Here is a 57,671-nt window from a genome sequence, read left to right on the forward strand (position 1 = left end):
AAAAGCTATATTATTTATCTTCCAATTCTCTTTCTATCTGCTGCATTTTACCCATCACAACCTCTTCCGGGATATAAACAAGCTTGCACACCGGGCATGTTGGAAATTGATGCGTCATCCTGTGACCAAGGTATTCAAGATTGATACTTGTCAGCTCCAGTTCCCTATTGCACTTCGTGCAAATGAGTTTGTCCGGCTCCATCACCACATCACTCTCCTTCTATGGTCAGCCTGTGGCAATACGCGTTAATAATTCTATAGGCCCCTTCCTCAACTTGATAAATCACCCAGTATGTCATAACACCCTGCCTTTGATGACCGATATAATAGCCCTTTGCAGGATTAAAAATTTTGTTGCCTGAAGACTCGCAGTATTCTATTGTTTCACGTATATCGTCTTCAACGATCAGTTGTTTATTTAACTTCTCCATAAGTTCCGGTGAAATCAATATGGCTGGCTTTTGCCTTTCTTCATAGCTCTCCTCTTGCCAGATATTTTTCAAAAGAGAGGCTTTTAAAGCCACCCGGTTGTTCCTGCGGTCCGTGAGAGAAGGCGGTTTGCGCAACTCGCCATTGATGTCAAAAAGAACATCCAGCACATGGCGGCAAGGCTTGCCCATATCAGCAAAAATATCCCTGCAATTTGTACAATAGGTGATATATGGATTTTGGCCAAGCTCAATTCTTTTCCTGGCGATATCCTTTGCCAAAGCAGGATTGGCGGTATAAATATGTCCGCCATAACCGCAGCACTGAGCCGTTTTCTCCCTGTAGGGCAACTCATCGATCGCAAAACCGGCCTTTAAGACAAGTTCGCGCACGCTTTTTTGCATGGATTCATCGTAACGGCTGGAACAGGGATCAAATATGGAAACGGCGGCATTACTTACGATATGGTTTAAAGGCAGTCCATGCTCTTTGATAAAGTCATATAAAGAAATCTTCTTGATCTGGGGCAGGTATTTGGTAAACATCTTTTCACAAGTTGGACAGGCCAATATGGCGACAGGCTTTCCCATATCCTCCCATTGCTTTCGTATCCCAGCGGTTATTTCTTTCGTTAAGGGCTCATCCCCTGCCCATTCGGCGGGTGCGCCGCAACAGCTCAAAATTATGCCGGACTGAGGAAACTTTTTTAATAAATAGGCATACGGCCTTTCTACATATGCCGGCTCCGAAGCTCCCAGTTGACAACCCGGGAAAAATATGTATTCACTTTTTTGATATCCGGGCGCATTTTTAGCCACATAGGCTTTTTCACTTGCCGCGAATTTCATATCCCGGATCCAAAAATCATGAAAGGCGGGCGGCAAGGACCCTTCCCGGTGCATAATGCGGCGCGCTTCCAGCAAAAAATCGCCCATATCGATGTTTTCAGGACAGACGGTTCCGCATAAACCACAATTATTACAAGAACTAAGCATCCTTGTTGCCACTCTCGGCTGCAGGCTTTCCACCGGATTTAAAGTCATCCGCACGTCGCCGGCGATGCGTTTGGGCATTTTATTATACCGCTTTATCATATCGCAAGCGTTTATGCAGTCCCTGCAATCGCATTTCAAACACCGTTTCGCTTCGTAAACGGCTTCTTCCTTAGAATAACGCTCGGCTTTTACCCCTTTGGATGGCTCTATTTTACCGATATCCATTCTAAGGCGTGAGGTTTTGTCGAGATCTATGCCCAGCATCACATGCATACGATTCGTTTGTAAATAAGATTCTATGGATTGAGCGGCACGTATGCCCTGTTCGATGGACTGCATGGGAGTGGTTCCAAGCAAGAAACCAGCCAAAAAAATCCCCTTTATCGCGCTCCCCAGCGAATCCCTGTTCAATCCCTCCAGCAGGCCAAAGGATGCCCCGTCTTTCCCGGTAGCAATCAGTACCGCATCAAAATGATTTTGAAGTTCACCTATATTTTCAATTTCCGTATCCAACTTAAGGGTATATTCAAAAAACTGCATCTGGTTTTCGATTTCCGGAATAAATATGTCAGGGGAAAGCAAATCCCACAATCTTCCGCCGATCTTATCTTTCTTCTCAAATATGGTCACATCATATCCATGCGAAGCGAGCTTTACGGTACAGCTTAAGCCGCAAAGGCCCGCTCCCAGGATTGCTACTTTCTTATTTTTTTTAAGCACCCTATATTTAACCGGTGCGGTGGACCGGGTATAATCTACTATTGCTTTTTCCAATTTTAACATGTCAATAGCATCATCTATGTCTTTTCTCACACATACATTTAGACAGGGCTGATCACAAATTTTAGAAACAATGCCCGGAAAGAGGACCTTGTCCCTGTACATGGTGTATGCGCTATTAAAATTTCCCTTTTGCAATTTAGTGTTCAACATAACGACATCCAGGTCCAGCGGACAGACACACCGGCAGGGAGGTTTTTCCCCGTTGCAACAATCCTTTACATATTTGTCCATGTCTTTGGACAATATCCTGCCGCTGGCCGGCGCATTGAGTAAGCCTTCCAGTAATTTCGCATCGCTATTACCCATAATAGATAATTCTCCTTTTACCGGGGGCGTAATAAAGCAAAGGCATCAGTGTTCACCGCAGCAGTTTTTTGTTTCATCGGTATCCGACTCACTGGGGCAGCCTGTGCCGCCGATGCAATCGGTTATTAAATCCAGCATACTCTCACAGTTTAGCGCATCTGTAACGGAGAGCCCACTTCCAAGTGATCGGGTCACATGATTGTCCGCCAATATCTCAAAGGGTATTTTCTCAATTTCACCACAAATCACCAACTCGCAATCCCTGTCTACAATTTTTTCTGCCAGTTCTGTGTTTTCCACGTCACCCTCACTTTTTTCAATCGCCTCAACAATGCATTGCTTATCCATGTCCACAATTAATAGCCACCGGGCATCAGCAAATTTCTCTGAGACCTTGCTATTGCCACCACAGCCATCCGACATTACTGCGATTTTCACTTTTCACTCCTCCTGTTTGCCATTTATTGGTAGTGCTGCAGCCATATGGCTGCAGCACTACCGCCGGCAATTACTATTATCATTTGTTTAAATGGAATTCAGGCTCACATCGCGCCCTAAAGAGCCATGTCGGGACCTGTAGATTCAACCGGATTTTCCGCGATATCATCAAGCGCTTCAAAGAGGTCGGAGCCGAGGAAGTATTTTTCAGGTTTAAGCTCTTTTCCTTGCGCCTTTGCTTCCATGGCTGCTTTCACTTTATCCGGAGTGGCGGGGAGATCGTAAATTCTTACGCCGGCGGCATTATTGATAGCGTTAATTACTGCCACATGGCCTGCAGACTGGAATCCTTCGCAACAACCGACCGAGCCAAAGGGAGCGGTTTTTCTGGGGGAAGGGACGCTTTCCAGATATATATCATCAGGAATATCGTCCGCATACAGGAAGCCGCACCGCACAAGGCTGCTGTATTTATTATTGTCAATGTACTTTTCCGAAAGCGCAAAACCGATGGAGTGGGTCAGGGCGCCGTATGCCTGCCCTTCAACCGCTTGGATACTGCCTATAGCGCCGATGTCATAGATCATTTTCATGGCCACGACTTTTGTTTTACCTGTGGCGACTTCCACTTCAACTTCCGCAAGGAAAACGGCGTAATTGTAAACAGGAGTGGGATCGCCGACGCCTGTGTTCGGATCAAGGTCGACAGTGATATCAGTGGTATCAAATACTCCAAGATATTTAGTCGGGATTCCTTCGGCAACCATTTCCGCATGGGTGCGGTAAGTGCCATCATCTTTACGCATCGCGTTAAGCAGTTTCTTCGCTGCATTAATGGTAGCATTGCCTGCCATATAATGTGAACGGTTGGCTCCGGCAGGACCTGTTTGCGGACACTGTGCCGTATCGTTTTGCACCAGTTTGATTTGCCTGTAGTCGAGATTCAATTCTCTCAAGCTTTCATGGGTAAGGACCAGTGTACCCACATCGCCGCCCTGACCCTGGTCTTCCCAGGTATTGTAATGGGTGATCGTACCGTCTTCATTCAGCTCAAGAGCAACTTCCGCATGGTCCGCCGGCCCCCCGGTAACATTGTAACCGCCGAAAGCAAGACCTACGCCACGTTTCTTTTCAGGCGTGCTCTGGGCTTCCGCCCTGGCCTTAGCCTCTTCGTATAGGGGACGGAGCCTGTCCATAAGTGTGGTAAAGGGATATTCTTTAAATGGATAACTGTTGATGTTGGTATCCCCCGGCCTTGCCAGGTTTATATACCTGAATTCAAAAGGATCGATACCGGCTTTTTCCGCCAGCATATCAACTATTGCTTCAGACATGGTGTAAGCCTGTGAATTGCCATAGGAACGATAAGCGGTACCAAAAGTCTGGTTAGAGAAACCTACTCTGGCCAAAGCTCTTACATTGGGGATGTTATAACTAAAGCCTGCAAAACGAATGGCTTTTGATGCAAGAATGGCAGCCATTTCAGTATAAGCGCCATGGTCATAGGCAAAATCAAATTCAAAACCGGTAATTTTTCCGTTTTTGTCACAACCCATTCTGGCGTTGGAGTAATGGGCGGCGCGTTTGCCAGAAAAGGCATTGTGTTCCGCATAGCTCATGGTCAGGGTGACCGGGGCTCCATCAAGGGCCAGGGTGCAGGCCGCCGCTAGAGCGGAGCTGGCTGGAGATATACTAGAACCAAAGCTGGCGCCCGTCGGATTTTCGATAACCCTGATCTTACCATCAGGCAGTCCCAGGCCTGGTGCAAGTGTGATGAGCGGGAAGAGGAGAGCAAGTGTTTTGTTATGAATACATACGTTACCGTCTTCATCGATATAAGCCTGGGTAACATCCGGCTCCATGATGAGGTGAGGCTGGCTGGTACTATAGAAACTGCCTTCAACAACATAATCGGATTCAGCCAGAACATCACGGGTATCTTCACCTTTGAAAAGAGGCATTCTCAGATACTCATTGGGTATACCTTCATGAATTTCTGTTGCCCCAGGGGCAACGGCATCCAGATAGCTCATGTAGGCCGGCAATTCCTCCAAATCAAGTTTAACCTTTTTCGCTGCGGCACGGGCGCGTTCTTCCGTTTCCGCCGCTACAACGGCGACTACATCGCCATATCTGAATACTTTCGTATCCGCGATAATAGGACGCTCAAAGCCATCGGCTTTAGAGCGGGGATGGGCTACCGGCAGCATAATCCTGTTGGTCCCTTTGATATCTTTGGAGGTGATCACTTTTACCACGCCGGGCATTTTTTCCGCTTCAGAACAATCAATACCTTTAATAACGGCATGGTTCAAGCCAGGCTGTACAATGGCCAGGTGCAAGGTGCCGGGCGGCATTTTCAGCTTGATATCGTCGCCGTAATCGCACAAACCGGTAACTTTGGCAAGCGCGGCCGGGCGCGGGACGTTCGTGCCGTAAATACGTCCATCCGGGGGAGCCTTGAAGGTAATGTCTTCCATAGTGGCTTCGCCACGCATGACTTTGGCCGCTTCCATAACCGCGTCAACAAGCGGTTTCCACCCCGTGCAGCGGCAGGCATTGCGGTGCACCGTGAACCAATGGCGCACCTCTTCTCTTGTGGGATTCGGATTTTGATCTAGAAGCCCCTTTGCAGATACGATAAACCCGGGGGAACAAAAGCCGCATTGCACACCACCGTAAGTAATCCAGGCCTGTTGCAGCGGATGCAAATTGGTTGGAGTGCCAATTCCTTCAATGGTTACTATTTTACTAAAATCAGGAACGTCTTTAATTTTCTTGATACACGAGCGTACAACTTCACCTTCCAATATAACACTGCAAACACCGCATTGTCCAGTTTTGCAACCTAACTTCACCCCCGTCAGGCCAACTCTTCTGAGCACATCCGCCAGAGTGTCTTTCTCAGGATCACAAACCATCATTCTGTCTGCTCCGTTTAAGTTCAACCAAATTTTCCTTAAAGCCATAAATTCTCCCCCTTTCATTTTTTGCACTTTGCAGTTGGTGTACTTACGACTTTAATTAAGAATAACTTGAACATTCATAAAATAATTGGATATTTCGGCGAAACCAACTTATGGCTACCACCCATAGAAAGGGGTTTGATATCTGTCAGATTTAAAAATAAAGAAACCGTCCCTAACCTGTTGCCGGTTAATGGGCGGTTTATAAATATCACGCATGAAAAAGCATAACAAAACCTGTCTTTTTTGCCGGCAATTTTACAGTGCTGCTTGTGAATAATCTTCGGCGCCAGTATTACAAACATTAATCGCAGTTTTATTTGTTCTATTTTTATACAATAAATTCATATATATATTTCTAAACCTGGAAGGTGAAGTCATGGAAAAACCTTTGAATTCGTTGATAAAGTGAGATTGATCAAAGTAGCCTAACTCATTTACTATATCAGGAACACCCTGCCAGTCCTCCTGCATAACCATTCTTAGCGCGTTTTGGAAGCGAACAATACGGCTATAGTGTTTAATGGACACACCATAAGTCCTTTTAAAATTTTGCCTGCAATATCTTTCAGAATAACCGGTCTCTCTTTCAATATCTTCAAGTTTAATATTTCCGCGCGATAAGCAGATAAGGATAGCGCAGTATTCTGTGAAATCGGGGAAATATGTCTCATCTATCAAGTTAGACATGGCATAGTTCTGGAAAAGCTTTATCCGCTCATTCATGCTATCTTTCATAGCAATTTTTTCAATAATGGATGAATTAACAAAAACATCTTCCAGTTTTAATACGTTGTTTTTTAGATCACCCAAGCGGGCCTTGATATTTTTTATGCCTACCACAGAATAGGGCTTAAAACCAAAATAAGTCGTATTTGGCTCAAGCATGATTTTCGCCCATCCTTCATGTATGCCCCATATCAATGCAGCTGGATTGTTGGGGTTGCACTTAAAGATTATATTCACACAAGCATCCGGTACGATACCGATAAAATCATCCTGTGTATCCCTCGTAGTAAACTGATAGTATACGGCATTATTTTTTATGCAGATAGGATTCCAATTTACTAATTTTTCCCGGTAATTATACATAGCGGAACTAAGCCAAGGCTGGTGGGGCGGCGGTATCGCGCGTAATTGGGCGTTAATATTTTTATACTCCATAGAATCAACAACCCTCCTGTCCATCAATTACCCCTGGCAAGGGCTTTCTTTGGTGTTTCCTGTCCATCAGCCAACTGCCTGCATCTTAGTTTTTGTTGCGGTTGTCCCGGATAATTCGCTTTGCCGGTTTCCAGAGTTCCGGTGATGTATCTATTTGAACTGGCGCCAAGATTAAATTTCCCTTCTTGATGTTTCTGGAAAGCACAGGAACAGAAAATAGCGCTTTTTCAACCAATCCCGGTATTTCTTCAGCAGCCCAGGCGGCTGCCAGTACTCTGACAGCCAATCTGTCCCTGCCGTTTTCCGGCAGTAAAGATGCCTCAAAGTCCACAACACCGTTTACTGCAAAAAGGACCTCGTCCAGTATGGACAAACTAAGCAGCTCGCCCCCCGTTAAGGTGATTCTGCCCTGAACCCGGTCCCGCACGCAAGACATACGCTTCAGCACCGTACCGCAGGGGCAGGGTTCGGGCATAAACCGGGCAATATCTCCGGTACGGTAACGGATCAGGGGCATACCCCGGCGGGTTAGCGTTGTGAAAACCACTTCCCCTTCTTCCCCTTCCGGTAAAACTTCGCCGGTCAAGGGATTGATTATTTCAAAAAGCAAATCCGCCTCCCGCAGGTGATAGCCTGCCCGCGCTTCACACTCGACGCCGCCCCCCAGGCCCATTTCAGTCATGCCATAATGGTTGAAAACACGGCAGCCCCATGTTTCCTCCAAAAACCTTACAATCGCGCCGGGAACGTGGTCCGTACTCAGCAGCAGGCTTTTCAACCTGATCTGGTGTTTTCTTTTGTCAGACTGCCGGCAGCGGGCGAGTGCCAATACTTGAGTCGGAATCCCGACTAGGGAGTCAACCTGTTCCACGGCCATAATCTCCAAGACAGCCTCCGGGTCCCGGACCACCCCGTAGGGAACGGGTTTCACCTGCATGCGGCGCAAACCATCAGCCAGCAGGTCACCCACACTGCCGGGCGAGTATCCGGGCAGCAGGATTAACACCTTGTCGCCCGGCTGAACCAGGGTGGACATACCATGCTGAAAAAAGTCCCTGGTCAGTTCCTGATCCGCGGCTGTAAAATATATTCTCTTGGGCAGGCCGGTGGTGCCGGAAGTGTCCAGGGTTACCACCCGGTTAATCTGATCCTGTGAAACACAAAGCAGTTGCAGCGGGTTTTGTCTGATATCCGCAGGAGTAGTAAAAGGTAATCCGCCAAGATCCTTTAAGGACTGGAATTTATCTATGCCGCACCGCGCCAAACGGCGCCGGTAAAAGGGGCTCTTGTCGCGAGCGAGGGTCAGAGTCTCCCTTAGTTGCTGAATTTGATAAGTCTCTATGATGGAGCGGGTTAACTTGCCCAAACTGCCATTGTGCCCTTCTATCTTCGCGAGTATCCAGCTTTCCAGAGGTGTTTTTTTGTACAATTTGCCGACCGCCTCTACAAGGTCATATTGTGATGCATGCCATGGCATCTTTTTTATAGACGTCCAGTTCAAAGGACATCTATAATAAAAATGCAGTTACCCCTGTAGGAAACTGCATTACTAAAAAGGATATATCTATATTATTATATAGAATATATACTTATAAGTATTTCCTTTCCAACAGGAGGCGCAAATGTTTCCAGCTACACCCTAACGGTTAACAACCATGGCAATCGCTGTAGGTTGGTTAACTCGGAAATAAATATTCATTATTTAAATAAATGAAAAATCCTTTTGCTATTTATATTTTACACACTAGCAAAGTATATGCCAATAAACGGACTCACTCCCACAATCCCAAAACATATCTACTTTTTGATGAATTTTTATAGACCCGTCCCTGACTGGTTAACAGTACAGGATATTTTTTGTGTCTAATTTTTGTACATATTTTTGAGGTTTTTAATTATTGAACAGCAACACAATAAATCCCAATTTTTTTAAAGCAGTTCAAAGCAATACTTCTTCAATCAACAAAAATGCATTTTTTATCTGGAATCGGCAGCATCAATCAAATGTATGAAAAGGGCTTACTTCCCTCATCCGGGAGGTAAGCCCTTCTCGTGGCAATCTAGCCAATTTTATGTTTACTAAAAAGCATTTTCAGTTTCTTACTACTATTAATTTTATTATATAATGTTGTCCTGCTAATTCCTAAACGCTCAGCAGTCTTACTTAGATTGCCGTTTTCCTCACTTAATAGCAGCTCAATAACTATTTCCTCACTCATTTTCATTAAATTATTGGATCCATTTTTTGTGTTTTCGATTACCCTTATTTTATTCTTCAGAGTCTTGTAATTATAGGCTTTAACTATTTTCTCAGGAAGATCACAGAGAGATATTTTTGTCCTGCCACTTAATAAAACTATAGCTCTTTCAATTACATTCCTTAATTCCCGTATATTGCCACGCCAGGAATAGCAGGTAAGCGCCTCAAAAAACTCGTTATCAATTTCTTTCACATGCAAATTGTATTCTTTACTAAATATATCAATGAAATGTTTTGCCAATATGGGGATGTCGTCATCTCTTTCGCGCAAAGACGGTAATTTTAGTGTAATTATGCCGATTCGGTAATACAAATCCTCTCGAAAATTACCCTCATCAGCTTCCTGCAACAAATCTTTTTTTGTTCCCGAGATAAGCCTAATATCTATAGGTATCTCTTTAATCCCACCAATTCTACATATTTTATTAGTGGAAAGAACACGCAATAATTTAATCTGAATATTTAGAGGCATACTTTCAATTTCATCAAGAAACAGGGTTCCGCCGCAGGCTACCTCCAACTTGCCTGGCTTGCCATTTTTAGAAGCTCCGGTAAAAGCGCCGGACTCATAACCAAATAATTCACTTTCCACCAAATCATGCGGTAAAGCGCCACAATTAATTGCAACAAAAGGGTTAATTTTTCTTGGACTCTCATTATGAATAGCCTGAGCAAACAACTCTTTGCCAGTACCACTTTCCCCAAATATTAAAACTGGTGAAGAAGATTTTGCAACTATTTTAGCCTGGTTTTTTACATCTATTAGATTATGACTTTTTCCAATGATGTCATTAAATGTATAATCAGCCTCATTTCCCTGCAGGGTATTATTAGCATTTTTCGCATTTTCTATAAAAATTATTTTCTCTTCGTTACTGGTATGGTTAAGTATTTTCTTTGTTGATACGAAAAAACGTTTTTTTCGACCATTGACATCTAAATATATTTCTTTTTTATGTCCGGAATCATTTACGATATTGTTTTGTAAAGTAGAAATATATTTTGCAAGATCAGCTTTAATGTTTGACTTGTCAAGCCCCAACATCTCTACTATCTTATCATTATAATGTTCGATTTCGTTATCATTATTAACATAAACCATACCATGAGGCAAATAATCAATGGTGCTATTCATGGCAAGACTAATTGTATCCAGTTTCCCCATGGTATCCATAATAAAATTTATACTGTCAAAGGTTTTAGCTAACAATGTCACCAACATCAAGGTATCTATAGTATGCCTATGGCTATAACTTGAAATATTTATTGCCCCAATTACCTCGCCCTTAGAGTTATGAATAGGTGCGGCAGAACAATAAAAGTTATGGAAATAAAAGTTAAAATGCTCAGGTCCCAATACTTGTACTGATTTATTCTCCCGTAATGCAAGGCAAGCCGCATTAGTTCCCACCTCATTTTCCGCTAAACCAGCTGGGATCGGACTTCTAACACCCAATTCCCGGTGTAAAAAATTAGTATGGGCAATTAATTGAAGACCCTTTGCCTCGCTATCAAATATTTGCACAGATAAACCCTTTTCTCTGGCCAAACTTTGCACTTCTATAATAATATCGCCAAATTTTTTGATAAAGTCATGATTATCTAAGATTTGCTTCTTAATTTCCTCTTTAGACAGAAATCTTCTGTTTTTTGAATATGGATCAACTCCATATTCCATACTTCTTTGCCATGACTCATATATTGTTCGCGGCACTATATTCTGATTTACCGGTTTACCTGTAACTAAGTTATTCCATTCTTCCTCAATTTTATCCAGCCTTGCAGGAGCCTTTTCGCTAATTGCCCTTCCTGTTTTTAGTATTTGAGCAAGATGCTGTTGTAACAACAAGGAGCCATTAACATTCATTTTCTCTGCCACCTTTCCCCCTGGATAATATAATTATGTCCATCAAACTGAAAAGGTAATGAGTGTCAGCGCATCCTATAACAACCAGACCGCGAAATTATAAACCGCTATCCGACTATATGATACCACAACTTGTCCAACAATTCTAACATTAATTAATTTTGCTGCCATATGTTTTAAGTTGCCTATTGCCTGTTATTATTTGGTGATGTATCCCAATTAAATTGAGTATTTATAGCTTTATGTGACAATATAAGTATTTATGTTATGCTTTATTGAACACAGTCCATATGTTGACTTACCAGGGGGGAAAAGCCACCCGGAGCAATCCAGATGGCTGAATGTTTACCAACTAACATTTATCGCGGGATATAGATGGATACCTGAACCAGAAGAATATCGGAGGGGCGCTTCCTGTGACATTTGTTTAAGCTGCTGCCGCAAACAAAACAAGCCCCACTTCGCCGTCGCAAGACCGTCCCTCCAACATCTTGACACACTTTAACCGCCACCCATGAGACGGTATATTTCTATTAAATCTCCGTCTGATAAAACTTTATCTTTTACGACTTTCCCGTTGACAACCTTGAACCCTATATGATTTCTATTTTTACTGAATAACTGCTGAACTAATTCCTCTAATGTAATGGCAGCACGCAGCTTTAATGGAAATTCCTTACCTGATTCAAATCCTTCAACATGTTCCGAAGGAGTCACATATGACTTGAATTTAACCGTAATTGGACTGGCAGGTTCAGAACCCACATTCATTCTCCTCCCTGCAATTCATTCAATGCACACATCAAGGGCGACGGTCAATGACCTCACCCTTTGATGTTTACACCTGTAGATTAATAATGTTAACTTGTTGATTGGATGCTAATTGCTTAGAAAGGTATCGCTTGACTTAATTCTTCATCCGTAATGTCAAACACGGCGCCGCTTGACGGAAGAACTTCAGTCCTAATGAATTCAGGGACATCGACTTTGGGCACACCAGCTGCCTCATTGAATTTTTTCTCCAGCGCTATCGCTTCGACGCCCAGGCCCATCAATCTATCGACAGTCCATTCACCACCGAATTTGCCTGCGAACATATTAACTAGCGCCAGCAGGTACGGTTCTTCTGTGGTGCAGAAAGTATTAAACAGACACATACCCGTGCAATCATTCATGCAAAAAGCTACCTGCAGCATGGTTGATAATTCAACCTGGCCTGCCTTATCGTATGGATTAACTTGTTCAACGGTACCAAGCGAGTTGCCGCAGGTATGGTCGGCTCCCTGCTGAGCAGTGGCATAAGTGACTCCTGTTCCTTTTAAGCTCCTTGGATCATAGGCGGCAAAGCTTTGCCCTTTGGAAACCGGAATTCTCTTTACACCGAGGCGCTTACCAACAGCCAGCGCGCCGTTGCCGATGATATTGCCGAATTCTGTGCCGTCCGCTATTTCCTGGACCAGCTTAATTGCTGCTTCATCATCGCCCCAGGCGATTTTCCCAGACTCCATCGCAACAGCTATGGCTGCACCCGTATCCATGGTATCAATACCAATGTCGTCGCACATGCGGTCAATCTTGGCAACCGTGTCCAGGTTGGATATTAAACAGTTAGAACCAACCAGACCGATGGTCTCGTATTCCAGGCCTGAGGTAAGGTATTTGCCGTCCGGGCCGTGGTAAACATTGGAGCAATGGATGATGCAGCCGGGCTGGCAGGCGTGACCGGTCCGGCCGCCTCTTTCACTGCAGTTTTTAGCCAGGGTTTCGCCGCTGATGTTTTCTGCTTGATCCCATCTGCCGTCGCTGAAGTTTTTCGTCGGCAGGGCGCCCAGAGCGTTGACACCCATGACTCCGGCTGCTGTGCCCATGGCTGGATAACCGCCTCCGGAAATGGGATGTCCTTTAATACCTTCAACGAATTTCCGATTAGCTTCCATGAACTTTTCTTTGTCGGCATACTCGGCCTCAAGTTTAGCGCCTTCCGTATCCAAGACGATGGCCTTGATCCTCTTGGAACCCATGACCGCTCCGACACCACCCCGGCCGGCGGCGCGGGCGGTATGGCCGCTGGGATCGCTTACCTGGACTGAAGCCATTTTATAGCCTCTTTCGCCGGCTGGGCCTATGGCCATAACACTTACCTTGTTACCATAATCTTGCATTAACCTTTCAGCTGTGGCATAGGTGCCCAAACCCACATATTTATCGCCCGGCAGCAATACCGCGCCGTCTTTGTTCACTTTTAAAATATACCAGGCATCTCCAGCGGGTGCGTTTTCAATAATAATGCATTTAAGCGCCAATCTGGCAAAGGCCGCGCCTGCGGTGCCGCCGGCATTGGCTTCTTTAGCCCCTCCTGTCAGCGGACTTTTGCAGCCGACTGAGATCCTGCCACTGGCCGGGGCAGCCGTGCCGTTTAAAAGCCCTACGCATACTATAAGTTTGTTGCCGGTGCCCAATGCGTCACAGGTGGGGTCTACTTCGTCGGTTAGAATCTTATCAATAAGACCGCGGCCGCCATACAACTCCAGGTCTTTTCTTTCTTCATAAACGACTGTCTTTGAATCCATTTTTACTCTGATAAATTTATCAGCCATTGAAATCGCAGTACCTCCTTTTTAAAAATTCCATCTGAAATCATGTTTGATGAAATCAATATTTCCTTTCCAAGAAGGGAGGCACAAACGTTTCCATTTATACCTAGCGGTTAACAACCATGGCAATTGCTGTAGGCTGTTTAACTCGGAAATAATTGTTCACTTAAATATGCTTTTATGCAGATACTCCTTCTTTTGCGGGCACGGTCTTAATCCAGGGCGGCCCGAGGGAAACGACTTCTTTGCCATAAGCGGTATTGATTATGGTTGCAATGATAATCCAAATTAATGAAATAACGGCAATAATCTCAACCCAACCGGCTACTTTAGTTAAAACCGGCATGCCGAGAAGGTTGCCAAAGCCCATGAGTCCGAAGAAGATGACTGTAATGACAAAGAAAAGTCCGGGGACAAAGCCTGCTCTCATGGGAAGTCCAATTAGACCCAGCAAAATGATGCCCATGCTCAAAAACACCCAGCCGTCTACTAAGGAGGTATCCTGTGGTCCAACGTTTAAGAACTTAAACATAAAGGAGATGGCTCCATAGAACATAAAGGCGCTGAAGGCTAAAGTTATGTTGCCGTTGACGACATCACCGCGCTTGAGTTCAATGGCTCCGGCAATAAACTGCACGATACTGCCTACCAAACCCAGCGGCACAAGTATGATGAGGGCTGAAGCCGGAGCAATGCCAATTAGTACTGGTAGAAGGGCGCACAGGTAAAAAACCATTACGATTAAACCCGCCGGATTGGCAGTTGCATAATTATCAGACATCCAAATAACCTCCTAACTATTTTAAACATTAAGACAATTAGACAAATAACGTTCTCCTACACACCATACAAACCAGGGATGTACTGCCTCCAGGGTATACAGGGTGTATCATTTTTTAATTACCTGTACACTCAGGAAAAACCACAAAATTTTGTTATAGCTCTTTAGCGGCTTTTCTGCAAAGCATGAGATTTAGTTATTTAAATTTATGCTCATCATAATCGCCATATATGCACTGTAAGGATGTACGGTCAGCGGGTGGTACAGGGTTGCATATTGACGATGGTGGTTTTGCAAACCTGTGCCACCCCAATTAACCGCTAAAGACCAACTGCTTTTTACGGATAGAACTTTTATTTTTTGTAAATATTCTTTAAAATCCCAAGCGCTTCAGCAGCAGTAATCTTTCTGGGCTGGAAAAGCTGGAATATATCCGCTTCAATTACCTTTGCAGCTTCCTCGAACTTGCTTTCATCGTAAGGGAACTCAGTGGCAGGTTTTAACCCTAACGTGTTGTCTCTGAAATCAATGAAAGCGTCTCTTGCTTTCGCACCGATTTCTTTCGATGTTTCCTTACCTGTAAACCTTACTCCCAAACATTCAGCTACATACTTGATCTTTTCAGGCACTACTTCCGCATTATATTCCATTGTCCAAGGTTCTGCATATGCAACAGAGTGTCCGTGAGGCACATCAAAGAATCCGCCTAGTGTTTGTCCGACTGAGTGTCCGGTGTTAGCGTGAGGGTAAGCTAACATCCAGCCTGCCATTGCTGCTGCTATACTCATCTTGCTTCTTGCTTTTAAATTGCCCGGATCATGAACGCATATCGGCAAATACTTCGCAATAGTAGCAATATTCATTTCACAGATCAGATCAGTCAGATCATTCGCAAGTGTTGAAGTATAGGATTCTATAGCGTGGGTGAAGGCGTCCATTCCCGTAGATGCTGTCAATTGAGCAGGTAACTTGGTCAATATAGCGGGATCAATAATTGCGTATTCCGATCCGCAGTTATAGGCAAGAATCGTATACTTTTGATGATCAGGGCCCATAATAATCATCCCGTCAGATAATTCGCTGCCTGTTCCTGCAGTAGTGGGTATCAAGACGCAGTTAGGTGAAAATACAATCTTTTCCGGATGCGCTACATAGTCCAGGATTTTCCCTTCATTAAATCTCAAGACGTTTACAGCCTTAGCGCTGTCCATTACGCTTCCGCCGCCGAGACCTACTACGCAATCACATTTTTCTTTCTTACAAATCTCGCTGGCCTTCTCAATAAATTCCGTCGGCGCATTCGGCAGTACTTCATCAAAGGTAACGTATTCCATATTTCTTTCTTTCAAGCCCGCTACTGCTTGATCGAGAATACCCATATTTACCATGCTCTTATCTGTTACAATCATCGGCTTCTTAGCGCCCAAATACTCTATTAATTCGCCTAACTGAGCTATGCTGCCCGGTTGAATGAGTATACGACTCCTCTGGAAAAGTTGAAAATCTAACATGATACTTCCTCCTTTTGTTATTTCACTAATCAAATTTTTGTGTCAAGCAATACACCATAAATATCCTTTTCAATCCCTGCACACCTGTCAAGCCTTGGACCTTTTTTTTAGAAGAACTCAAATCCCGCTACGTCACGCAATCAAAAACGAGGCTGTTTTTAGAAGGTTTTGTATTTCCCCCTTTTTATGGATTTTATATGACGTCACGATAATGTATAGAAGCAAAGCTCATGCCAGCCAAGGTTATTTTTCTGAAATATATTTACCAAATGTGTCTATCTTTAAAAAAAATTTTGATTATTATGTGAACCGTTATGAAATAAGGCTCTAAGGCTTGTTCAGCACCCGCTATAGTTACTGCCGTTTTTGTTTTCACTTATAATGAATGGGATTAGTTACATGTGTACTTACGAAAAACCTCATTGCAAATGAAAGTCAACTGTTTAATATTTGGACACTAAGTAACATTTATAATCATCTGTACATTTACTCTCCGTCACTTCCCCAAAGCATTAAAAATTAGTCTTCTAAAAAAATTCAGGGCCGGCGTTTGAACATACCGGCCCTGAATTTAATCTGGGTTTATATAGATATACACATCTACTTTTCAAACCGCAGCGCTTCAATGGGATCCAATCCCGCAGCCTTCTTCGCAGGATAATAGCCGAAGAAAATTCCGATTGCCGCGGAAAAACCCGCGGAGATTACTATTGAGTACGCCTTGACCGACATCGTCATACCGGCCACCATGGCAATGATTTTAGACCCGGCTACACCCAGGAGAATCCCTATAATCCCCCCTGACAGACACAGCACCAGCGCCTCCACCAGAAACTGGTTGAGGATATCGCTTTCACTTGCCCCGACCGCCATGCGCAAACCAATCTCCCTGGTTCTTTCAGTTACAGAAACCAGCATGATATTCATGATCCCGATACCGCCCACCAGCAGTGATATGGAAGCCACACCGGCCAGAAAGAGCGTCAATATGGCAGAGGTGCTCTCAACCGTTTCAAGTACGGAAGCCAGGTTGCGCACGTTAAAATCATCAGAGGCAGTCCCTTCCAAGCGGTGCCGCTGCCTTAAAAGGCTTTCTATATTACTCTGGACGGCAGCCATGTTCTCCGCCTTATCGACCTGAACATCGACTAGACGGACACTCTTTACACCCAATAGTTTTATTTGTGCAGTGGTGATAGGAATATATATAACATCATCCTGATCCTGACCGCCCATGGAGGAGCCTTTGGAGGCAAGGGTACCTACAACGGTAAAGCTTATTTTATCAATTCTAATTTTTGTGCCTATCGGATCTTCTCCGGAGGGGTAAAGGTTGTCTACCACCGTTTTGCCCAGAACTGCCACCGGCGCGATGTTCGTTACATCATCATCGGTAATAAATGACCCTGCGCTGATTGTCCAGTTTTTGATCGACAGCAATTCGGGGGTGGTTCCGTTGTAAGTAGATGTCCAGGTTTGGTTGTTGTACCCGATGGTGGCGCTTGAACTTAGCTCAGGCGCCACATAGAGCGCCGAATCTATTTCAGCGATTGCTTCAGCGTCTTCCAGGGTAAGGGTTGCGACACTACCCCCGGAGCCCCTGACCGGCCCCTGCCCGGTTCCGGGATAAACCATCAATAGATTGGAGCCCATGCTCGAAATCTGATCCTGTACTTTTTGGGTGACGCCCTGCCCCACGGCAATCATAATAATAACAGCCGCAACCCCGATAATGATGCCAAGCATGGTCAGGGAAGCCCTTAACTTATTTGCCTTGATCCCGTTAGCGGCCACCTCAAAGTTGTTGGCGAGATTCATAGTCCCACCTCCGCTTCTACCGGAAATGCCGCCAGATCCGCAGCGGCATTCCTCTGGCTTAATACCGGAGCGTCGTTGATAATGTGACCATCCTTGATCATAACTAAACGCCGGCAGTAAAGTGAGATTTCCTGATCATGGGTAACTACCACCACGGTTATCCCTTTTTCTTGATTCAGCCTCTGCATAACCCCAATAATCTCTATGCTTGTTTTTGAATCCAGGGCTCCGGTGGGTTCATCCGCCAGGATCAAAGAAGGGTTGTTTACCAGAGAACGGGCAATGGCGACTCTTTGCTGCTGACCTCCTGACATCTGGTTGGGATAGTGGTTAAAATATTTTGAGAGGCCGACCCATCTCAAGGCATCTTTGGCCCTGGCTGCCATTTCTTTCTTATCTACTCCGGCATAGATCATGGGTAGTTGAACATTAGCGCCTACGGTCATCCTGCCCAAAAGGTTGAAACCCTGAAACACAAAACCAAGCTTTCTTTTACGGATGTCAGCCAACTGACTCTTATCTAATTCGGATACATTCTCACCATCGATACAATATGTACCTTCAGTAGGCTTATCCAGGCAGCCCAAAATATTTAACAGCGTGCTCTTGCCAGATCCGGAGGAACCCATTATCGCAACCATTTCTCCCTGCTTGATGGTTAAATCTATACCCCGCAAAGCGAAGACCTTGTTTTCCCCCATATCATATATTTTCTTAATGCCTTTTAGTTCAATAGTAGTTTTATCCGGCATACGGCACCACCATTCAATAATAGATTACTCACATCGTAAGCGGCGTCAACGGAGGATGTATGACAGAAGCCAAAATGGTCTTCAGATTAGTTTGACAGATTGCTGATTAGGGTCCTCCCGGGGGTGGGCCACCGCCCATCATGCCGCCGCCCTGGTTACTCCTGGTACTGCTATTAGAAGTAGAAGTTGAAGTTGAAGTTGAAGTCTGGCTGAGAGAGCCAACTACAACTGTTTCTCCTTCGTTAAGGCCGTTTACAACTTCATAATTGCTTAAGTCTGACATTCCCAGGGTCACCTGTCTCGGTTCCGGTTGTCCTGACTGGCCCATCACCAAAATCGTCGATTGCTGATCCTTGGAACTTGTTGCAGCGCCGGCAGCCCCATTACTGCTACTGCTACCGCTAGCGGCGCCTGCGCCTGCACCGCTGGTTTGTTTATTATTTTGAATTTGGCTGTTGCCGCCTTCAATATTTGCCGGTTTTGCGGCCCCGCTCTGACCTAGTGTGTTGAGGTAATTTGCAGCATAGGTTACGGCCGCTTTGGAAATGATGAGGGTATTTTCTTGTCTTTCAACAATGATGGTTACGTCTGCAGGCATCCCCGCTTTTAACCCCTGCTGGTTATCATCAATTTGGATGATAACATCATAAAGCTGGACGTTGGACGACGTATATGCCTGCGGGGCTACACTGCTGATCTGACCTGTAAAGGTTGTATTGGGAAAGGAATTAACTGTAAATTCAACCTTTTGGCCAACCTGTGTCTTGCCGATGTCTGCTTCATTCACCTGTGCGGTTACCTGCAAAGCCTCCGAGATAACAACCATGAACCCGCTGGACCCGCTGGTGCTGTTGTTGTTGGCCGTAGCCCGTTGCCCTACTGCGCCGTTTATCTCACTAACGATACCATTAATGGGGCTTGTCATCGTGGCTCCTGTCAAATCAATTCTAGCCGCTTGCAACTGCGCCTGGCTGCTCGCCAACTTTGCCTCGGCTGATTTAATATCCTCCGCCTTGCTGCCTGACAGCAGCGCTTTGTAAGCTTCCTGCGCTTTTATTAAATTACCTTCGGCATTGGCATAACTTGCTTGATATGTTTCAAGATCTGTCTGGGATAATGCTTCCGCCTCAGCCAGTTTCTGATTGCGCTCCAGGTTAGACTTGGCCTGGTCATACGACGCCTGGGCTATCTGCACACTGGCCTCGGCCTCCCGCAATTCCTCCTGGGTGGAGCCTTGTTGCAGCAATTCCAAACTGGCACTGGACTGATCCACGCTTGCTACAGCCTGTGTCACCGACAATTCCAGGTTTTCACTGTCCTGATCGGCCAGCACCTGACCGGGTGTTACATGATCTCCTACCTTGACATAAATATTTTTAATTATTTCAGCGTTTTTAAAGGACAGGGAAACCGTGCTTACCGGCTCGACCGTGCCGCTTGCCGAGATGGTGTTGGTTATTGAGCCTTTTTTAACGTTTTCAGTAAGATAACCTCCCGACGCTTTTTTTGAGTTGCCCAGTAAGAAATATCCCGCCAATGCAATAACCACAATGATTAAGACGCCTAACAGCTTTTTTCTCTTATAGAATACAGGAGGCAAACTGAATTTTTTTATTCCATGATTGAGTGTGTTTTCCACTGTCTTATTCCCCCTTCAGACATAGTCGTTGTCCTTACCATCTCATTGTGATGTTCATCCTTTCACGTATTATGTATGTCCAGGCCTATTTTCTTAAAATGATATGCGCTTTAACTGAATTTCCCCTTAATGGTAACTGAGTGTTGATTGAATAATAGCTGAATATATGCTGAAAGAAAAAACGGCATTCACACACGATAGATCGTGCATAAATGCCGTTTCGTTGGAGCTTTCCGGTTATGCGGGCAGCCAGACATGAAATGTAGCGCCCTCTCCCTCCCGGCTTACAACGCTAATGGTTCCGCCGTGAGCGCTTATAATGGATTTGGTAATTGCCAGGCCTAAACCGGCTCCGCCATATTTGCGCGTCCGGGAGGAATCACTGCGGTAAAAACGATCAAATACGTGGGCGAGATGGGGCTCACTGATCCCCGGCCCATTATCTTCAACGGATAATTGCACACCATTGTGAATTCCAAATAATGAGATCCGGATATGCCCTTTTTCAGGATCTGTGTGCTGCACCGCGTTTTGAAACAGATTCAGGATCACCTGTTTCATTTTATCCGTATCATATTTGCATTTTAGGTTCGGTTCTATATTCAAGTCCAGTTTTCTGCCGCCGGCCAGAATACGCAGTTGCGGCTCCATATCCCGGATAACGTTATCGAGCGCGCCTTCCGTAAGCTCAATGCGCGGCGTGCGGTCGAGTTTGGCCAGGAGAATCAACGCATGTACCAATTTATTAAGGCGTTCCGATTCGCTGTGCATGCTTTTTAATGATTTATACAACTGCTCCGGTTGATTGGCCGCGCCGCGGAGCAGTACCTCCAAAAATCCGTGAATGGAGGTCAGCGGCGTCCGCAACTCATGAGAGGCGTCAGCGATAAAACGGCGCATCTGTTCTTTGGTCTCTCTTTCCGCTGCAAAGGAAGCTTCCAACCGTTCCAGCATGCCGTTAAAGGATTCCGCCAAACGGTCAATTTCCAGCTGCCCTTGCCGGGTGGGAAAACGCCTGGCTAAATTCCCGGCGTCGATTTGCTCCGCGGTATCCACCATGTTGGATAAGGGGACCAGCGTTCTTTTCAGGAGCGGTAAAAAGCCAAGCAGGCCAAACAGCAGGGCAATGAGGGAAAGCAACAAAAAAATCAGTAGTTGACGGACAAGCAGCTCCTTGAGCGGAGCTGTAAAAGTACTTACCTGAACGACGCCAAGCGCCTGTCCGGGTTCTGAAAAAACCGGCTGCAAGACCAATAATTGTTCCGAGCCTCCAGCGCCGACAATTTTATAATTCGGCCATGGTCTTTTCTTCCTGACATCCAAATTCTCTTGCCCGGAGAACTCTTCTTCGACTGGATTTCTCATTATTCTTCTCTTCATGACATCCAAATACTCTTGCGCATCCAATTTCGGAGTGCTTCCGCTGTCGGGACCGCTGGAGAATATGGAATAGTTGCCCTGCAGATCAATAAATGCCAGGTTTTCCTCAGGGGTCAAGAAACGAGGCGGACGTAAATCGCCATATTCCTGGCTTGTACCGGGATGCTGCCAGACATCGGGAGAAATAGACATGATCTGGCTCTGCATGCTGGAAGCTTTATTTCTGTAAATAACCTCCCGCATAAAAACATATTGCAGCAAACCAATGAGCGCCAGTAAAACGGCAAGGATCAGCAGTGAGCGGGATAATAGTTGAATCCGGAGTGAATTAAAAACAAAAAAAGAACGATCGTTTCCCTTTTGCTTCATGACAGATCGATCCGGTAGCCGGAACCGCGCAAGGTCCGTATTAATTGATGGTCTTTGTCGTTTAATTTGTCCCGCAAGGAGCGGATATACACCTCAACAATGTTTTCCTCTCCTCCGAAATCATATCCCCATACTTTATCCAAAATCATCGTTTTGCTTAAAACCAATCCGTGATTGAGAACCAGAAATTTAAGGAGTTGATATTCCGTTGGAGACAGTTCCAAAACCCGGTCCTTAAGGCGGATTTCCTTACGGCGGTCATCAATATGAAACGACCCGATCACTACTTCCCCAAACAAGTTTGGGAATTGATTGCGAATTCGGGCATAAATTCTGGCGAGCAGTTCCTCAAAACTGAATGGTTTTACCATGTAATCATCGGCCCCGAGCGTAAGCCCCTTCACCCGGTCATCCACTTCATCCTTGGCCGTCAGCATAATCACCGCCACGTTCTCCGATTTTTTGATCATCCGGCACACTTCAAAACCATCCATGCCGGGCATCATAACGTCGAGTATAACGACATGCGGCTGAAATTGCTTCAGCAAGGTAATGGCTGTCATGCCGTCCTGGGCGGTCTGCACTTCAAACCCTTCATTTTGCAGGCCGAGCTCCAAAAACTGCAATATATTCGGTTCATCATCTACTAATAGTATTTTGATCCCCTTCAATTGTTGCATGCCTGACCTACCACCTTTATACACATTAACCAAATAGCATCCACCCAGAACCTTCGCGCTGTGAACATTCCCTGAAGGGGTATGTTCCCGTTCCAGCATTCTTCTCCCCTATTAATATTATCCTTGCAATACCTGAAAACGTACTGAATGAAAACTGAAAATTAGTTGAATCTTAGAATTGGCAAAGGGGTTATCGTAAATCAAGACGATAACCCCTTCAATATATATGCATATTAATGCACAATACAAAAACAATCCATAGACTATTTGATATGAGCCGCGATCATTTCTGTTACTGTCCATCCTGCCTGGCTTTCTGAATTTTAGCCCAGGTATCCTTCAATGAAACAATCCGGTTGAAAACCGGTTTTGTTTTTGTTGAATCAACAGTATCCACACAGAAGAAGCCGTTGCGCAGAAACTGGTAGCGGCTGCCGGGCGCCGCTCCCGACAGGCTCCGTTCAAGCATGCAGGAGGTCAGCTTCATCAGCGAGTCCGGGTTGACGCAGGCTCTGAAGTCCTTTTCCTCATCCGGGTTTTCTTTTAAAAAGAGATGGTCGTACAAACGCACTTCGGCTGGCATGGCATGGCCCGCCGAAACCCAGTGCAGCGTTCCCTTAACCTTGCGGGAACTGGCCGCGCTGCCGCTCTTTGTTTCCGGATCGTAGGTGCAGTGCACCTCAAGCGCCTCACCGGATTTTTCGTCCTTCACCACCGACTCACACCGGATAATGTAAGCGTTCTTCAAGCGCACCTCCTGTCCGGGTGCGAGCCGGAAAAATTTCTTGGGCGGATTTTCCATAAAATCTTCCTGCTCAATATACAGCTCCCTGGAAAAGGGTAGTTTGCGCGAGCCCAGGCCTGGATTTTCCGGGTTGTATTCGGCCTCCAGCTCCTCGACCCGCCCCTCCGGATAGTTGTCAATAACCACCTTCAGCGGCCTTAAGACACCCATCACGCGCGGCACACTAGAGTTTAAATCTTCCCGGATGCAGTGCTCAAGCATGGCGATATCGACCATGCTGTTGCTTTTGGCCACCCCGATCCGATCGCAGAAGTCACGTATTGATTCCGGCGTGTAGCCCCTCCTGCGCAGTCCCGATATGGTGGGCATGCGCGGGTCGTCCCAGCCGCTTACAAAGCCCTCTTCCACCAGCATGCGGAGCTTCCGCTTGCTCATCACGGTGTAGGTGAGGTTCAAGCGGGCGAACTCGATCTGCTGGGAATGATAAATGCCTAGAGTATCCAGCGTCCAATCGTACAGTGGGCGGTGGTCTTCAAACTCCAGCGTGCAAATGGAGTGGGTGATCCTTTCCAGCGAATCCGAAATTGGATGGGCGTAATCGTACATCGGATAGATGAGCCACTTGTCGCCGGTCCGGTGATGAGTAGCCCGCAGTATGCGGTAGAGCACCGGATCCCGCATGTTCAGGTTCGGAGAAGCCATGTCAATTTTAGCCCGCAGGACACGCGAACCATCCGGAAACTCACCCGCCCGCATCCGCTCAAACAGGTCCAGGTTCTCCTCCACTGACCGGTCGCGGTAGGGGCTTTCCTTGCCCGGTTCCGTCAGGGTGCCGCGGTACTCTTTAATTTCCTCCGCGCTCAGGTCGCATACATAGGCTTTACCGGCCTTAATCAGCTGCACCGCGTAATCATACAGCTGGTCAAAGTAGTCGGAGGCGTAGAACATCCGGTCATCCCAGTCAAAGCCGAGCCACCGCACATCTGCCTTGATCGAATCGACATATTCGACCTCCTCCTTGGCGGGGTTGGTGTCATCAAACCGCAAATTGGTGATGCCCCCGTTTCTGGCGGCAATACCGAAGTTGAGGCAGATGGATTTGGCGTGACCGATATGAAGATAGCCGTTCGGCTCGGGTGGAAAGCGGGTATGGACCCGCCCGTTGTATTTGTTGGTACTGAAATCATCATTAATAATGTTCTGGATAAAGTTTGCCTCCAGCGCGGAAGGTTCCGCAAAACCTTCCCTGGCCAGCTCGTCATTTTTCTTGATCATGCCGCTTGTTTCTGTCTTAGGCGTGCCCATATAACTGTCGTTCCTTTCGCAATGGATTAACCGGTAACTCTTGGTTCATATTTCCACAGATTAACCAAAAATCCTCTTATTTATGCTTATTGCATACTTTAAGCAGAGATGAAACCACCGGGAGCAGGTTTTCCCATAGTAAAATCAAAGGGGATTCACACCATCGATGGTGTGAATCCCCTTTGATTTTATAACTACTCATCAAAATCTACTCTTTCAAGTTTCATATGTGGAGGTCATTTCCAATGTGTTATTCTTTCTAATACAGATCCCCGTCATCCACATCATAGTCAAAACTGTCCAGCAGGTCAGAGTCTTCATCATAAAAGTAAACAGTAACAGTATCAAGGCGAATATCCGCATCATCATCAAAAGCGTCAGCAATTTCCTCGCAAATATCCGTTACATCACTATCAATACGGCTGCTGCTTAAGTATTCCCACTCCGAGGAAGCGTCGTCGTCAACCGCATCAAGATAAGCAGTAACACTTTCGTCGTCGTCATCATAAGAAATATCCATTGTGAATTCTATGTCATCCACATAAAAACTGTCATCCTCAAGGCTGTCCAAAACATCTTCCAGATCGGAGTCCGAGCTGCCTCCCCGATAGTCTTCATCTTGAAATTCCACGTCAAGACTGTAGTCCCCGTCCTTATAGAATTCCACCAACACATCATCACTGTCAGTATCTATAATTTCTCCACTAACCACCGTATCATCCGATAATTCATCCTGAATACTGCTTACCAGATCTTCAATCCAGTCCTCAATGTCACTGTCGTCCAACTCTTCCCACTCATCCCCATAGTCATCCAGGTCAACATTAATAGTCGCATCAATATCGCCTTCGTCGCCATCAAGACTGATGTCTTCAATATTTACATCTTCCAAATAGTCGTATTCGGATATTAAGGCATCTTCCAGATCGCTAATTTCATCATCATCATCTTGAAATTCCACGTCAAGACTGTAGTCCCCGTCCTTATAGAATTCCACCAACACATCATCACTGTCAGTATCTATAATTTCTCCGCTAACCACCGTATCATCCGATAATTCATCCTGAATACTGCTTACCAGATCTTCAATCCAGTCCTCAATGTCACTGTCGTCCAACTCTTCCCACTCATCCCCATAGTCATCCAGGTCAACATTAATAGCCACATCAATATCGTCTTCGTCGCCATCAAGACTGATGTCTTCAATATTTACATCTTCCAAATAGTCGTATCCGGATATTAAGGCATCTTCCAGATCGCTAATTTCATCATCATCTGCCTCAAGAGAGTCTATTGTATTTTTCAAACTCTCGATTTCAAGTTTAAGATCCTGGATTTCTTTTTCCTTTTGAGTTAATAAATCAGTTGTTGCACTATTCTCACCGGAAATTTTCACTGCTTTGATTGAATCAATCCATTCAACATTTTGGTTTAAGGCCTCAGACACCATTCGAATGGGAACAAAGGTTCTACCATTGTAAATAAATGGTTCCTCATTATCTTGCAAACTGACCGCATTGCCATTTACATAGAGCTGTATATCCACATAATCAACAGTGATTGGCTTTGTGGCTGTGGTAGCTTCCGCAGCCACGGTCATCAACAGTACTATAGCCAGTGACATCAACACTGTAATAATTCTTTTCTTCATTTTTTCAACTCCTCACAATAGCTTTTTTCTACTAACTAATTTCACTGTAAATCAGCCTAAAACCTTGGTTTGCTTAATATTATCAGGCAGTGCACCCCCTGACATTTGGTAGTATTGAATACAAAAAACTTTTTCAGCAACTTCTCCTCAAAAAAGTTGCGAGAAAAATTTTAGCATTATATTAACTTTACCTAAACAAAGGTGAATCCCAACTGAAAGGCAACTGAATATTTACTGAAAAATATGGTGATGAAAGGTAATGAAGGCTTTTTATATGTTAAAACCTTCTAATGCCTCACTCCAAAACCAGCTAACAAACCAACAAAGGGATTCTACCTAAATAGTAAGAATCCCTTGTACTTCATGATATTTATCTCGCGGAGAGGGTGGGATTCGAACCCACGAGACCGCTCATCACGATCTACTGGATTTCGAGTTTTGTCAAAGCCCTTTCAATGATTTTAGAGACTTCTATTGACTGGCAAAACTTATTGCTTGTGACAGGTACCTTTATATGCGTAAAAAAATTCTTCTATTACCTTTCTTTGAATGGTGCATATGTAAAATATACGATATAAAAAGTAAAATATTATTTACATTTAGAGTAGTTTATAATACAATCTAAATTATAAAGTTCCAAAAGGAGGAAACTACTATGAAGAATAAGATTGTTTGGTTTATGGTATTCTCGGTAATATTCCTGATTATAAGTGTTATACTCCAGTTCTTCAAGGATGGTATTATCGATCCAGTTCGGCTTTTGGCATCGGCTGGTGGAATTGGTATAGCTTTTTTTATTAATATAGCACCAAAAAAACCAATTGTATTATGGATTGGATTGGTTCTTACCGCACTTAGTATGCCCATTATTCTGGTAGGAGTGGTTTTATTGATTCTTTCGATATTTTCTATTCATCCTACCGGGGGTAGCATGCTTGGTATTTATGTCTTAGGAATTGTTATCATTTTCTATCTCGCCAAAAGGTTTGGAGTCAAGCATTTTTTCCCCGACCCGGTTGTGGACGAAAGAATTGTGCTGCATTATGCCTGGTCGGGCTCTTTGTCGTTTATATTCCTTAATTTCCTGATCATAGGGGCAATTATACAACCCTGGATAGCTCTTGACCAATTAGGGTTATGGATAGGTATTTTAATCTCAGGATTACTTTTTTGGTTTGCCAGCTTGGTTCTTTTGGAGATGAAAAAATAATGAAAAATAAGCTGAAAGTCTACCGCGCAATGCATGACTTGACACAGGAGGAATTGGCAAATAAACTGGGAGTTACTCGCGCCACCATAAACGCGATTGAAAAAGGGAGGTACGACCCTTCCCTTAAACTGGCCTTCAAAATAGCACGCTTTTTTGAAGTAGCTATTGAAACTATATTTATTGAAGAAAAGTTATAGTGTATTTTATTAAGAATTTCTTTAGCTTCTCAAGGCCGATTGCATTTGTGTTGGTTTTTTTGATTCCTTGAAACTATATAAAAATAAAAATTTTACCCCTTAAACAACAAGAGATAAAATGTAGCTTTTAACATGGCGGAGGAGGTGGGATTCGAACCCACGTGCCACTTCCATGACAACCGCATTTCGAGTGCGGCGCGTTACAGCCACTTCGCTACTCCTCCATGTATAATTATTCAGTTTTTATGCACTCATCACTCGATTTCGAGTCGAGCGCCTTCGGCCAGCCCGGCCACTTCTCCAGTATCTTTTTTCTCCCTTAATTCCCGAAAGAAGCGCCTGATAATTGACCGGCATTCTTCCTCCAGCACCCCTGCTACGACCTCAACCTGGTGGTTGAACCGAGGCTGCCTGACCACGTCGATAACCGAATCCACCGCACCCGCCTTGGGGTCCGCCGCGCCGTAGACCAGGGTCTTGACCCTGAACTGCACCATGGCTCCGGCACACATCGGACATGGCTCAATGGTGGAGTACACCACGGTTCCGTTCAGCCGCCAGTCACCCATGCGGCTAGCCGCCTCCCGCAGGGCCAGCACTTCCGCGTGCGCGGTGCTGTCCTTCAAAAACTCGCGCAGGTTGTGGCCTCTTCCAATAACCTCTCCGTCAAGCACCACAACGGCGCCGATGGGCACCTCTCCCAAAGCATAGGCCTTTTCAGCTTCCGCCAGGGCTTCGCGCATGTAGCCGGCGTGGTCCACCGTATTTCTCCTCTAAGAACAAAATGGTACGCCCACAGGATGCCGATCCCTAAAAGGACCAAGCAATCCGGTACCAAGCGTATCCTCAAAACGTCCACTAAGCATTATAAGTCACATTGTTTGCGATGTCAAGCTGTAACCCGTGTGCGATGCTGTCAAGTTAAAGTGGGTCGTATCCGATAATTTCCAATGCAACTCAACCAGGTTATAAATTTGACACGATATAGATTGCAAAAAATTTAAAACACGGTGGCGGCGGCCTTGACTGCCACCCCCACGCATGGTCTGATAAAACATGCCGACGGGGTGGCTCCGGGAACATGTCTACAAAGATAGCGAACCCGTCGTTTCTCCCATTATACCATGCGTGTGGCCCCCGGCAGTCAAGGCTACCCTGACGGCGCCGCCCAAAAAAAGCCTCAGGGATTCACCAAAAACATGTCTAAAAAATCCAATCTAAAGTGAGACGGCTAATTAGTAATGCCAGTTCCCGGCTTTTCTGATTGGGTCCATAAGCTGCCGGCAAGGATGCCCGTACCCAATCCCCAGGATCTTTTGCAGCCAGGCCATCTGTTTGTCTTCTGGCCCAATAGCCGTCCTGAACTCGTACCGGCTCACTCTCTGGAGTAGGCGGCCCTGGCAGGCGAAGAATATCTATAAGATTACCGTTTCTTTTTGCACAACGAACATGGGCGAGATTGTCAGATCCGTTTACCGACCAGGAAGCCCCCTGATGTTTAAACCGACGGGCAATGGTATGCCCCACATTGGGTTCGATAACTCCCAATCCCCGGGCCGGGGAAGGGCAGGGACGGTTTCTTTCCCGCCAGTCGGTAATCCCTTCCCAAACGCTATTGATTAGGCTTTGGAAAGCTCTTAGTTTTTCTTTTCTGGTTTCGTTTGGTTCTTCAATGATCAACGTCCTTAAAAACATATTGAAAGCGGCCCGGCTGTTCGTGTCGTTCGTATAGAGGATTTTCTCGAGTTTTTTTCTGTGCTGGGGGTTAAACAGGCTAATAAGATCCCTTTTTAAGTGGAACCGGCAGTATTGATATTCGGCCCCTAAAAGATCGGCTCCTTCCCGGATCCAGTCGGCTCCGTCCCCGGCAATAATTTTTCTTGGGCAGCCGTCAAGATCGTAGAGCCGGCTTAAACGCCGTTCTAAGGCGCCCCAAAATTCTTCTCCTTTTCCGTGGTAAATGAAGTAAGTGGGGTTGATCAGTTTTGCTCTGCCATTCGGACCTTCTTCCCACCCTTCATAAACTACCGCTGTTTTTAACTCAAAGCGTCTCTGCTCACTTCTTTTGTGCCGGCGCTGTTGTTTGATCATCGCTCCGTCTACTTCGACAACCAATAAAGGGACAACACGGATACCGGTACCGTCTAAGCCAGTTTCCCCATCCCATTTCTTGAGGTGTTCACCGGCTACTTGGACATCCCGATGGATGGTCTCGTGGCTGATGCTCACCCCCAAAGTGGTCTTTAAGGTTTCTTTTGCCTTCCTGTAGGTTTGTTCGGCGGCAAGCATTACGGCTATTTCGCTCAACCGGGCAGAGACATGCGCTCTTGCTGGTATACCCAGCAGTTCGTCCAGCAAAAAGGTGTAAGCGTAAGCTCCGCTTAAAGTGCGCTTTTTGTAGTAGCGTCTTGGGTAGCTGAGCACCCCCAGGGTGGTTTCGAGGCTTCGCTCCCTTATTTCAACTACTTCCCAACCCTCCCGTTCGGCCGAGTAAAGTATGAGCCGATCAAGGTGTTCTAAAAATGCAGTCAGCATCTGAATCAAGTAGTCTCTGGCAATGGTAAATAGTTCTTTTTCTAAAGTATTGAAATTTGTCTTTCCGGCAAGTACACTGTTAAGTAAAGTACTCACTCTTTTCTCTTGCAGCCAGGAACTTTCTTTCAGATAGTCTTGGGCTGCTTGGATTTGGGGTGATGTATTCACTAGAAGAAACCTCCTTTGTCGGTTTGGCTTACTTGCATTGGAGGTTTTCTTCTTTTCTCCGTGGAAAAACTCCTTGTCTTTTCGCCTGGAGATTACTGGTGATCACCCACAGTTATTTTACAGCTACCCCGTGTGCAACATGCCTGAAGCCTTCAACATATACCGTGCTAACCGGGAGCTCGAAAACGTTACTGTAAAAACTAGTGAATGAAATTCGCACCAATATTTTGGTCGTTATCTTTCAGGTTAATATTGGTTGTCAACCGCTGGATTTTGGCTTGTCCCAACTATGCCGCTTTGGTTACTTCATGTAGAAGATTCGATATAAAATTACCTGTAAAATAATTATTACCGGTATTAAAACCTTAAACTTTAAATCTTTTGTTTTGTGCCTGAATATTTCCATTCCCAATAATACACCAACAGCCCCGCCTACGATAGCAATTAAAAAGATTCTACTCTCCGGCACCCTGTATTTACCCGCCTGGGCCATTTTTTTATCATACCACATAGTACAAAAACCAATAACATTTATTAACAATATGCTATATAACAGGCTTATCCCCCCACAGTAGATATAAATAGCTTGAACAATCCCTGCATCTATGATAATCATATACCAAACTTTTTGCTATATCCAGCCGGCAGCTATCCTGAAAATATAAATTTTCATTTCTGCTGGCGCCCCCGCAGGCGGCATGGGGGTCTAATGTGACAGATTCCTCCAGACATCAAAGCTGCCTGTTCTACCTCGTAACCTCACCAGGGGACCTACTCCTCAAACCACTATACAACATATTGACCAAAAATAAAAAGGGCTGGCTTAGGACCTGTCCTTTTGTAATATTCGGTTTTGTCATGAAAGAGATCAGAAGGATTTCAGGCTCTAAAGGAATTTATCCTTCGATGAATTGTACCAATTCCTTATTGAATTTTTCATGCTGATCATAAAACAGAAAATGACCGCAAGAATCAATCGGCACTAGTTTCGCATTTTGGATCCCTTTTTTTTGCGCGATTGCCAATGGGTAAAGACAAACCCTGTCGTTGAGACCGTGAAGAATCAGGGTCGGGACATGAATTGTTTCCAAATCCTTAAATAGGCCTTCCTCATCCAGCCATGTATTGGCAATCGCCGCGGTAGCCCAACTTGAAGCCTGGAGACCCAATTGGAAAATCCAATCGGCGAGGGCAGGGGTAACGTAATTATGGAAAATCATATTACCAAAGCTCCTGAGCATATTAGGGCGGTCATTGTATGTACCTTGTATAATGTCCAGTACCGACTGCTTCGGTAACCCATATGGAAAATAGGGGCGCTGGATTAAGCTGGGGGCTGCCGCCGCGAAAAGAGCAAGTCTGGATACGCCGTGGCCCTGATGTCTGGCCATGTAGCGAATCGCGATCCCTCCACCCGTTGAGTGCCCACCAAGTGTGATATTATTTAATTGCAACGCGTCCACGACGCCACGGACATCATCGGACAATCGGTTGTAGTCATAACCGTCCCATGGCCTGGCTGACAGGCCAAAACCCCGGATATCCATGCCAATGCATCGGTATCCCTGTTTTGGCAGTTGATTGTACTGATACTCGAAAAGATTATGATTCCCGGGCCAGCCGTGGATAAACAGAATGGTCTTGCGGCCTGTCGGATTGATATCCTCCACATAAATGTACACATTGGGTTCTACGTTTACATAATATCCCACGTCAATACCACCATTTTTTTTAGTAATTCATACAGGATACTCATCACGGGGTAAGGAAGTGACGGACTTGGTAAAAATCATGAACTGTGCATGGGAAAATTTTATTTTGTAAATAAAAATTACCCATCCTTATTCTGTTTCCGTTTGGCAAACGAATAAAGGCAGGACACGTTTCAATATTAGGCCACGCAAGCTCCGTTCGACATAATTAAAAAGAATAAAATAAGCCATGTACAAGAATTAAACCTGCACATGGCTTTCCTGAAAAGTTAGGTGAATATAGATGCCAATGCTTTTTACGCAAAATACTTATTTTCTCAGTTTAAAGTTAATATTTTTACTCTTTGCTTTTTCATTGAACCATGATTCTACCATTTTCACTTTATCTTTTTGGGGAATTGTTTCGTCACATTTTTTAATATGTTCTTTTATATCATTTAAATCCGCAAGATCCAGAAGATTGATGGCAATACAAAAAAAGTTCTTTTTTCTGCCATCGTTAAAATTACTGATTAAGTATTCTAAAAATAATATTTTTTCATTAAGCTCCGCTTGATACTGTTCAATCCCGTTGTCAATGGCCTTCTGCATATCATTTATAACATTGCGGTAGGTGATGAACGAATCTTTTTCGCTTGGGCATTTATATCTATTACATGGATAATTTTTGCACAGGAAGCAATACTCAACATCACCATGCTTTTTACTGCACGTAATCACTGCACAGCTTGGGTGTTGCAGATGAAAATCTTTGCCACCGCATCCGGGGCACCTTGTTGTTCCCTCACTTTGATATCTTGGGCAAAGTCCACAGTTAAGACCACATAAAGAAAACAAGGGATATTCTCTTTTATATTCCTTCATGATTTATCACCATTTTCATCTCTTCCTTACACAAAAAATTTATTGTTAGCACACGCACCCATGCACGTCCTGCTTCGATAGCTTTCCGAGGTCGGTTGTCTTTCGGGTACTTCTCCTCGAACTATGGGAATACATGCTCGGTGCAGTCAGTAGCCCAGAGCATCAATATTCTGTGGTCCCGCTTGCTCAGAAGCCTGCGATTGACTTATCATGTTTATAACTGCAGTTTCTTAAAGGGAGCTTATTAAATCAATGTATGTTGAAACTGCATCCAATCTCGCAGACATATATGTAGAGAAAACGACTATACATCGGCTGAATTGCTGCTGCTTAGGGTATTGGACATCGACCCGTACAATGAAGACACCTGTATGGGGCTTATGGGCATTTATGAATTAGCAGGCCGTAAAGGCCGAGCTGTTAAAGTATATTCATCCTTTATTTATAGACTAAAAAAAGACTTAGACATAGGGCCAAGTCCAAACCTTTTAAATGAATATAAGTTCTGAAAATAGGAGGATATTGCATTTCCTCATTTTTTGAATAAATCGGAATGTGTCCCTGTGCGGGTTGCCGTAAGTATGAGTAAACTTTCATTTATTTCATAAATCAGCAGCCAGTCCGACAGAATATGGCATTCCCGGAAACCAATATAGTTTCCTGTTAGTGCATGGTCGAGATGTTTTTTGTCAAGTGGCTTTTCTTCCAAAAGCATTTGCAAGATTTCTTCCAGCAAATCCATCTTGTATCCACGCTTTTTCGCTAATTTATAGTCCTTGCGAAATTGTGCGGTTGTTTTTAATGTCAACATTCGCTGTCAAGATCTTCGAACAGTTCACGCGCTGAAGCATAGCTTTTCGCCGAGACTTTTCCGCTGGCAATGTCCCTTGCTTCCCGCATGGCTGTCTCTGTTACAGCATTAAAACGGGGCTGCTTCATTTCAAAAGGTAAGCCGCCCACCATTAAGGACTGACGCAGAAAAATATTTATTGCATCGGTAATGGTAATACCAAAGCTGGCAAAAAGCTGTTCTGCCCACGCCTTTGTTTCCGGGTCAATACGAATGTTGATGTTTGCTGTTTTTGCCATTAGCTCACCTCCTTGCATTTATTATTATATCCCATTGTACGCACATTATCAATACAACGTGAAACTTTTTTAATAAAATATGTGCAATTGTGGTCAGTTGGGGGCTGCCTTGACATTGGACAGTGGTATATAATACCCGCCTAACTTCCGGCTGTCCAATGTCAAGGGGACCCCTTTATTCCTGTGCGGTCGAGCGGTCGAATCTGACCGGTATAGAAAGGGACGGTTCTTATGTGCTTCTTTAGTCCGACTTTTAAATACAAAATAACCGTATGCAATAACACTATTCTTTTAATATCATACCTTTCTTGCCTCTCCCCTATCACTGCTAGAAAAATAATAAATAGCTGGAACTTCTATCGCAGAAATTAAAGCACAAGAGAACCGTCCCTTTGCTAAGAGATTATCCCTGACGCTGGTACCTTACCTACCACTAGAAGGCCGCCGACATTGGAGCGTGGCCGGAGGACATGATCACAAAGCACAGTCCGTTATTAAAAAGATGTAAACAGAGAAATTTATGCAGGAATATTTGGCGTAAAAGGTAAAGTATACAAAAGGAGGGCTGGAAAATGGTGAGAATCATTTGGATAATGCTAAAAGAAATTGAGAAGTGGGAAGTTGAATGGCTAAAACAGGAATCTATTGGTGCTTTATTCATAGCTAGGCTAGGATCGCTAGCTTGTGTTACATTAGTGGCTTATTTTTTGACAACATTACTAGTGGCGTTAGCTATCTCAATAGGTAGTCATTCTAATTCTTTCATAGTCAGCCTTAATTACAACTATATGTGGGCACCGCCCTTATTGATTCTTTGTCCTTTAATAATCCCGCTATTAACAAATTGGTTTAACAGAGGTTTTCGATATTCTACGATCATTGCTAATTTTTTTGATATGGTTATTCTGGTTAAATTTGATGTAACAAGTTTGAGTTTTATGTTCGAGCTTATGGGGTTCATATCTTACATCGTGGGGAATATTTATTTAACTCTGTACGCTGCTGGAGCTTTTATTGATAAAGAAACTTTAGTGAAGTTTGTTGAAGAGAATAAAATCTCTTTATTATCGATTATTGGACTAGTTCATATAGTAATTTACTTAACAATAAGAGTATTAATTCTACCGGAAGAAGAGGTGATGCAACAGTTAGTTAAATATAGAAGAGAATTTTGGATTTGGATGGGCACATTAGTATTCACACTGAGCTACATAACTATTAAGCTATTTTCCCCTTTCAATTCTATTGAATTTATTTATCTAACATTTGTTCTATTGATAGCTCTCGTTAGAATCATTGATGTTTATAAGAAGTTAAGCTGTGTAGTTGAGAAGATTAAAGTATCGGAAAACCCCGGTCTATAACAACCGAAGGCTCCACTTTAACCGATAACTTCTAGCAATTCTTTTTATGGAAGGATACAAGCCCTACCCTTCCACAAAGGTCCGGTCTTTTAATGAAACATCGTTTCTGCCTCAGCCATCAACGATTTAACTTCCTCAACAGCCCGTAAGGCTTCATCTATCTTTATAAGAGATTTTGCTACGAGGATAAAAATCGAACCTCCCGACCAATATTTGAATAAGGAGCAAGAAAATGAAAATAAAGCACCCGGAAATTGGTGTATGCGGACTTTCCTGCAGACTCTGCCCAAGATATCATACCGATACCAAGAGCAAGTGCCATGGGTGCAAAAGTCAAGCCAGAATAGCTGTAGGATGTCCTTTTATTACCTGTGCAGTTAAGAAAAAAGTAGGGTCTTAATAACGTTACTCAACGTGAGCAATGATACCGTCATGGATTCCTGGGCTTCCCAAGTGCCAGGATGGTCAACTTAGAACCATTATCCCTGACTTTGTAAACATAGCCACGTTCCAATAGGTAACGCATGGCATTCTGCACTGTGGTATGACTGCTGATTGCACACCAATCTGCTGCAAATCTCCAGGAAAAAGGCGCCCCAACCTGCTCCGGGTTATAAAACGTTCTCAAAGCTAAGAGCAGAATAAACCCCTTGTAGAGCTTCTTAACCGATTCCGGGGCATCTTCCGGTAATTTGTGGGCAAACATGGACGGTGTTTTTACCGGCGGCAGCATTAATTATTTTCTGTACTTTGTCGGAAGCGGGAGCCTGATGACTCACAATATAATTTCCCGGCATTTTGACCTCATCTGCATAAGATAAACGAATACCTTTTTCGGTAAGAATATCCTCCAGCATACCTAATGGGTTCGCTCTGGTTCCTCCGGAATTTGTTATTGCAAAGCAATAGGTTTCTGGAAATATAGCAAGTTTTTCAATAAATCGTTTTACTAATCTGGGCAACCCATTATAGAAAACAGGAAATACGAAACCAATAGATTCACCAGGCCCACCTACAGGTTCACTCGGCATCTGTGCAGCCATTGACTTGATTGTGCAATATCCCAATTCTTTTGCAATTTTAGTAGTAATTTCCAGCGAATTGCCTGTTGCAGAAAAATAAAAAATTGTAAAACCCATATATACCCCTCTCATTAATTTTTTATTTATAGAAGAGCTTTCTGAGTTCATTAAAGTAACCATCAAGTTTTGCAATAATCTTGTCATAATCCAATTCATTGATTTCTAAGTTTCGAATATCCTCCAGCATCTGATTCGTAAAACCAATATTCACCCAAAAAATAAGCTGTTTGCACCTTTCAATGTCAAGATCTTCTCTGAATTTAGATTCATCAATTGAACCAAACATTGTCTCGTAGCATAATGATTGTTTCCCTTTATGTCTTTCTTCCAGTTCCTTATTGATTTCATCAGACTTGGTGGCGGTAATCTTATTGAATTCAAAAATCCAGGGATGCTGTTGCAGCAACTCAAGCTGGAGAAGATATGACTGCCGCAGCCTTTCAAAAATATCTTTTTCATTAAAATTCATTAAATCAAAATATTCTTTATTAATCATGTCCGAGCAGTAATCATAAAGGAATAGAAAAAGGTCTTTTTTGCTATTTACATAATGGAACATTAACCCCTTTGAAATCCCAGACTCTTTTGCAATTACATTTGTTGACGCTTCATCAAATCCCTTCGTGGCAAATTCCTTTAACGCTGCGTTTAAAATAGCATTTCGTCTTTTGGATTCCAGATTTAATATTTTTGAAAGCATGATATCACCTTCATATTAATATACTCAATTTTTATCTATCAGGTTAATTATATTATAGACTTATTTATCTAAAAGGTCAAAGGCATCGGAATTTTTCATCCCGATGCCTTTGGATTTTCCTCTCCCCAATACCAGAACTATACTCTCAACGTGTTTTGTTTGCCGGAACATGTCCACGGACTTGATTCCCTTAAACATAAAGCCAGTATCAATGAAATGATTCAAATGATACTGGTTTTATTCAAATGCATCTATGGAAAACGGGCTTCCTGAAATTGCTTTCAAAAAGCCCGTAAACCCTTCTAATAACGTTCATAGGGACATTTTGTGAACAATGCCTATGAACAAAGCCTATGTATGAGGCGGACGGCGAAAGTCGTCCGCCTTATGCGTTTTATGCAATGTTTTCCTCTGTGTTTTCTATGACCGGCTCCACGCTGTCCATCACGCCCACATCGCGATAGACAATACGGATGCTCTGCTCTGCGGTGCGGGAGTATTTTTCACCGCGTTCCCCAACCTCGATGCGGCTAATGAACAGCCTTAAAATTTCCGGCGTCAGCTCGCGGATTTCCGTATACCGCTTGGCCTTTTCAATGAAGGCTTCCACATTGGAGCACTAAAGTCTTTCCACAGTCGGCGCAGTACACCAGTCCCGAGAACATATTCGGCTCGTCCATTTGCTTCGGCATCCGCTTTTTGTGCTTGCGGACGTCCTGCACAATGTCCCACAGCTCCTGCGAAATGAGCGGCTCATGAGTATTCTCCACCAGAATCTGCTCCAACTCCGGGTGCCGGATGAGCTTTTTGTTCTTGAATGGTCTTTTCGACATTCTTGAAACCGCTTTTCGGAATAATTCAAAAAATACTCAGAATATGGTTGACAACTGTAACCTATTGGAATACAATAGGGTTACAATAGTAACCTATATTGAGGTGAGTATGATGGCGGAAAAGAATGAAATAAACTTATCGAGCAGTGAATGGGTGATCATGGAGTGCCTTTGGGATAAGGCTCCCCTGACGGTAACACAAATTGCAAAGGCCATGGAACGCGAAACCGGCTGGGCTAAGAGTACAACCAAAACTCTTATCAGCCGCATGGAGACAAAGGGATATCTGCACTATGAAGAAGGCGGCAAGGCTCGGCGGTATTACCCTACCGTTGAGCGCTCGGAAGTAATCCTGGCGGAAACCGAGAGCTTTCTCAGTCGGCTTTATAACGGCAGTTTGGGTATGATGGTGAACACGCTCGCTCACCAAAATAATCTTTCTCAGAGAGAAATCAAAGAGCTACGGGCAATTCTTGATAAGATGGAAGGGGTGTAATAAAATGCTTGAAACCATTATTACTTCTTCCGTATTAATAGCGATTCTTATCCTGTTGCGCTATTTCTTCAAAGGGAAAATCAATTTACGGCTGCAATATGCCCTATGGTTGTTGGTTGCTGTCAGGCTGCTTATACCTTTTTCCGTATTTAATAGCCCGTTTAGTGTATTGAATATCGCCCCAATAAGCAGCCAGACGGAACGAATTGAAAGCCCTGCCGTGTTGACGCTGCCCGAATCCGCCAGCCTGACTGACGGTAACATGAATGAGGGAATAACGGGTACTGCGAATGATTCAGTACCACCCCGTTATTTCGTGCAAAATGATTCGACTAGCGCTAATATTATCTCGCACCAAAAAGCTTCGTTGAAAGATATCTTACATAATGTATGGCTCATTGGAGCTATTGCCGTGGGGCTTTGGTTTATACTGCAAAACATATGGTTCTATACGAGGTTGAGAAAAACACGGGAAACTGCGGAAATACCGAACAGTCGGCTTCCGGTATACCTGTCCCGCTATGTTAAATCACCTTGTCTGTTCGGTTTCCGTCCGGCAATATATATTCATCCCGATAGTCTGACTGACGACGAAGTTCTGAAATACATTTTGGCGCATGAAGAAACGCACTACCGGCATGGCGACCATCTTTGGTCTTACCTGCGCTGCGTTTGCCTTGCGCTTCATTGGTTCAATCCTCTCATATGGTGGGCGGCCGTGCTCTCCCGAAGGGACTGTGAAATCGCCTGCGACGAAGGTACTTTAAAGCGTATCGGTGATGAGCATCGCAAGGCCTACGGCAATACGCTGATCAATATGATTGAACACCGGGCAAAACCATCCGATCTGCTCTGCAGCGCCACTACGATGACATCGGGTAAATCGGGAATCAAAGAACGGATAACGATGATTGCAAAAAAACCGAAAATGCTGTTGCCGACGCTACTTGTCATGATTCTCATTTTGGCCGCTGCCGTGGGATGCACATTTACGGGAGCCAACGGGAACTCCGCGAAAGATGTGGCCCTGTATGAACGTGCCGGAATGACCATCGCCATACCGAATGAGTATGAAGACCAATTGCTCATTGATCCGGTTGAATACAATGATGAAACCACACTTATACGCGTATATCAGAAATCGACTTATGAAAAATATGAAGGGATGGGATTCCTTTTCAGCATTGTCCGTTACACCGAAGCTCAGCATGAGCAGTTTTTGAGCTCTGATGGCAGCGGACAGATCTTCTTCGCGAAGGATGAAACGTCATATTATGGGTTTTTCTTTGCGACCGATGTGCAGGCTCCGGACGACTATGAGGCGTTTTCCAAGCTTTTCTCAGCCGTCGGCGATTACGTCAAGAGCGATATGATAACTCGAAACGGACTGACCCCTTACAGCGACGACGAATTCTTCAACAGAAACTATACCTACGACAGCGGGCATATTTTCCTCAGTTACTACCCTTACTACGCATATAACGGCAGTAAGGAAGAAGTATGGACGCTAATCCTCTCCCAGCCTGTGAAACAGGGGGATACCGGCATATGGTGCGTGGAGCGCTGGAAGGATCAAAACGGCAATATCTATACATATTTCCCTGATGAGAACGGAACGCCTTCCACAAAATACTATGCCGAACGGCAGGCTGAATGCGATTCAGGCAGCGATATGTCCTGGCTTGATCCGAAGCAGGTGGCGCTTGCGTTTGTTAAGAGAGTATTTGACCATGCCCCGGCGACTTTGGACAGTCTTTTGATATCCGACAATCCTGCTTCGCCAGCCGATTTATTTGCCGCGTCCACAGGAAATATACGCGACTATATGCCTGATCTGCTGGCAGGCAACGACGTCAGCGGCTACGACCTGTTGCCTTGTCTGGAGAGCTTTACGCATAGCACATGGTTAGAGCTGGATGAAGCTTACGGGCGAGATTGGTGGAATCCGCTGTGGGTTGCTCTGCGCGACGCAGCGATCAGCGATAGGCCGGCCGACAGCGACGATCAATCTCTGCGTGACTATTATATAGGCAAAGCTTATCTTGTATCCGACGGCGCCTATGCCGAGGGCTTAGCCGATATCGTGCTGCTGCAGTGGGACAATAACAGCGTCTTGTATAGCGCCTGTCTGAACGGACGTTTTTCCGCGGAGGAGGCGACCTCTCTGCGACGCTCTCTGACTTATTCAATCAGCTACGACGAGAGCACGTTCGGCCTGTTTATACCCGGCAGCGAGCGCAGCATATATCTTAACGCATATCCGGTCGATTTCCCGTTCGGCTGCGACCTTACTGAGAAAAGCCGGGAGACTCACCGGGCCGAGAGCTTCGGACAGGTCACGGTAGTGAAGAGCGACGGCCTGCAGGTAACGTACCTGAACCCCGCCGAGGGCGTGTATACTGTGATCACCCTTCGCGCAGACAAGGAATACTATACCGCGGCAGGCGTCACGATTGGCGATAATGAAGAATTCCTTTTGGCACACTGGCCCGATAAACTCAAAAAGCTGGACGGGATCAGCTACGACGACGAGGCTTGGTTTGGCAGCGGATATGATCATGCCTATGCCTATACGCCGCAAGAAAGCACCATAAGTGTGGTATACCTCATAAAGGACGGCATGGTTTCCGGTATAGAAATCATAAACGGCTTGGACGGAGCTATGTATTAACATAAATTGTTATTTGCATTAGAATTTGTGAATATTCGTGACGTTCACTGAGGTGACAATACCTTTAGAAACAATAACTTAAAGAAATCAGACATCTACCCACATAATTGTGAATGGATGTCTGATTTTCTTGTTGCCCCGTACCGGTTACCCCCTCGGTTCAGTAGTTGACCTGTGGGTGATAACTCTTCTATTTACTGGTCAAAATGGACTTGCATCTATTTCAACCTAAAATTCTGGTGCGCCCGGAGAGACTCGAACTCCCGACACGCGGTTTAGGAAACCGCTGCTCTATCCACCTGAGCTACGGGCGCATGCGTAGCAATAAGTATTCTACAACCCCCAAGTTCGTTTGTCAAGGTTTAAAAGGTTTACAATTCTAAACAAACTTCTCCTCTCCCCATACCTAACAGCTTCTGTACACCTTCAAAAAAGGATCTTTTCTTTGTGAGTAGGCTATATCTGTCAAACATTAGCATATGCATCGATATCCTACCTGTTTGTGTCGAAGCAAGTTGAAATTTATGGAAAATTTATAAATTACAATTAAAGGAATTGCATTGATTTTATTGAAATATTTTGTATAAGCAATTGATATTTTAAGACATAAAAGATCTGGGGTTAATAATGTTTAATTTTGTATTGTTTCTTATGCAAGGCATTCCCGAGAGCATAGGATTAGCCGCGCTGAGCCTGGCGTTGACCGGTATCCCGTTGCGCTGGGGGCGTGTCCTGGCAATAGGAATTGTTATGACTCTAATAATCTATCTGATCAGATTACTTCCCGTTACTTTTGGTTTGCACACAGTCGCTGCAATACTGCTGTATATATCGTTCATCATCAAGATTACCAACGTACCGGCAACAAGGGTTTTTATCGCTGTCTTTACCAGCTTCGCTATCCTGATTGCACTTGAAGTGGCAATCTTTGAAGCATTTCTGTTCTTTAGCAACATGGAGCCGGAGGAGGTCATTTCAAATAAACTACTATGGTTAGGACTGGGGATGCCTCAAGCTTTCATATTGATATTTCTTGCCATTGTTGCTGCAAGATTAAAACGGCCTGCAGGCGCCGTATTCAAGCAGTGAACAGCCTTATACCGGTTTGGCCGGAAATAAAGACAGCGACCAAAAAGCGTCCCAGCCTTCAGTCTAATCTAATCATTTGCCGTTGGAAATTAATTCATAAATATTCAACAAAGCCATCCGCTGGGATATGGGAAATCAATTAAAACATCGTATCTTGTAGAAATGATCGAAATTACAAAATAAAGATATGAGGGCAAAAATGATAGAATTCGGACTATTTCTTCTGCAGGGCATCCCTGAAATGGTAGGGTTAATAGGGCTAAGCCTTGCACTGGCCGGTGTTACACAGCGCTGGGGCCGCATCCTGTTAGCGGGAACACTGCTGGCAATATTAATTTTCTTAATCAGATTACTTCCCATCCCCTTCGGTTTACATTCAGTGGCAGGACTGTTGCTGCTGACGGTGTTAATCATCAAAACCACCAGCGTCCCCCCTTCACGGGTTTTTGTAGCGGTTTTTGCCAGCTTCGCCATCATAATTCTGCTTGAACTAGCAGTCCACGAAATGTTCTTCTTCATAACGAAGCTAAATCCGTATGAGGTTATCGCCAACTACCCTCTTTGGATAAAACTGGGGATGCCTCAGGCTATCCTGTTGGTTGTATTCGCTTTACTTGTTGCAAGGTTTAAACAGCCTCAAAAGGGGGCCTGGAAGGTTTGAGCCGCCTTGTTTTCAGCCGAAGCTGGGCCAGGTATCTGGCCGCCAATTCCAACCTGTCCCAGGATAAGGAACTTATCATTACTTACGCTATTGAGGTGCTGGTGATTAACCTGATTAATGTGCTCCTCACCCTGCTCCTGGGCCTGTTGCTGGGCGTCCTGCCCGTCACCGCCGCATGTCTGGCCTCGGTGTTCCTGTTCAGGCATACAGCCGGAGGAGCCCATTCAAAATCACCCTGGCGCTGCGCAATGATAACGGTTATAATATTCCCCACCCTAGCGTTTATAGCCACTTTTTTATCACAGTTTAACCGTATTTCTGGCGATGTTATATCAGCCCTGGCTGTTTTAACCGGATTTACGGCAGTCCTAGTTCTGGCCCCGGTGGACAACCCGGCAGCGCCAATTATCTCACCGGTCAGAAAAAAACGGTTAAAGATCCTGTCCCTTATGGCGGTCATTCTTATCGCTACAGCCATAATAATCCTCGGGCAGGTCGGCTGGGAACAGGCTCTCGCGTTTCGTAACGGCCTCTCTTTAAGCCTCCTGTGGATAAGCTTCGTCCTCAGTAAAACTGGACACCGTGCCATTAATTTTATAGATGGAATTAACTTAACACAAAGGAGGTGAAAAAGTTGAAAAAGTATAAGACCCTTTTCTTTCTAGCCGCTGTTTCGCTATTAACCTTTCTGGCAAGTATAGCTTCAGCATCTGCTTGCATAGGATCCCATTACCAGCCTGAAGTACCAAAATCACTAAGAAAATAGTGTTCCGGGAGGTGAAATTCTCACCTCCCTTCCTCATCAAATGCTGCTCTGTGGGAGGGACCTGTCTTGAAAGCTGATAACGAAATACTGGACAGACAAAAAGAACTATATGAGCATACGACAGTTACCCACATGTTGTGTATCATCATATTGGCTTCAGCACTGACATTATGCAAAAAATTTTATATACCCGGTGATATTTACCCTATAATCAACATACGTTCTTTTGCGCTTGTCTCCTTTTTAGGGCTTGGGATTATTTTTTTATTAAGGTCGAAAGACACCATACCATTTGAGACCAATAAGTCCTTATCACCTATAGAATTAGGCTACGTAAGTTTCCCGTTGCTAATCTCATCCATAACCCTTATTATGGCCGGCGACAGCCTTGACTCGATAGAAATCATTCTCCTCTTACCGGTACTGATCACGGCCTCGATTATGGGCAAAAGGGCCGGGCTGGTTATGGCTACGGTTTGCGCCTTGTTGCTTTTTGTGTATGAGCTCAGCATGAAAAAACCTTTACAGGTGATCTTCGAGTCCAACCTCATAGTAATCAGTATGATGTACGTGGTAGGCTGGTTTGTCGGCGGTATCATCAACATCGAATCCGAACACCGGGCCCATTTAAAAACCAGTTTGAATTCTGTTAAAGAAGAGATAGCCAGGCGGGAAAAGGTTGAAGAACAACTCCGCAAATTAACCGGCGCCGTTGAACAAGGTCCCAGTATCGTGGTGATAACCGACACCTTCGGGAATATTGAATATGTGAACAAGAAATTCACTCAGGTAACGGGATACCTGCTCGAAGAAACAATTGGAAGAAATATCAGCGAAATCGCAGGGACTCCATCAGAGCCGTCCCAGCAAAACTGGGGCAATGTTGATTCATGCCGGGAATGGCATGAAGAGCTGGAAAACAGAAAGAAAAACGGGGATTATTATTGGGAGTCGGTCTCGATATGCCCTTTTCGCAACCATGAAGGCATCATCACTCACTTCCTTCGAATTTCCGAGGACATAACCGAGTCCAAGCGCATGGAGAAGGAAATGGCGCGCTTAGACCGCCTCAACCTGGTAGGTGAAATGGCGGCGGGGCTGGGCCATGAAATCCGCAACCCGATGACCTCGGTGCGAGGCTTTCTGCAGTTGCTCTCAGGCAAGAAAGACTGTTTACTCTACAAGGGTTATTTCGATTTGATGATTGACGAGCTGGACCGGGCCAACTCAATCATCACTGAATATCTCACCATGGCCAAGGACAAGGCCATTGTCTTAGAATTAAAAAGCCTGAACTCAATAATAGCAGCTATGCAGCCACTATTATCCTCTGACGCGACTAAATCTGAAAAAACAGTTTACTTTGATCTGCAGGAGATGCCGGCCCTGCTGCTGGACGAAAAAGAGATTAGGCAGCTCATATTGAATCTCGTCCGCAACGGTCTTGAAGCGATGCGCCCCGGCGGAGCCCTGACCATTAAAACATACCTTGAGGACACAGAGGCCGTGCTTTCCGTGCAGGACCAGGGAAGCGGCATCAGCCCGGAAGTATTGGAGAAAATAGGAACGCCCTTTTTCACCACCAAGGACACCGGGACAGGTTTGGGGCTGGCGGTATGTTACAGCATTGCAGCCCGGCACAACGCCTGCTTAAAAGTTGCAACCAGCCCTGGTGGAACAACTTTTTATGTCAGGTTTAAGCTTATATAATATTTCTATAAAAATCGCTTGCCTTCACTTTTATGGCGCGCCCGTAAAGATTCTCCCTCTACTTCTGCCTTAGTCAAATACAACCCCAGACCCCACGCCTGGATACACCAGCAAGCACTAAAACAAGCAGCTTAACCTTAAAAGAACTATTATGAATTATTTTATTTCTAAATGATATAGACTTTTAATGTATTCCACAACTTCATCCTCATCTTTCAAATATTGATCTATACACGATGAAAGGTGAAATGAACTATTAATATTTTCATTAATGCCAAGCCCGATTACAGGCTTCTGTTTTAAATAACAATATGTCAGTTCAAAAATAGTTCCTGGTGATTCCAATATGTGATCTGTATTAACTATGATTATATCTGATTCGCTTAAGTAGAATACGTTTTGTTTAAGATTAGACAAATTAGTATACAACATGTTTTGTTTAAGATTTGTGCAAGCATTAAAACATTTAACATCCAGCATATTCAACTTCTCGGTTAAGCTTATTCTCCACTTTAAACACTCATTAAATTTATTATTTCTTATATACCAACTAATTGCACCCGCAAGATATACTAACATTTAATATCTCCTTATCCCTGATATACTGCAGCCACCGACACAGCTCCGTCTCATTTATCATCTACATATTCAGCACAAATACTACAATTTTTATCTTAGTTAACCATCCCCCTTTATTATATATCTATGTTCTTTATTTGAGGAATAGCTAACCGCGAAATAGCAGTTTATTTTTTCGGCGATTATTCCCACATGGAATTATTTAGACAAAGCCCCGCTTTTCAGCGAGCAAAAAAAACACCTGCCCGCTTCCCCTTTCCCCATAATCCGTAAGCGTAGTCAACCATCAACTCAACCTCTTTACCGGTTTCGTCTAATAAGAAAAGCACCCTCTGGAGGGTGCTAAATACTATATGGGTAATTTATAGCCGTACTTAAAATAAAGCCAGAAGCAGCCAACCACAATCAAAGCCATAAAGAGAAATTTGATTATTCCTTTAAATATCCTGACAACAATAAATAATATGAATAACGGTACGATCACGTATAAAAGTGATGTTAAGTCCAATAAGAACCCCTCCTATTCTTTTCAGTTAGAGATTTCGACAGGGGGGCAGTATTCCCTTTATATAAAAATCAAGAAAAATTAAACATGGAGAAAAGGCTATCCCCGCAAATTTCCCGTGTTCAATCTCCGCCAGAGCATCCTGGTGACTGGGAGGACGTTGCCGCGTACTTTTTTTATTTAATTTACAGAAAGGTTTTTCAAAAGCATCTATTGAACAGTTTTATCAAGGCATTTAAAAAGGAGTCTCAAATCTTGCCGGATCAAAAACACCAGGAAGCCAATAAATCATTACTAAAAAAAATAGGCATTGCCCTTGTTATTCTCTCATGTGTCCTATACGGAGGACTTTTTATTGTTCCATTTATTCCTTGTTCTGTGGCAACAAAAGCAATCATCTCAACCTCGCTGGTGATTTCCGGCGAAGCATCATTTTGGATAGGTGGAATTATTCTTGGCAAAGAGTTGGTTTCCAAATTTAGATACTATTTTAATCCTATGAACTGGTTTAAGAAAAAGGGCAGCTAATCTTTATTGTTCTCAACTCTTACAGCCTTTTGACCGGTAAACTGCTCCCACCTGTTTATGATGCCATCATAACCGCTCAGCGCAACATCAAAGTCGCCGTCATCCAGCTCAACCAGGAGCTCCTTCAGCAGTTCATCATTATCTCAGCCAGCTCAGCGATACGGTATTTGCAACTAGGTCCGCTCACTCTTCGGCCTCTAGCTTTGCAACCAATATCGACAATATTAGACAAAGGAATACCTCCTTTTCTGTGGAAGAATGTTATTGAGGATAATTATACCAGGAAAGGAGGTTTAGTAGTTTATGGGAAAAGGAAGTAATCCAAAACGCTCGGCTGATTCACAAATAAACCATAACAACATGGTTAGATATATTGCTAATGATTTAGTTTCCAAAGGATATGGCGTACTCGCCGACCATATTAATTGGCCAAAAGGTTCCCCCGGTAAAATTAACGGTTATATACCAGATTTAACTGTTACAAATACTGATAGCTTTATTATATTTGAGATCGAGACATGCTCAACTTATAGTGATGATCATACCAGGGAACAACTTACTGCCTTTGATAAAAAGGGGGGTACATATATCATCATTCCATCTGCGTGTTCTATGGGTAATATAAACTATGATCCTGTGGAAGAGGTAAAACAAAATCTTAAAAACTGGGGATTATTTTCAGTAAGGGTAGGAACTTGCGATCCTTTTACGGGAAAAATAAATTACAATGTTTAGTTTAATTGATGTAATGATAAGGCCGACCATTGGGACGGCTCTTGTTTTCTAACTGACCCCTTCACTTATTGTTTGCTTTCGTACAACCAGCGCGATCTTTTTTTCAGCCCTTTGGACAAAATGTTGCACGGCCTCCTGCTTATGTGGTCAGCCTTCCGTACCGTACCGTTTTTATTTCACCTCACACAGATTTCCGGGGCTGGAACTTTAGCACAGCCTCTCCATGTTGTAGTTGCTCAATTTCCTCTGCCCGCCTCAGGATTCCGTCAATCAACTGTATATTCCGCTAAGAAAAAACACCTAGACCGCCGAAGTTGAACACTAAGACCGTTTAAATTGAACAATCATTCCGTAGTGGCTGTACATTGATAACTAAAGGATCACATGGTATACTCAAACTGCTTTTACTTTTAAGCAGGATAGGGCAACACTGAGGAGTGACCCGAGCGGCTTAAGAGTTTTGCGGGGAGAGTGATGCCGGTGAGCGTCGCTCTTTTTTTGTTAAAAGCAACATAACATCACTCTCTTTGGAAAACTAAGCGATAAACCTCGGGAGTTTGAGGGCAGAGCCCTCAATAGCCGTAAGGCTGTTTTGAATTATCTGTTGGCAATACCCTTGCGCTCCCGCATAGAGTTTTTACCGTCGATAAAAATGGTGTAGGAATCATGCACAATGCGATCTGAAATGGCATCGGCCAGTGTCGGTTCGCCAATTTTATGATACCAACCGCCGATCTCAAACTGGGAACAGAATATGGTAGAAGCTTTTTTGTAACGAGATTCTACGATCTCAAGCAGATCGCGGGCTTCGCTTTCCTTGAGCGGAAACAGAAGCCATTCATCCAAAATGAGCAGCTTTACCTGTTTGTAAGCTTTGATGACCTTGCGGTATGTCCCCTCACCGCGTGCAATGGCCAATTCACCCAGCAGATCGGGAAGCCGTACATATTTAACCGTGTAAAAGTTTCGGCTGGCAGCCATGCCAAAAGCATTTGAGAGGTAGGTTTTTCCGCTACCCGTGGCTCCAAGGATTATGATGTTATGGGCTTCTTGGATGTAGTTACAGCTAGCCAAGCGGATGATTTGAGCTTTGTCGAGTTTGCGATCGTCATGATACTCAATGTTCTCAATACAAGCGTCATTGAAGGCAAAACCCGCGTTTTTGATCAAGCGCGACAGCCGATTGTTTTTACGGGCTGCCCATTCGGCATCGATCAGCAGACCGAAGCGTTCTTCAAAAGCCATGTCAGACAAGTTTGCGTTTTTGAGCTGTTCCCGGAATGCTGCAGCCATGACACTAAGCTTCATTTCGTGAAGCTTGGCTACGGTTGAATCGTTTAGCATTTTCCATCCCTCCTGCTGTAGTAATCGGCTCCTCGTGTGAGTCCAAACTCAGAGGAGGAATGGCCCGGGGTTTCTTTCGGCAGCTTGTCCTGACCGGATTTTAAGATGGCCTGAACGCTCTTCAAGCTAGGCTGTACAGTGTAGGACAATGCTTTGGTGCAGGCCGATTCAAGGCGCTCCACCGAATATTTGTCGGCCAGTTTCAAAAGAGCCATACAAGCCTTGTAGCCCTGCTGCTCGACTTTGTGACTTCCTAAAAACAGGTTAATGACAGCGCTTGTATTCTCACCGATTTTGGCTGCCCAGGATTTAAAGCGGTCGCCGTTCCAAGACACATATTTTTGATGATCTGGTGGCATATGGGCTTCCAGGGTGCTGTATTGATTGCTCCTACCATAGAGCCGGGGATGAGAACAAATGCGATTGCCTTGGAAGAAGACCTCAATCACATTGCGGGTAATCCTGACATCAACTTTCTGCTTGATGTATTCAAACGGCACCGAATACTTCTGGGTCTCCACACTGATATGGTAATTGTATTGAACAGTGGCAATCTTCCAGGTCGCCAATTCAAATGGCTTTAAGGGCAACGGCAGCAAGAAGGGTTTTTCCTCATCGAACAAGGTGGCTCTGCTCCCGTTCTTCTTCTGAAAAGGTTTCTCTAGAAAAACCATTAGCTTTTCCCGAATGGCAGCATTCAGCTCTCGTAACGATAAAAACTGCTGATTACGCAGAGCAGCGAGTATCCATGTTGAGATGATGCCGACCGATCCTTCTACCGTGGGTTTATCTTTGGGAGCCCTAACTCTGCATGGAATAACCGCTGTACCATAATGTTCAGCCATCTCCTGATAGGTCTTGTTAATAACTGCTTCGCCTTTCGTCACCTTCTCCACGCCGGTTTTTAAGTTGTCCGGTACCATAATGCGAGTGATTCCACCGAAGAAGCGATAGGCGTTGATATGGGCGGTAATCCAGCTCTCCTGATTTTGTGAAAGGAAGGCTTCCACATAGGCATAGCCGCTGTATGGCAGGGCAGCCACAAACACATAGGCTTGGATAATCTCTCCCGTGTCTGTGTCGATGATCCTGGCGGTTTGTCCCGCCGAGTCTACCTCCATGATTTCCCCAGGCTTACGGTGAATGTGCATGGTTGCCTTGGTGCTTTTCACATAGTCAGCGTAATATTTGTTGAACTGGGTCGACTTGTACGGTACTTGCCCGGATTCGCGACACTGGTCGCAGTATTCAAGCCATAACAGAGTTAAGGTCACACCGCTTTTCGCCATCTCACGATGGATGTAGTCGTAATTCGGCATTTTGTACGCGGGCTTAGCGCTCTCCGAAGAAAAAAGGCGCTGTGACAACTCCTTGTCGGACATTTCGGCCACTGTCTGCCAACTTAGCCCTTGATCCTTTGCTCTTTGAAGCACGTTAATAACCGTGGTTCGAGAGCATCCGCATCCAGACGCAATGCGGCTGTTGTTGATTCCGAGGCTATGTAGCCGCAGAATCTCTTTGTAACTGGTCATCTCTATGACCCTCCTTGAATTTATTTGCACCTTTCAGATGCATAAATTCAATTTAGCAGAAAGGTCATATCCGGTGTTCAACTTTGCCGGAAAGGGTGTCCAGTTTCAAACGGAGACACTGTTCAATCTCAGCGGTCAAACTGTTCAGTTTGACCCGGCATATTCAATCAACCGCTCCAACAGTTTCATCCAACACCTGCCTTTCCGCGTCACTACCCCCTCAAACGAACTACTTGCAGCTTTCATCGCCGCTCCCATACGAAAATCTCCGTCTGCGGCCGCTCCATGTCAACCTCGGGCGCCAATAACAAAACCCCGCAATCACTTGCGGGGCTTTACTTTTCTATGGCGCGCCTGGGAAGATTCGAACCCCCGACCTTCTGATCCGTAGTCAGAAACATGGCCTTTTGCAGGTTAGGACAATGTTGGTCAAGTGCTTGTCCTATAAGGGTTTGTCCACTTTTACGTTGGTCATCTTTGGTTGCTTTTTGGGGATAATTTGCATTGACTATCCCCAAATTATCCCCAGCACAAGTACCGCAAATCAAGGTAAAACAATACGTCCTGCTTTATTATTTAAAGTGCCCGACTTTGATCTTCCCGTAGCCAAAACTTGATATACATTGATATCCTAGTTAAATAATCTAATAAGGTTTGCCTTACACGTTGTATCAACTAATGCTCGTTCATTCCTAGTTAAACCGTTATCATATATTTCTTTTAACTTGGCAAGGTTTTGCCCCGAGCTTTTTATAAAAGGTAATAACTCCTCAATAGACATTAAATCCTTTTTCTGTTTCATCCCCTGCAGGCGTTTATTATTAATCACTAATTTATGTAAAACATATGCCTCTGGCAGAGGTACCAGCAGCTGATACAATCGAATAAATAAAGTAGTAGTCCATTGAATCAAAATATCTAGATGCCGAAGCCCAGCAGCTTTTATTCCAAGCCCTTCTACGGTATAAGGCTCAATCTGGCCCTGGCCCATATCTCGAACTAAAAACTCGACCTCAAGAGGACCTTCAAAATTTGAAAATTTAATAAGCCCATCATTGCGCTGCTGAGTCATAAAACCATGACGTTCCATTACATCGCATAATGGTACTTTCTTGGCTGGGCGCCTTATGTTTGGGATTAGAAAATCAAGGTCAATTGTACGGATGTTTGGCTGGAAGCCGCTAAAATAATTAGATTCAGCATAAATATACTCAACCCAGCTCCCAATCAAAATTAGATCCGGTAAAACCCCTTGTGAATCCAGTATCCTAATGGTTTCCCAAAAAACCGCTTCTTGTTTTTCGTTCATTTGTGTTTAAGCGCTTTCTCTAAAATCCTACAATCTCTTTTTACTTCGCGTAGATTTTTCATAAGTTTTTTATGCTGCTCTAACTTAAACTGTAACTCATTTAATTCTTCCTCAGATAATTTGTTTAAATATTTGGAGACCATTTTCCCGTCTTTCCGATAATCCAGATAGGGATACATACGACCACGAATATTTTTAAAGCGGATGTTTCCTTTGGGCATGCTCGCTAATTTCTCTTTATAGGATTGCTCCATAGACTTGAGCCGCTCATAATGGTCTTCCAAAACCCCGCGAATCATTATAATCCCTCCTGTCGTTAACCTGCAACTTGGCAATATTTTAACCATTGCAGGTTAATAATATTCTACTCTGTGGTGCTTTTTTTTGCAAGAAAAAAATTAACCTGCAAGTAGTTATTATTTAAAATATTGTAGGTTAATTATACTAAAATGGTACATATAAAGCTACCCTATTAATACATCGACGTCATTCCCAGGGCTTGTACAAACAAAAAGAGCACATCCCTGGTCCTAATGCAATCCCCCCTAGCGCTGGTTAAAGATTATTTTGAGCTTTTCTCTCTTCCTCCAGGTCTACTGTCATGCTTGCTGGGTTTTCGAATGATTTACTACCGACCGGCTACCTTAAATACTCCCTGAACTGCTCCGGGTTAATGTAGTAGCTCCATTTCTTCCGCTTCACAGCTACCCCAAATGGGAACTTGCCTTGTTGCAGTGCTATCCGTAAAAACTGTGGGTTTACACCCATAATAGCGGCGGCCTTCGGTAGCGGCATGCGCTTACCTCCCGGTATTTCCTGACTCACAGGGTCAGTCTCCCACTTTAGCCGGTTGCTGAGGTCTCTCCCCCGGTTATCTGTTTTTCATACCACTCATAAAACTGTTTTTTTGGCACCCGTATCCTTTTCCCTAACTTGAATACTGGGAATAGTCCATCCTTTGCATATTGGTAAGCCCTACTTACTCCAATTCCTAATATTTCTGCTACTTCAGGTACCGACATATGGAGGTTGCTTTTAGGTGTTTTAAACATTTACTTCACCTGCCTTTGTTGATGAGGTTACTACTGTCACCATTGCGGAACTTTTGAAATTTTTTGTAGTTTTGTCACCACCTTTTTGTTTTAAGAATGTGCCACATCGGAAAGCTTTGTTGAGGAGGCGACATTTTGTCGTGCCCTCTGGTTGTTTCCGTGCTTAATCCCCCAGTATTCTTTTAAAAACTTTGCCCTCTCGCCTTTTTAATTGGGTCGCCATCGCCCTGGCGGCGTTCTTTATGGAGCCAGCCCCACCGCAGCGGGACCAGCTCCAACCCCTGGCCTTAATTTATATTTGCTACCGCTACAGGCTCAGGAAACCAGTGCTTACTTTTAAAGGATGCTAGAGTCATGGCGCCCTCCTCTGTGATTGTGATTACTAAGACTCTCCCACATCTTGGGCATTTAATTGACATTTCCATCCTGCCTATTAAGGAGTAATAAAATATCATCCTATTGCATTTGGGGCAGCGGTATTTTTTTTCTTTTAAATTCTCTGCCATAAAATCAGCCTCCCCTATCCAACGAGCTTTTCAACCGGCACACCTAATTCCTTCGCAAGCCGAGCCAGAAGACGAATAGCTTTATACTCACCACTTTCAACACGTCCAAGGTGGCGAGGAGTAATAAGCACTCTGTTAGCAAGTTCTTGCCGGCTTATACCTTTCTCAATTCGTAACTGCTTAACTGGCGACATCGAGCATACCCTCCCCGGTGAAAAATTGCTTCAGGCTTGTCCCATCCTGCAGGCCGGCCAGGTAAAATTCCTGCTCTACGATACTAATAAGCGTCGAGTGAAGGCCCTCCAGGTGTTCGATAAGTTCTGGGCTAGTGCCATACCTCAAAATATCATACAGGTGGCAGCACTCATCAAAAACGGAACTGAACTCCGGTTTATTTGCGACAGCCTGTCCAATCTCATCACAGCGGTTATCAATAATCTGTTTGCATATGGGATTTAACATATGAATTGGCCTCCTCGAATTTTAATTATAAAGAGGTGTGTCTATTTCCACCAACACGGGCAACTCTTTAATGTCCTTTGATATTGTTTGCATACCGTACATAAACCCCATTTTAAAGACTTCTGCAAATGAAAGTCTTTCCACCTCTTCAGCTGCTTCAATGGCTTCTCTAGCGAATTCGATAATAGTCATCCTTTCGGTTTCTTCCATTTTTATTTCATCGAGAAAATCAGCTATTCTATTGAATTTTTTAGCATAGTCATCCCAGAAGTGTTTAAAAGATGGGTGCTCAGCAATAGGGAACTTAAGACCCATGGTTTTAATAACTGCCAACGTATCAAGCTTGTGTTTAGGCATAAAAATACCTCCTTAGGTTTTTTCCATAATTCTCTCAACAGGGGACAATAATATACCCTGTTTTTGGAAAATGGCTTGATTTCCACCATGAGGAGGTTATAATAAAAAAGATAGCCTCTCATGGGGCACTCATTAGGAAGTCCGGATCTCTTGGCGGGGAGCGGGCTTCCTTTAATTTTTAACTTCCTTTGACTTTAACCACTCAACTACTACTTGTTTATCAAACCTGACTAAACGTCCCTGTTTGATAAAAGGCAAGCCTTCTTTTCGCCATCGCTCTGTTGTGCGTCTACTAATTTTTAACCATTCACAAAGCTCGCCTATGGTAATAAAATCCCCTTCCATATATCACCACCCTTTGCTATTTAATGATATTTTATATACCACTATACGACATGTCAATATGTATTACCATAATTATCTATAATTTTAGGCAAAAAAAACGAGCCCGGAGGCCCTTAAAATTATTTTAGCATCTCACTTAGTACTTTTGCTGCTAGGTCTTTCAACTGTTCCCATCCCCATTTAGTGGCATTTTGGCTTATTACTTTAACTTTTTCTACTCCCGTTAGCGTTCTATCTATTTGGAGTTTTTGTTCAACAAAATCAATACCCTGCCTTGTCATTTTTATATCTCCAACATTTACATGTAATGGAATATGACTATTGCCACCTCGAATTATCGTAGCACCGTTTATCATCTGTTCATTTTGTAATTTATCAATAGCAATTCTAAAAATCTTATTATCCAAATCAAGGTTTTTAAAACTTATTTCCCTTTCCATATCTGGTAAATCTTTTTGATATTCAGTATATATAGCAAGTAAAACCTTTTGTTTTGCATCTAGTTCCATTATGCAACCTCCTAACTTCTTGATAGACTTCGACAAGAAGGGAAACTTATCCTTGACAAATATTCCGACAGGATATGACAGAGAGGGGTAGACAGCCTGGTAACCCACTGCCCATGCTCATAACGATCACCAATCAGCGCAAAATTGCGCTAACCGGTTTTGTCCTCAGGTTTGAGGGATAAAGGTCGGATACCGCAACCGACCTTTCCATGCGGATTTTAATTCCGGACATCTCAGGATAAGGGTTGTGTTTAATACAAACCCCTAGTGGAATCAAATTGATTCGCCCATCAGTTTGTCAACTCGGCCGACAAGTGGGCTTAGTGAAGAATTTAGACAGCGCAATTTTACGCCGCCAAATTTTGATTTAACAGGATTGCTGCCGGTATACTCGGATGTCACATCCAACTTTCCTAACCTTGACCTTTGGCAAAGGCCTGTTCTCAAAACCGACCTGCCCTGATTCTGGAGCCCGGAGTTATGAGCTGGTTTTACTTACTCCATTTTTGGATCAATCTAATCTCCGACAGTCCAATAGAGTTTTCCGAGTTTAAATCGGTACCCCCCCAACCCGTTACTGCTTTTATCTCCCCAAAATTGAGGGGACCGCCACTCTAATTTATCGAAGAAGGATGTCTTTTATGTTTTACGAGTAATTTTTTCAGGTGAAACACAATTCGACATTATTCCCGAAGGTAAAATATTGGCGATTCCAGAAGTCCCTCATTAATAGGGAGGTGGTAGCTTTGAAGAAATATTGGATTATCCCTTTTGTAATTCTAATTGCATTGGTTGGGGCCTGGTTTTTTCGGTGGGAAAAGGGGCCTACTCAAACCAAAGACGGGTTAACGGTTATTTATTTACGTGACCGCTGGACATGTCAGTCATGGGTTAAGTTTTATGGTGTAAGCGGAGGGCGATTATACAGCGGCGAAATGAGGCCTGTTGTTTCACCAAATGATATAGCAAATAGAAAACTTAAAATTTTAAACAGTTCAGAGACAACCCAAAGGAAATTAGATTTAAATAAGCAAATAGATGATTATAATAAAGAAAAATCGCAACATCACTTTGCGCACTTGACATATTTTGAACTAGTCAAGAAGAATAAGGAATTAGCTGATATGAAAAATGGCAATAGGTTCTCTTTTTTGCTCCCAATCGACGAAATTTCGCGACATCAAGAATATGAGCAGGGAATTTCAGAAAACATTATTTACGAACAAGACTTATGGATAGATGCCAATGAGAAATATAACAAAGCAAAATCCGAACTAGCTAATCAACCCAAAAATGCAGAGGAAAGAGCTGAATCCGAACTAAGAACCTGGGCCTGGCAGGTACGTAAAATTGCTACAGGGATATGGGCAGGTCTATTATTGCTAACCATACTCATAACCGTCATATTGCTAAAGCAGGACAAAAAAACCACCTAAACAAAACACCAGGAGCGGACGGCAGGTAAGTTATAGTGGCTATGTATTGGTTTGCCTGTAACTCGGGAAATAGCTCATCTATTTTGTCATGAGCGGCCTGACGTAATTTAGAATTAGTCTCGAGCTCTCTTATGAAGTGGTGGGTCATAGCATGGAAGAAAGGCAAATCCCAAGAAATCACAAAGTCTTCCTTCTCCCGTTCTATTGGTTGTTCTGCATGGTAGATGAATATCGCATCCACAAAAAACGAACGGCCCTGGTTATCCTCTTGCTCATCGAAGTCCCGCCGGATTCTCTCCATCCTTTTAATATTGCAGTTAATCAACTGTGCAAAATCGTGGTCAGAGGCACCGCTTGCTTCATATATCGGCAAAATATCTAACAGAAATTCTCCAGACGTAACAAGTTGGTTCTCATAATCACTACAAAGAGAATCCAGGTCTTCAATTATTTCTTCTAGCTCCGCTATCAGGTACTGGTTTTTAAACACTTTTGCCTTCTCAGCAGCCAGGTCATCCTTCATGCTACGACGCAAAGCCGATATTGAATTTTGCTTACTCAAAGTAAACCGTATTAGACGTCTCAGCCTTACGAGATGGTTAGCCATTTTCTTTTTAATTTCTGTACCAGTAAATGCCGCGGTTTGTCCGCCCATTGTAGCTCCTCCTTTGGTGCATGATTACTATATCGATCAGCGCGCCTCTTTGCTGGTATGCTTGCAGTTCCGTTCCATAGCCTGACGAGCCCGGAGAATACCCTTGCCACGCTTAATACCCTTTGCAAAAAGATCGGGATCCTGCTGTAATAGACGGTTTAACTCGTCCGGCAGTAGAAATAATGTACATTTAGGCAGCTTGATTTCAATGAATTTCATATCCCGTCTCCACTTGTT

At 44.1% G+C, this 57,671-nt stretch carries 58 protein-coding genes, 2 tRNA genes and 2 riboswitches; of the genes, 14 read left to right on the plus strand and 46 right to left on the minus strand.

The window, feature by feature from the left end:
- Window positions 1–10: 10 nt before the first annotated feature.
- The 18 genes from Psch_RS10465 to Psch_RS10550 form a co-directional block, all read right to left on the minus strand.
- Window positions 11–202 (minus strand): DVU_1557 family redox protein, encoded by a 192-nt coding sequence (locus Psch_RS10465; protein ID WP_134217240.1) that lies wholly within the window; start codon window positions 200–202, stop codon window positions 11–13.
- Window positions 203–209: 7 nt separating this feature from the next.
- The gene (locus Psch_RS10470) at window positions 210–2,513 is read right to left on the minus strand and encodes a pyridine nucleotide-disulfide oxidoreductase/dicluster-binding protein (RefSeq protein ID WP_190240125.1); all 2,304 of its coding nucleotides are present in this window, start codon (window positions 2,511–2,513) and stop codon (window positions 210–212) included.
- A 45-nt stretch (window positions 2,514–2,558) separates the two neighbouring features.
- On the minus strand, window positions 2,559–2,951 hold the full coding sequence (locus tag Psch_RS10475; RefSeq protein WP_134217242.1) for a NifB/NifX family molybdenum-iron cluster-binding protein: 393 nt from the start codon (window positions 2,949–2,951) through the stop codon (window positions 2,559–2,561).
- A 116-nt stretch (window positions 2,952–3,067) separates the two neighbouring features.
- Window positions 3,068–5,920: a molybdopterin-dependent oxidoreductase gene (locus tag Psch_RS10480; RefSeq protein WP_134217243.1), complete on the minus strand. Its 2,853-nt coding sequence runs from the start codon at window positions 5,918–5,920 to the stop codon at window positions 3,068–3,070.
- Window positions 5,921–6,175: 255 nt separating this feature from the next.
- Window positions 6,176–7,081, minus strand: a complete 906-nt coding sequence (locus Psch_RS10485; RefSeq protein WP_190240126.1) for a helix-turn-helix transcriptional regulator — start codon at window positions 7,079–7,081, stop codon at window positions 6,176–6,178.
- An 85-nt stretch (window positions 7,082–7,166) separates the two neighbouring features.
- A complete protein-coding gene (locus Psch_RS10490) occupies window positions 7,167–8,510 on the minus strand; it encodes a DVU_1553 family AMP-dependent CoA ligase (protein ID WP_243124010.1) in 1,344 nt (447 codons plus the stop codon).
- Between the two features lie 154 nt (window positions 8,511–8,664).
- A riboswitch (molybdenum cofactor riboswitch) is annotated at window positions 8,665–8,780 on the minus strand.
- 361 nt (window positions 8,781–9,141) lie between these two features.
- On the minus strand, window positions 9,142–11,220 hold the full coding sequence (locus Psch_RS10495) for a sigma-54 interaction domain-containing protein (RefSeq protein ID WP_190240128.1): 2,079 nt from the start codon (window positions 11,218–11,220) through the stop codon (window positions 9,142–9,144).
- Between the two features lie 489 nt (window positions 11,221–11,709).
- Entirely contained in the window at window positions 11,710–11,973 is a 264-nt protein-coding gene (locus tag Psch_RS10500) for a ubiquitin family protein (RefSeq protein ID WP_190240129.1), read from the minus strand.
- A gap of 122 nt (window positions 11,974–12,095) precedes the next feature.
- Complete coding sequence (locus tag Psch_RS10505) at window positions 12,096–13,805, minus strand: aldehyde ferredoxin oxidoreductase C-terminal domain-containing protein (protein WP_190240130.1); 1,710 nt, start codon at window positions 13,803–13,805, stop codon at window positions 12,096–12,098.
- A gap of 46 nt (window positions 13,806–13,851) precedes the next feature.
- Window positions 13,852–13,968, minus strand: a riboswitch (molybdenum cofactor riboswitch).
- Between the two features lie 12 nt (window positions 13,969–13,980).
- The gene (locus Psch_RS10510; protein ID WP_190240131.1) at window positions 13,981–14,583 is read right to left on the minus strand and encodes an acetate uptake transporter family protein; all 603 of its coding nucleotides are present in this window, start codon (window positions 14,581–14,583) and stop codon (window positions 13,981–13,983) included.
- A 353-nt stretch (window positions 14,584–14,936) separates the two neighbouring features.
- Entirely contained in the window at window positions 14,937–16,094 is a 1,158-nt protein-coding gene (locus tag Psch_RS10515) for an iron-containing alcohol dehydrogenase (protein ID WP_190240132.1), read from the minus strand.
- A 600-nt stretch (window positions 16,095–16,694) separates the two neighbouring features.
- Complete coding sequence (locus Psch_RS10520) at window positions 16,695–17,912, minus strand: ABC transporter permease (RefSeq protein ID WP_134217250.1); 1,218 nt, start codon at window positions 17,910–17,912, stop codon at window positions 16,695–16,697.
- Complete coding sequence (locus Psch_RS10525; RefSeq protein ID WP_190240133.1) at window positions 17,909–18,664, minus strand: ABC transporter ATP-binding protein; 756 nt, start codon at window positions 18,662–18,664, stop codon at window positions 17,909–17,911. The genes Psch_RS10520 and Psch_RS10525 overlap by 4 nt, the downstream gene beginning before the upstream one ends.
- A gap of 106 nt (window positions 18,665–18,770) precedes the next feature.
- Window positions 18,771–20,303, minus strand: a complete 1,533-nt coding sequence (locus tag Psch_RS10530; protein WP_243124011.1) for an HlyD family secretion protein — start codon at window positions 20,301–20,303, stop codon at window positions 18,771–18,773.
- Window positions 20,304–20,540: 237 nt separating this feature from the next.
- Window positions 20,541–22,052 carry a sensor histidine kinase gene (locus tag Psch_RS10535; protein ID WP_190240134.1) on the minus strand — a complete coding sequence of 504 codons (1,512 nt, stop codon included), beginning with the start codon at window positions 22,050–22,052 and terminating at the stop codon, window positions 20,541–20,543.
- Window positions 22,049–22,732: a response regulator transcription factor gene (locus tag Psch_RS10540; protein ID WP_134217253.1), complete on the minus strand. Its 684-nt coding sequence runs from the start codon at window positions 22,730–22,732 to the stop codon at window positions 22,049–22,051. Before Psch_RS10540 ends, Psch_RS10535 begins: the two co-directional genes overlap by 4 nt.
- A 292-nt stretch (window positions 22,733–23,024) precedes the next feature.
- A complete protein-coding gene (locus Psch_RS10545) occupies window positions 23,025–24,752 on the minus strand; it encodes a glutamine--tRNA ligase/YqeY domain fusion protein (protein WP_190240303.1) in 1,728 nt (575 codons plus the stop codon).
- Between the two features lie 289 nt (window positions 24,753–25,041).
- On the minus strand, window positions 25,042–26,433 hold the full coding sequence (locus Psch_RS10550; protein WP_190240135.1) for a stalk domain-containing protein: 1,392 nt from the start codon (window positions 26,431–26,433) through the stop codon (window positions 25,042–25,044).
- A gap of 655 nt (window positions 26,434–27,088) precedes the next feature.
- Here Psch_RS10550 and Psch_RS10555 point away from each other — a divergent pair.
- Window positions 27,089–27,643, plus strand: coding sequence for a hypothetical protein (locus tag Psch_RS10555; protein WP_134217255.1), 555 nt, complete (start codon window positions 27,089–27,091; stop codon window positions 27,641–27,643).
- Window positions 27,643–27,840, plus strand: a complete 198-nt coding sequence (locus tag Psch_RS10560) for a helix-turn-helix transcriptional regulator (protein WP_134217256.1) — start codon at window positions 27,643–27,645, stop codon at window positions 27,838–27,840. The genes Psch_RS10555 and Psch_RS10560 overlap by 1 nt, the downstream gene beginning before the upstream one ends.
- A gap of 133 nt (window positions 27,841–27,973) precedes the next feature.
- Here the strand turns inward: Psch_RS10560 and Psch_RS10565 are convergent.
- The 6 genes from Psch_RS10565 to Psch_RS10590 all read right to left on the minus strand — a co-directional run bounded on the left by Psch_RS10565 (window position 27,974) and on the right by Psch_RS10590 (window position 33,119).
- Window positions 27,974–28,064 (minus strand) — tRNA-Ser (locus Psch_RS10565).
- Window positions 28,065–28,094: 30 nt separating this feature from the next.
- Window positions 28,095–28,601, minus strand: coding sequence for a tRNA adenosine(34) deaminase TadA (gene tadA, locus Psch_RS10570; RefSeq protein WP_206663747.1), 507 nt, complete (start codon window positions 28,599–28,601; stop codon window positions 28,095–28,097).
- Window positions 28,602–29,043: 442 nt separating this feature from the next.
- Window positions 29,044–30,543: an ISLre2 family transposase gene (locus Psch_RS10575; RefSeq protein ID WP_190238768.1), complete on the minus strand. Its 1,500-nt coding sequence runs from the start codon at window positions 30,541–30,543 to the stop codon at window positions 29,044–29,046.
- Window positions 30,544–30,844: 301 nt separating this feature from the next.
- The gene (locus Psch_RS10580) at window positions 30,845–31,159 is read right to left on the minus strand and encodes a DUF1294 domain-containing protein (protein ID WP_134217300.1); all 315 of its coding nucleotides are present in this window, start codon (window positions 31,157–31,159) and stop codon (window positions 30,845–30,847) included.
- A 280-nt stretch (window positions 31,160–31,439) separates the two neighbouring features.
- On the minus strand, window positions 31,440–32,255 hold the full coding sequence (locus Psch_RS10585; protein ID WP_190240136.1) for an alpha/beta fold hydrolase: 816 nt from the start codon (window positions 32,253–32,255) through the stop codon (window positions 31,440–31,442).
- 309 nt (window positions 32,256–32,564) lie between these two features.
- Window positions 32,565–33,119 carry a DUF3795 domain-containing protein gene (locus tag Psch_RS10590; protein ID WP_134217302.1) on the minus strand — a complete coding sequence of 185 codons (555 nt, stop codon included), beginning with the start codon at window positions 33,117–33,119 and terminating at the stop codon, window positions 32,565–32,567.
- A 338-nt stretch (window positions 33,120–33,457) separates the two neighbouring features.
- Between Psch_RS10590 and Psch_RS21670 the strand changes: the two genes are divergently transcribed.
- A complete protein-coding gene (locus Psch_RS21670; RefSeq protein ID WP_190240137.1) occupies window positions 33,458–33,628 on the plus strand; it encodes a bacterial transcriptional activator domain-containing protein in 171 nt (56 codons plus the stop codon).
- A 23-nt stretch (window positions 33,629–33,651) separates the two neighbouring features.
- Here Psch_RS21670 and Psch_RS10600 read toward each other — a convergent pair whose 3' ends face one another.
- A complete protein-coding gene (locus tag Psch_RS10600) occupies window positions 33,652–33,930 on the minus strand; it encodes a type II toxin-antitoxin system YafQ family toxin (protein WP_190240138.1) in 279 nt (92 codons plus the stop codon).
- Window positions 33,924–34,208: a type II toxin-antitoxin system RelB/DinJ family antitoxin gene (locus Psch_RS10605; protein WP_190240139.1), complete on the minus strand. Its 285-nt coding sequence runs from the start codon at window positions 34,206–34,208 to the stop codon at window positions 33,924–33,926. Before Psch_RS10605 ends, Psch_RS10600 begins: the two co-directional genes overlap by 7 nt.
- 572 nt (window positions 34,209–34,780) lie before the next feature.
- On the opposite strand from Psch_RS10605, the gene Psch_RS10610 reads away from it, so the two are divergent.
- Window positions 34,781–35,572 (plus strand): hypothetical protein, encoded by a 792-nt coding sequence (locus tag Psch_RS10610; protein ID WP_190240140.1) that lies wholly within the window; start codon window positions 34,781–34,783, stop codon window positions 35,570–35,572.
- Window positions 35,573–36,234: 662 nt separating this feature from the next.
- Here Psch_RS10610 and Psch_RS10615 read toward each other — a convergent pair.
- The 4 genes from Psch_RS10615 to Psch_RS10630 form a co-directional block, all read right to left on the minus strand.
- Complete coding sequence (locus Psch_RS10615; protein WP_134217399.1) at window positions 36,235–36,711, minus strand: EFR1 family ferrodoxin; 477 nt, start codon at window positions 36,709–36,711, stop codon at window positions 36,235–36,237.
- Window positions 36,712–36,733: 22 nt separating this feature from the next.
- A complete protein-coding gene (locus Psch_RS10620) occupies window positions 36,734–37,354 on the minus strand; it encodes a TetR/AcrR family transcriptional regulator (RefSeq protein WP_134217400.1) in 621 nt (206 codons plus the stop codon).
- Between the two features lie 394 nt (window positions 37,355–37,748).
- The gene (locus Psch_RS10625) at window positions 37,749–37,964 is read right to left on the minus strand and encodes a DUF4368 domain-containing protein (RefSeq protein WP_134217401.1); all 216 of its coding nucleotides are present in this window, start codon (window positions 37,962–37,964) and stop codon (window positions 37,749–37,751) included.
- On the minus strand, window positions 37,948–38,187 hold the full coding sequence (locus tag Psch_RS10630; protein ID WP_134217402.1) for a recombinase family protein: 240 nt from the start codon (window positions 38,185–38,187) through the stop codon (window positions 37,948–37,950). The genes Psch_RS10625 and Psch_RS10630 overlap by 17 nt, the downstream gene beginning before the upstream one ends.
- Window positions 38,188–38,296: 109 nt before the next feature.
- Between Psch_RS10630 and Psch_RS10635 the strand changes: the two genes are divergently transcribed.
- Together Psch_RS10635 and Psch_RS10640 are read left to right on the plus strand one after the other, a co-directional pair.
- Window positions 38,297–38,683 (plus strand): BlaI/MecI/CopY family transcriptional regulator, encoded by a 387-nt coding sequence (locus tag Psch_RS10635; protein ID WP_190240141.1) that lies wholly within the window; start codon window positions 38,297–38,299, stop codon window positions 38,681–38,683.
- A gap of 4 nt (window positions 38,684–38,687) precedes the next feature.
- Complete coding sequence (locus Psch_RS10640; RefSeq protein ID WP_134217404.1) at window positions 38,688–41,354, plus strand: M56 family metallopeptidase; 2,667 nt, start codon at window positions 38,688–38,690, stop codon at window positions 41,352–41,354.
- Between the two features lie 237 nt (window positions 41,355–41,591).
- Here the strand turns inward: Psch_RS10640 and Psch_RS10645 are convergent.
- Window positions 41,592–41,668: transfer RNA gene (locus Psch_RS10645), tRNA-Arg, on the minus strand.
- Between the two features lie 313 nt (window positions 41,669–41,981).
- Between Psch_RS10645 and Psch_RS10650 the strand changes: the two genes are divergently transcribed.
- From Psch_RS10650 to Psch_RS10670, 5 genes are all read left to right on the plus strand, one after another.
- The gene (locus tag Psch_RS10650; RefSeq protein ID WP_134217405.1) at window positions 41,982–42,443 is read left to right on the plus strand and encodes a hypothetical protein; all 462 of its coding nucleotides are present in this window, start codon (window positions 41,982–41,984) and stop codon (window positions 42,441–42,443) included.
- 199 nt (window positions 42,444–42,642) lie between these two features.
- Window positions 42,643–43,104 (plus strand): hypothetical protein, encoded by a 462-nt coding sequence (locus Psch_RS10655; RefSeq protein WP_134217406.1) that lies wholly within the window; start codon window positions 42,643–42,645, stop codon window positions 43,102–43,104.
- Window positions 43,101–43,733, plus strand: a complete 633-nt coding sequence (locus tag Psch_RS10660) for an accessory gene regulator ArgB-like protein (RefSeq protein WP_134217407.1) — start codon at window positions 43,101–43,103, stop codon at window positions 43,731–43,733. Before Psch_RS10655 ends, Psch_RS10660 begins: the two co-directional genes overlap by 4 nt.
- Entirely contained in the window at window positions 43,730–43,870 is a 141-nt protein-coding gene (locus Psch_RS10665) for a cyclic lactone autoinducer peptide (protein WP_345789067.1), read from the plus strand. The genes Psch_RS10660 and Psch_RS10665 overlap by 4 nt, the downstream gene beginning before the upstream one ends.
- 66 nt (window positions 43,871–43,936) lie before the next feature.
- Entirely contained in the window at window positions 43,937–45,580 is a 1,644-nt protein-coding gene (locus tag Psch_RS10670) for an ATP-binding protein (RefSeq protein ID WP_243120485.1), read from the plus strand.
- Window positions 45,581–45,736: 156 nt separating this feature from the next.
- Here Psch_RS10670 and Psch_RS10675 read toward each other — a convergent pair whose 3' ends face one another.
- Window positions 45,737–46,159 carry a leucine-rich repeat protein gene (locus Psch_RS10675; RefSeq protein WP_134217409.1) on the minus strand — a complete coding sequence of 141 codons (423 nt, stop codon included), beginning with the start codon at window positions 46,157–46,159 and terminating at the stop codon, window positions 45,737–45,739.
- Window positions 46,160–46,919: 760 nt separating this feature from the next.
- Between Psch_RS10675 and Psch_RS10680 the strand changes: the two genes are divergently transcribed.
- Together Psch_RS10680 and Psch_RS10685 are read left to right on the plus strand one after the other, a co-directional pair.
- A complete protein-coding gene (locus Psch_RS10680; RefSeq protein WP_190240142.1) occupies window positions 46,920–47,192 on the plus strand; it encodes a transporter suffix domain-containing protein in 273 nt (90 codons plus the stop codon).
- A 303-nt stretch (window positions 47,193–47,495) separates the two neighbouring features.
- A complete protein-coding gene (locus tag Psch_RS10685; RefSeq protein WP_134217411.1) occupies window positions 47,496–47,927 on the plus strand; it encodes a hypothetical protein in 432 nt (143 codons plus the stop codon).
- 597 nt (window positions 47,928–48,524) lie between these two features.
- On the opposite strand, the gene istB is transcribed toward Psch_RS10685, so the two are convergent.
- The 12 genes from istB to Psch_RS10745 form a co-directional block, all read right to left on the minus strand.
- Window positions 48,525–49,271, minus strand: a complete 747-nt coding sequence (gene istB, locus Psch_RS10690) for an IS21-like element helper ATPase IstB (RefSeq protein WP_134220419.1) — start codon at window positions 49,269–49,271, stop codon at window positions 48,525–48,527.
- A complete protein-coding gene (gene istA, locus Psch_RS10695) occupies window positions 49,265–50,803 on the minus strand; it encodes an IS21 family transposase (RefSeq protein WP_134220420.1) in 1,539 nt (512 codons plus the stop codon). The genes istB and istA overlap by 7 nt, the downstream gene beginning before the upstream one ends.
- Window positions 50,804–51,434: 631 nt before the next feature.
- The gene (locus Psch_RS10700) at window positions 51,435–52,112 is read right to left on the minus strand and encodes a GSU2403 family nucleotidyltransferase fold protein (RefSeq protein WP_134217412.1); all 678 of its coding nucleotides are present in this window, start codon (window positions 52,110–52,112) and stop codon (window positions 51,435–51,437) included.
- Window positions 52,109–52,411 carry a DUF6788 family protein gene (locus tag Psch_RS10705; RefSeq protein ID WP_134217413.1) on the minus strand — a complete coding sequence of 101 codons (303 nt, stop codon included), beginning with the start codon at window positions 52,409–52,411 and terminating at the stop codon, window positions 52,109–52,111. Before Psch_RS10705 ends, Psch_RS10700 begins: the two co-directional genes overlap by 4 nt.
- Before the next feature lie 340 nt (window positions 52,412–52,751).
- Window positions 52,752–52,907, minus strand: coding sequence for a hypothetical protein (locus tag Psch_RS10710; RefSeq protein ID WP_190240143.1), 156 nt, complete (start codon window positions 52,905–52,907; stop codon window positions 52,752–52,754).
- 47 nt (window positions 52,908–52,954) lie between these two features.
- Entirely contained in the window at window positions 52,955–53,164 is a 210-nt protein-coding gene (locus Psch_RS10715) for a helix-turn-helix domain-containing protein (RefSeq protein WP_134217414.1), read from the minus strand.
- A gap of 287 nt (window positions 53,165–53,451) precedes the next feature.
- Window positions 53,452–53,670, minus strand: a complete 219-nt coding sequence (locus tag Psch_RS10720) for a hypothetical protein (protein ID WP_134217415.1) — start codon at window positions 53,668–53,670, stop codon at window positions 53,452–53,454.
- A 14-nt stretch (window positions 53,671–53,684) separates the two neighbouring features.
- Window positions 53,685–53,864 carry a helix-turn-helix transcriptional regulator gene (locus Psch_RS10725; RefSeq protein ID WP_134217416.1) on the minus strand — a complete coding sequence of 60 codons (180 nt, stop codon included), beginning with the start codon at window positions 53,862–53,864 and terminating at the stop codon, window positions 53,685–53,687.
- Complete coding sequence (locus Psch_RS10730) at window positions 53,851–54,132, minus strand: hypothetical protein (RefSeq protein WP_134217417.1); 282 nt, start codon at window positions 54,130–54,132, stop codon at window positions 53,851–53,853. Before Psch_RS10730 ends, Psch_RS10725 begins: the two co-directional genes overlap by 14 nt.
- Before the next feature lie 21 nt (window positions 54,133–54,153).
- The gene (locus Psch_RS10735; protein ID WP_134217418.1) at window positions 54,154–54,489 is read right to left on the minus strand and encodes a hypothetical protein; all 336 of its coding nucleotides are present in this window, start codon (window positions 54,487–54,489) and stop codon (window positions 54,154–54,156) included.
- A gap of 171 nt (window positions 54,490–54,660) precedes the next feature.
- The gene (locus tag Psch_RS10740; RefSeq protein ID WP_134217419.1) at window positions 54,661–54,834 is read right to left on the minus strand and encodes a helix-turn-helix domain-containing protein; all 174 of its coding nucleotides are present in this window, start codon (window positions 54,832–54,834) and stop codon (window positions 54,661–54,663) included.
- 119 nt (window positions 54,835–54,953) lie between these two features.
- Entirely contained in the window at window positions 54,954–55,343 is a 390-nt protein-coding gene (locus Psch_RS10745) for a YjcQ family protein (protein ID WP_134217420.1), read from the minus strand.
- A gap of 746 nt (window positions 55,344–56,089) precedes the next feature.
- Here Psch_RS10745 and Psch_RS10750 point away from each other — a divergent pair.
- Window positions 56,090–56,779 carry a hypothetical protein gene (locus Psch_RS10750; protein ID WP_134217421.1) on the plus strand — a complete coding sequence of 230 codons (690 nt, stop codon included), beginning with the start codon at window positions 56,090–56,092 and terminating at the stop codon, window positions 56,777–56,779.
- On the opposite strand, the gene Psch_RS10755 is transcribed toward Psch_RS10750, so the two are convergent.
- Window positions 56,745–57,434, minus strand: a complete 690-nt coding sequence (locus Psch_RS10755; protein WP_134217422.1) for a hypothetical protein — start codon at window positions 57,432–57,434, stop codon at window positions 56,745–56,747. The two genes, Psch_RS10750 and Psch_RS10755, sit on opposite strands and share 35 nt — an antisense overlap.
- Before the next feature lie 36 nt (window positions 57,435–57,470).
- Entirely contained in the window at window positions 57,471–57,653 is a 183-nt protein-coding gene (locus Psch_RS10760) for a hypothetical protein (protein ID WP_134217423.1), read from the minus strand.
- Between the last annotated feature and the right edge of the window lie 18 nt (window positions 57,654–57,671).

The sequence above is a fragment of the Pelotomaculum schinkii genome, from assembly GCF_004369205.1.
Lineage (GTDB): Bacteria > Bacillota > Desulfotomaculia > Desulfotomaculales > Pelotomaculaceae > Pelotomaculum_C > Pelotomaculum_C schinkii.

Coding starts and splice junctions, on each gene's coding strand:
- Psch_RS10465 (WP_134217240.1), bottom strand. CDS start 202: ATGGAGCCGGACAAACTCATTTGCACGAAGTGCAATAGGGAACTGGAG.
- Psch_RS10470 (WP_190240125.1), bottom strand. CDS start 2,513: ATGGGTAATAGCGATGCGAAATTACTGGAAGGCTTACTCAATGCGCCG.
- Psch_RS10480 (WP_134217243.1), bottom strand. CDS start 5,920: ATGGCTTTAAGGAAAATTTGGTTGAACTTAAACGGAGCAGACAGAATG.
- Psch_RS10485 (WP_190240126.1), bottom strand. CDS start 7,081: ATGGAGTATAAAAATATTAACGCCCAATTACGCGCGATACCGCCGCCC.
- Psch_RS10505 (WP_190240130.1), bottom strand. CDS start 13,805: ATGGCTGATAAATTTATCAGAGTAAAAATGGATTCAAAGACAGTCGTT.
- Psch_RS10510 (WP_190240131.1), bottom strand. CDS start 14,583: ATGTCTGATAATTATGCAACTGCCAATCCGGCGGGTTTAATCGTAATG.
- Psch_RS10515 (WP_190240132.1), bottom strand. CDS start 16,094: ATGTTAGATTTTCAACTTTTCCAGAGGAGTCGTATACTCATTCAACCG.
- Psch_RS10520 (WP_134217250.1), bottom strand. CDS start 17,912: ATGAATCTCGCCAACAACTTTGAGGTGGCCGCTAACGGGATCAAGGCA.
- Psch_RS10525 (WP_190240133.1), bottom strand. CDS start 18,664: ATGCCGGATAAAACTACTATTGAACTAAAAGGCATTAAGAAAATATAT.
- Psch_RS10535 (WP_190240134.1), bottom strand. CDS start 22,052: ATGAAGCAAAAGGGAAACGATCGTTCTTTTTTTGTTTTTAATTCACTC.
- Psch_RS10540 (WP_134217253.1), bottom strand. CDS start 22,732: ATGCAACAATTGAAGGGGATCAAAATACTATTAGTAGATGATGAACCG.
- Psch_RS10545 (WP_190240303.1), bottom strand. CDS start 24,752: ATGATCAAGAAAAATGACGAGCTGGCCAGGGAAGGTTTTGCGGAACCT.
- Psch_RS10550 (WP_190240135.1), bottom strand. CDS start 26,433: ATGAAGAAAAGAATTATTACAGTGTTGATGTCACTGGCTATAGTACTG.
- Psch_RS10555 (WP_134217255.1), top strand. CDS start 27,089: ATGAAGAATAAGATTGTTTGGTTTATGGTATTCTCGGTAATATTCCTG.
- Psch_RS10560 (WP_134217256.1), top strand. CDS start 27,643: ATGAAAAATAAGCTGAAAGTCTACCGCGCAATGCATGACTTGACACAG.
- Psch_RS10580 (WP_134217300.1), bottom strand. CDS start 31,159: ATGATTATCATAGATGCAGGGATTGTTCAAGCTATTTATATCTACTGT.
- Psch_RS10590 (WP_134217302.1), bottom strand. CDS start 33,119: ATGAAGGAATATAAAAGAGAATATCCCTTGTTTTCTTTATGTGGTCTT.
- Psch_RS10600 (WP_190240138.1), bottom strand. CDS start 33,930: ATGTTGACATTAAAAACAACCGCACAATTTCGCAAGGACTATAAATTA.
- Psch_RS10605 (WP_190240139.1), bottom strand. CDS start 34,208: ATGGCAAAAACAGCAAACATCAACATTCGTATTGACCCGGAAACAAAG.
- Psch_RS10610 (WP_190240140.1), top strand. CDS start 34,781: ATGGTGAGAATCATTTGGATAATGCTAAAAGAAATTGAGAAGTGGGAA.
- Psch_RS10615 (WP_134217399.1), bottom strand. CDS start 36,711: ATGGGTTTTACAATTTTTTATTTTTCTGCAACAGGCAATTCGCTGGAA.
- Psch_RS10620 (WP_134217400.1), bottom strand. CDS start 37,354: ATGCTTTCAAAAATATTAAATCTGGAATCCAAAAGACGAAATGCTATT.
- Psch_RS10630 (WP_134217402.1), bottom strand. CDS start 38,187: ATGTCGAAAAGACCATTCAAGAACAAAAAGCTCATCCGGCACCCGGAG.
- Psch_RS10635 (WP_190240141.1), top strand. CDS start 38,297: ATGATGGCGGAAAAGAATGAAATAAACTTATCGAGCAGTGAATGGGTG.
- Psch_RS10640 (WP_134217404.1), top strand. CDS start 38,688: ATGCTTGAAACCATTATTACTTCTTCCGTATTAATAGCGATTCTTATC.
- Psch_RS10650 (WP_134217405.1), top strand. CDS start 41,982: ATGTTTAATTTTGTATTGTTTCTTATGCAAGGCATTCCCGAGAGCATA.
- Psch_RS10655 (WP_134217406.1), top strand. CDS start 42,643: ATGATAGAATTCGGACTATTTCTTCTGCAGGGCATCCCTGAAATGGTA.
- Psch_RS10675 (WP_134217409.1), bottom strand. CDS start 46,159: ATGTTAGTATATCTTGCGGGTGCAATTAGTTGGTATATAAGAAATAAT.
- Psch_RS10685 (WP_134217411.1), top strand. CDS start 47,496: ATGGGAAAAGGAAGTAATCCAAAACGCTCGGCTGATTCACAAATAAAC.
- istB (WP_134220419.1), bottom strand. CDS start 49,271: ATGCTAAACGATTCAACCGTAGCCAAGCTTCACGAAATGAAGCTTAGT.
- istA (WP_134220420.1), bottom strand. CDS start 50,803: ATGACCAGTTACAAAGAGATTCTGCGGCTACATAGCCTCGGAATCAAC.
- Psch_RS10700 (WP_134217412.1), bottom strand. CDS start 52,112: ATGAACGAAAAACAAGAAGCGGTTTTTTGGGAAACCATTAGGATACTG.
- Psch_RS10705 (WP_134217413.1), bottom strand. CDS start 52,411: ATGATTCGCGGGGTTTTGGAAGACCATTATGAGCGGCTCAAGTCTATG.
- Psch_RS10710 (WP_190240143.1), bottom strand. CDS start 52,907: ATGCCGCTACCGAAGGCCGCCGCTATTATGGGTGTAAACCCACAGTTT.
- Psch_RS10715 (WP_134217414.1), bottom strand. CDS start 53,164: ATGTTTAAAACACCTAAAAGCAACCTCCATATGTCGGTACCTGAAGTA.
- Psch_RS10720 (WP_134217415.1), bottom strand. CDS start 53,670: ATGGCAGAGAATTTAAAAGAAAAAAAATACCGCTGCCCCAAATGCAAT.
- Psch_RS10725 (WP_134217416.1), bottom strand. CDS start 53,864: ATGTCGCCAGTTAAGCAGTTACGAATTGAGAAAGGTATAAGCCGGCAA.
- Psch_RS10730 (WP_134217417.1), bottom strand. CDS start 54,132: ATGTTAAATCCCATATGCAAACAGATTATTGATAACCGCTGTGATGAG.
- Psch_RS10735 (WP_134217418.1), bottom strand. CDS start 54,489: ATGCCTAAACACAAGCTTGATACGTTGGCAGTTATTAAAACCATGGGT.
- Psch_RS10740 (WP_134217419.1), bottom strand. CDS start 54,834: ATGGAAGGGGATTTTATTACCATAGGCGAGCTTTGTGAATGGTTAAAA.
- Psch_RS10745 (WP_134217420.1), bottom strand. CDS start 55,343: ATGGAACTAGATGCAAAACAAAAGGTTTTACTTGCTATATATACTGAA.
- Psch_RS10755 (WP_134217422.1), bottom strand. CDS start 57,434: ATGGGCGGACAAACCGCGGCATTTACTGGTACAGAAATTAAAAAGAAA.
- Psch_RS10760 (WP_134217423.1), bottom strand. CDS start 57,653: ATGAAATTCATTGAAATCAAGCTGCCTAAATGTACATTATTTCTACTG.